The sequence below is a fragment of the Mesorhizobium sp. CNPSo 4670 genome, from assembly GCF_057784235.1.
Window position 1 is genome coordinate 111,354 of record NZ_JBWJFQ010000007.1, and the last position, 54,434, is coordinate 165,787.

Annotated in this window: 59 protein-coding genes (2 of these 59 cut by a window edge); 39 read left to right on the top strand and 20 right to left on the bottom strand. The window is 62.8% G+C overall.

Features of this window, described 5'->3' with window-relative positions; genetic code table 11:
* Positions 1 to 120, top strand: the 3' end of a protein-coding gene (locus tag AC0ZT5_RS14320) for a winged helix-turn-helix transcriptional regulator (protein WP_488496963.1). Its footprint begins 294 nt before the window's first position; only the last 120 of its 414 coding nucleotides appear in the window; its start codon lies beyond the left edge, outside the window; the stop codon is at positions 118 to 120.
* Between the two features lie 56 nt (positions 121 to 176).
* Here AC0ZT5_RS14320 and AC0ZT5_RS14325 read toward each other — a convergent pair whose 3' ends face one another.
* The gene (locus tag AC0ZT5_RS14325; protein ID WP_488496964.1) at positions 177 to 782 is read right to left on the bottom strand and encodes an NADPH-dependent FMN reductase; all 606 of its coding nucleotides are present in this window, start codon (positions 780 to 782) and stop codon (positions 177 to 179) included.
* Between the two features lie 89 nt (positions 783 to 871).
* On the opposite strand from AC0ZT5_RS14325, the gene AC0ZT5_RS14330 reads away from it, so the two are divergent.
* A complete protein-coding gene (locus AC0ZT5_RS14330; RefSeq protein ID WP_167392347.1) occupies positions 872 to 1,240 on the top strand; it encodes a winged helix-turn-helix transcriptional regulator in 369 nt (122 codons plus the stop codon).
* 253 nt (positions 1,241 to 1,493) lie between these two features.
* Here AC0ZT5_RS14330 and AC0ZT5_RS14335 read toward each other — a convergent pair whose 3' ends face one another.
* Both AC0ZT5_RS14335 and AC0ZT5_RS14340 read right to left on the bottom strand, forming a co-directional pair.
* Entirely contained in the window at positions 1,494 to 1,889 is a 396-nt protein-coding gene (locus tag AC0ZT5_RS14335; RefSeq protein WP_095090906.1) for an acyl-CoA thioesterase, read from the bottom strand.
* A gap of 91 nt (positions 1,890 to 1,980) precedes the next feature.
* A complete protein-coding gene (locus tag AC0ZT5_RS14340; protein ID WP_488496965.1) occupies positions 1,981 to 2,922 on the bottom strand; it encodes a phosphoribosylaminoimidazolesuccinocarboxamide synthase in 942 nt (313 codons plus the stop codon).
* A 202-nt stretch (positions 2,923 to 3,124) separates the two neighbouring features.
* Between AC0ZT5_RS14340 and AC0ZT5_RS14345 the strand changes: the two genes are divergently transcribed.
* Genes AC0ZT5_RS14345 through AC0ZT5_RS14355 form a run of 3 tightly spaced genes read left to right on the top strand, consistent with a single transcriptional unit; the run spans position 3,125 to position 6,863 of the window.
* A complete protein-coding gene (locus AC0ZT5_RS14345) occupies positions 3,125 to 4,741 on the top strand; it encodes a GMC family oxidoreductase (protein WP_488496966.1) in 1,617 nt (538 codons plus the stop codon).
* A complete protein-coding gene (locus AC0ZT5_RS14350) occupies positions 4,738 to 5,949 on the top strand; it encodes a mandelate racemase/muconate lactonizing enzyme family protein (RefSeq protein WP_488496967.1) in 1,212 nt (403 codons plus the stop codon). The genes AC0ZT5_RS14345 and AC0ZT5_RS14350 overlap by 4 nt, the downstream gene beginning before the upstream one ends.
* Entirely contained in the window at positions 5,946 to 6,863 is a 918-nt protein-coding gene (locus tag AC0ZT5_RS14355; RefSeq protein WP_488496968.1) for an NAD(P)-dependent oxidoreductase, read from the top strand. Before AC0ZT5_RS14350 ends, AC0ZT5_RS14355 begins: the two co-directional genes overlap by 4 nt.
* 80 nt (positions 6,864 to 6,943) lie before the next feature.
* On the opposite strand, the gene AC0ZT5_RS14360 is transcribed toward AC0ZT5_RS14355, so the two are convergent.
* Positions 6,944 to 7,882 carry a diacylglycerol/lipid kinase family protein gene (locus tag AC0ZT5_RS14360; protein ID WP_488496969.1) on the bottom strand — a complete coding sequence of 313 codons (939 nt, stop codon included), beginning with the start codon at positions 7,880 to 7,882 and terminating at the stop codon, positions 6,944 to 6,946.
* Between the two features lie 844 nt (positions 7,883 to 8,726).
* On the opposite strand from AC0ZT5_RS14360, the gene AC0ZT5_RS14365 reads away from it, so the two are divergent.
* The 4 genes from AC0ZT5_RS14365 (at position 8,727) to AC0ZT5_RS14380 (ending at position 12,000) form a co-directional block, all read left to right on the top strand.
* Positions 8,727 to 9,161 (top strand): DUF4383 domain-containing protein, encoded by a 435-nt coding sequence (locus AC0ZT5_RS14365; protein ID WP_095090901.1) that lies wholly within the window; start codon positions 8,727 to 8,729, stop codon positions 9,159 to 9,161.
* 7 nt (positions 9,162 to 9,168) lie between these two features.
* Complete coding sequence (locus AC0ZT5_RS14370) at positions 9,169 to 10,299, top strand: hypothetical protein (protein ID WP_488496970.1); 1,131 nt, start codon at positions 9,169 to 9,171, stop codon at positions 10,297 to 10,299.
* Between the two features lie 15 nt (positions 10,300 to 10,314).
* Positions 10,315 to 11,313, top strand: a complete 999-nt coding sequence (locus AC0ZT5_RS14375) for an alpha/beta fold hydrolase (protein ID WP_488496971.1) — start codon at positions 10,315 to 10,317, stop codon at positions 11,311 to 11,313.
* 165 nt (positions 11,314 to 11,478) lie between these two features.
* A complete protein-coding gene (locus AC0ZT5_RS14380; protein WP_488496972.1) occupies positions 11,479 to 12,000 on the top strand; it encodes a hypothetical protein in 522 nt (173 codons plus the stop codon).
* Positions 12,001 to 12,084: 84 nt separating this feature from the next.
* Here AC0ZT5_RS14380 and AC0ZT5_RS14385 read toward each other — a convergent pair whose 3' ends face one another.
* The 3 genes from AC0ZT5_RS14385 to AC0ZT5_RS14395 all read right to left on the bottom strand — a co-directional run bounded on the left by AC0ZT5_RS14385 (position 12,085) and on the right by AC0ZT5_RS14395 (position 14,850).
* On the bottom strand, positions 12,085 to 12,708 hold the full coding sequence (locus AC0ZT5_RS14385) for a hypothetical protein (RefSeq protein ID WP_488496973.1): 624 nt from the start codon (positions 12,706 to 12,708) through the stop codon (positions 12,085 to 12,087).
* Between the two features lie 117 nt (positions 12,709 to 12,825).
* Positions 12,826 to 14,448 carry an FAD-binding oxidoreductase gene (locus AC0ZT5_RS14390; protein ID WP_488496974.1) on the bottom strand — a complete coding sequence of 541 codons (1,623 nt, stop codon included), beginning with the start codon at positions 14,446 to 14,448 and terminating at the stop codon, positions 12,826 to 12,828.
* A 159-nt stretch (positions 14,449 to 14,607) separates the two neighbouring features.
* Positions 14,608 to 14,850, bottom strand: a complete 243-nt coding sequence (locus AC0ZT5_RS14395; protein ID WP_095090895.1) for a DUF1344 domain-containing protein — start codon at positions 14,848 to 14,850, stop codon at positions 14,608 to 14,610.
* Positions 14,851 to 15,367: 517 nt separating this feature from the next.
* On the opposite strand from AC0ZT5_RS14395, the gene AC0ZT5_RS14400 reads away from it, so the two are divergent.
* Positions 15,368 to 15,790: a YegJ family protein gene (locus AC0ZT5_RS14400; protein ID WP_488496975.1), complete on the top strand. Its 423-nt coding sequence runs from the start codon at positions 15,368 to 15,370 to the stop codon at positions 15,788 to 15,790.
* Positions 15,791 to 15,796: 6 nt separating this feature from the next.
* Here AC0ZT5_RS14400 and AC0ZT5_RS14405 read toward each other — a convergent pair whose 3' ends face one another.
* Positions 15,797 to 16,765, bottom strand: coding sequence for a hypothetical protein (locus AC0ZT5_RS14405; RefSeq protein ID WP_488496976.1), 969 nt, complete (start codon positions 16,763 to 16,765; stop codon positions 15,797 to 15,799).
* A gap of 65 nt (positions 16,766 to 16,830) precedes the next feature.
* Positions 16,831 to 17,889 carry a CapA family protein gene (locus tag AC0ZT5_RS14410; protein WP_488496977.1) on the bottom strand — a complete coding sequence of 353 codons (1,059 nt, stop codon included), beginning with the start codon at positions 17,887 to 17,889 and terminating at the stop codon, positions 16,831 to 16,833.
* Positions 17,890 to 18,053: 164 nt separating this feature from the next.
* Here AC0ZT5_RS14410 and AC0ZT5_RS14415 point away from each other — a divergent pair, with 164 nt between their 5' ends.
* Positions 18,054 to 19,310 carry a hypothetical protein gene (locus AC0ZT5_RS14415; protein WP_488496978.1) on the top strand — a complete coding sequence of 419 codons (1,257 nt, stop codon included), beginning with the start codon at positions 18,054 to 18,056 and terminating at the stop codon, positions 19,308 to 19,310.
* On the opposite strand, the gene AC0ZT5_RS14420 is transcribed toward AC0ZT5_RS14415, so the two are convergent.
* Genes AC0ZT5_RS14420 through AC0ZT5_RS14430 form a run of 3 tightly spaced genes read right to left on the bottom strand, consistent with a single transcriptional unit; the run spans position 19,307 to position 23,860 of the window.
* Positions 19,307 to 20,239: a hypothetical protein gene (locus AC0ZT5_RS14420; RefSeq protein ID WP_488496979.1), complete on the bottom strand. Its 933-nt coding sequence runs from the start codon at positions 20,237 to 20,239 to the stop codon at positions 19,307 to 19,309. The genes AC0ZT5_RS14415 and AC0ZT5_RS14420 overlap by 4 nt on opposite strands.
* Positions 20,239 to 22,941 (bottom strand): hypothetical protein, encoded by a 2,703-nt coding sequence (locus AC0ZT5_RS14425; RefSeq protein WP_488496980.1) that lies wholly within the window; start codon positions 22,939 to 22,941, stop codon positions 20,239 to 20,241. The genes AC0ZT5_RS14420 and AC0ZT5_RS14425 overlap by 1 nt, the downstream gene beginning before the upstream one ends.
* A gap of 49 nt (positions 22,942 to 22,990) precedes the next feature.
* Positions 22,991 to 23,860 carry a protein-L-isoaspartate O-methyltransferase family protein gene (locus AC0ZT5_RS14430; protein ID WP_095091705.1) on the bottom strand — a complete coding sequence of 290 codons (870 nt, stop codon included), beginning with the start codon at positions 23,858 to 23,860 and terminating at the stop codon, positions 22,991 to 22,993.
* A gap of 109 nt (positions 23,861 to 23,969) precedes the next feature.
* On the opposite strand from AC0ZT5_RS14430, the gene AC0ZT5_RS14435 reads away from it, so the two are divergent.
* From AC0ZT5_RS14435 to AC0ZT5_RS14480, 10 genes are all read left to right on the top strand, one after another.
* Positions 23,970 to 24,161 carry a hypothetical protein gene (locus AC0ZT5_RS14435; RefSeq protein WP_488496981.1) on the top strand — a complete coding sequence of 64 codons (192 nt, stop codon included), beginning with the start codon at positions 23,970 to 23,972 and terminating at the stop codon, positions 24,159 to 24,161.
* 214 nt (positions 24,162 to 24,375) lie between these two features.
* Positions 24,376 to 26,001 carry a DUF2778 domain-containing protein gene (locus tag AC0ZT5_RS14440; protein ID WP_488496982.1) on the top strand — a complete coding sequence of 542 codons (1,626 nt, stop codon included), beginning with the start codon at positions 24,376 to 24,378 and terminating at the stop codon, positions 25,999 to 26,001.
* Between the two features lie 128 nt (positions 26,002 to 26,129).
* On the top strand, positions 26,130 to 29,153 hold the full coding sequence (gene uvrB / locus AC0ZT5_RS14445; RefSeq protein ID WP_488496983.1) for an excinuclease ABC subunit UvrB: 3,024 nt from the start codon (positions 26,130 to 26,132) through the stop codon (positions 29,151 to 29,153).
* Between the two features lie 87 nt (positions 29,154 to 29,240).
* Positions 29,241 to 29,576 carry a hypothetical protein gene (locus AC0ZT5_RS14450; protein ID WP_488496984.1) on the top strand — a complete coding sequence of 112 codons (336 nt, stop codon included), beginning with the start codon at positions 29,241 to 29,243 and terminating at the stop codon, positions 29,574 to 29,576.
* 115 nt (positions 29,577 to 29,691) lie between these two features.
* Positions 29,692 to 30,597 carry a DMT family transporter gene (locus AC0ZT5_RS14455; protein WP_488496985.1) on the top strand — a complete coding sequence of 302 codons (906 nt, stop codon included), beginning with the start codon at positions 29,692 to 29,694 and terminating at the stop codon, positions 30,595 to 30,597.
* A 253-nt stretch (positions 30,598 to 30,850) separates the two neighbouring features.
* Complete coding sequence (locus tag AC0ZT5_RS14460) at positions 30,851 to 32,377, top strand: ABC-F family ATP-binding cassette domain-containing protein (RefSeq protein WP_488496986.1); 1,527 nt, start codon at positions 30,851 to 30,853, stop codon at positions 32,375 to 32,377.
* A gap of 134 nt (positions 32,378 to 32,511) precedes the next feature.
* On the top strand, positions 32,512 to 32,898 hold the full coding sequence (locus AC0ZT5_RS14465; RefSeq protein ID WP_477396167.1) for a nuclear transport factor 2 family protein: 387 nt from the start codon (positions 32,512 to 32,514) through the stop codon (positions 32,896 to 32,898).
* 93 nt (positions 32,899 to 32,991) lie between these two features.
* A complete protein-coding gene (locus tag AC0ZT5_RS14470) occupies positions 32,992 to 33,174 on the top strand; it encodes a hypothetical protein (protein ID WP_095091704.1) in 183 nt (60 codons plus the stop codon).
* 160 nt (positions 33,175 to 33,334) lie between these two features.
* Complete coding sequence (locus tag AC0ZT5_RS14475; RefSeq protein WP_457153410.1) at positions 33,335 to 33,757, top strand: VOC family protein; 423 nt, start codon at positions 33,335 to 33,337, stop codon at positions 33,755 to 33,757.
* A 106-nt stretch (positions 33,758 to 33,863) separates the two neighbouring features.
* Positions 33,864 to 34,217, top strand: coding sequence for a DUF1428 domain-containing protein (locus AC0ZT5_RS14480; RefSeq protein WP_488496987.1), 354 nt, complete (start codon positions 33,864 to 33,866; stop codon positions 34,215 to 34,217).
* A gap of 232 nt (positions 34,218 to 34,449) precedes the next feature.
* Here AC0ZT5_RS14480 and AC0ZT5_RS14485 read toward each other — a convergent pair whose 3' ends face one another.
* Positions 34,450 to 36,084: a tetratricopeptide repeat-containing sulfotransferase family protein gene (locus AC0ZT5_RS14485; RefSeq protein ID WP_488496988.1), complete on the bottom strand. Its 1,635-nt coding sequence runs from the start codon at positions 36,082 to 36,084 to the stop codon at positions 34,450 to 34,452.
* 783 nt (positions 36,085 to 36,867) lie between these two features.
* Here AC0ZT5_RS14485 and AC0ZT5_RS14490 point away from each other — a divergent pair.
* The 5 genes from AC0ZT5_RS14490 to AC0ZT5_RS14510 all read left to right on the top strand — a co-directional run bounded on the left by AC0ZT5_RS14490 (position 36,868) and on the right by AC0ZT5_RS14510 (position 38,279).
* The gene (locus AC0ZT5_RS14490) at positions 36,868 to 37,074 is read left to right on the top strand and encodes a cold-shock protein (RefSeq protein WP_023809797.1); all 207 of its coding nucleotides are present in this window, start codon (positions 36,868 to 36,870) and stop codon (positions 37,072 to 37,074) included.
* 148 nt (positions 37,075 to 37,222) lie between these two features.
* The gene (locus AC0ZT5_RS14495) at positions 37,223 to 37,492 is read left to right on the top strand and encodes a hypothetical protein (RefSeq protein WP_488496989.1); all 270 of its coding nucleotides are present in this window, start codon (positions 37,223 to 37,225) and stop codon (positions 37,490 to 37,492) included.
* On the top strand, positions 37,489 to 37,773 hold the full coding sequence (locus tag AC0ZT5_RS14500) for a hypothetical protein (protein WP_488496990.1): 285 nt from the start codon (positions 37,489 to 37,491) through the stop codon (positions 37,771 to 37,773). The genes AC0ZT5_RS14495 and AC0ZT5_RS14500 overlap by 4 nt, the downstream gene beginning before the upstream one ends.
* A gap of 44 nt (positions 37,774 to 37,817) precedes the next feature.
* Positions 37,818 to 37,955 (top strand): hypothetical protein, encoded by a 138-nt coding sequence (locus AC0ZT5_RS14505; protein WP_167365109.1) that lies wholly within the window; start codon positions 37,818 to 37,820, stop codon positions 37,953 to 37,955.
* Positions 37,956 to 38,054: 99 nt separating this feature from the next.
* Positions 38,055 to 38,279, top strand: coding sequence for a hypothetical protein (locus AC0ZT5_RS14510; protein ID WP_095091701.1), 225 nt, complete (start codon positions 38,055 to 38,057; stop codon positions 38,277 to 38,279).
* A gap of 58 nt (positions 38,280 to 38,337) precedes the next feature.
* Here AC0ZT5_RS14510 and AC0ZT5_RS14515 read toward each other — a convergent pair whose 3' ends face one another.
* Complete coding sequence (locus AC0ZT5_RS14515; RefSeq protein ID WP_488496991.1) at positions 38,338 to 38,745, bottom strand: Kazal-type serine protease inhibitor family protein; 408 nt, start codon at positions 38,743 to 38,745, stop codon at positions 38,338 to 38,340.
* Between the two features lie 508 nt (positions 38,746 to 39,253).
* Between AC0ZT5_RS14515 and AC0ZT5_RS14520 the strand changes: the two genes are divergently transcribed.
* The 3 genes from AC0ZT5_RS14520 to AC0ZT5_RS14530 all read left to right on the top strand — a co-directional run bounded on the left by AC0ZT5_RS14520 (position 39,254) and on the right by AC0ZT5_RS14530 (position 40,641).
* Complete coding sequence (locus tag AC0ZT5_RS14520) at positions 39,254 to 39,466, top strand: cold-shock protein (protein ID WP_006202520.1); 213 nt, start codon at positions 39,254 to 39,256, stop codon at positions 39,464 to 39,466.
* Between the two features lie 344 nt (positions 39,467 to 39,810).
* Positions 39,811 to 40,023 carry a cold-shock protein gene (locus AC0ZT5_RS14525; RefSeq protein WP_013530020.1) on the top strand — a complete coding sequence of 71 codons (213 nt, stop codon included), beginning with the start codon at positions 39,811 to 39,813 and terminating at the stop codon, positions 40,021 to 40,023.
* A gap of 189 nt (positions 40,024 to 40,212) precedes the next feature.
* Positions 40,213 to 40,641, top strand: a complete 429-nt coding sequence (locus tag AC0ZT5_RS14530) for a BA14K family protein (RefSeq protein ID WP_488496992.1) — start codon at positions 40,213 to 40,215, stop codon at positions 40,639 to 40,641.
* A gap of 172 nt (positions 40,642 to 40,813) precedes the next feature.
* Here AC0ZT5_RS14530 and AC0ZT5_RS14535 read toward each other — a convergent pair whose 3' ends face one another.
* From AC0ZT5_RS14535 to AC0ZT5_RS14545, 3 genes are all read right to left on the bottom strand, one after another.
* Positions 40,814 to 41,452: an MBL fold metallo-hydrolase gene (locus tag AC0ZT5_RS14535; protein ID WP_488496993.1), complete on the bottom strand. Its 639-nt coding sequence runs from the start codon at positions 41,450 to 41,452 to the stop codon at positions 40,814 to 40,816.
* Between the two features lie 219 nt (positions 41,453 to 41,671).
* Complete coding sequence (locus tag AC0ZT5_RS14540) at positions 41,672 to 41,989, bottom strand: hypothetical protein (protein WP_488496994.1); 318 nt, start codon at positions 41,987 to 41,989, stop codon at positions 41,672 to 41,674.
* 145 nt (positions 41,990 to 42,134) lie between these two features.
* On the bottom strand, positions 42,135 to 43,028 hold the full coding sequence (locus AC0ZT5_RS14545; RefSeq protein ID WP_095090875.1) for a branched-chain amino acid aminotransferase: 894 nt from the start codon (positions 43,026 to 43,028) through the stop codon (positions 42,135 to 42,137).
* Between the two features lie 248 nt (positions 43,029 to 43,276).
* Here AC0ZT5_RS14545 and AC0ZT5_RS14550 point away from each other — a divergent pair, with 248 nt between their 5' ends.
* The 4 genes from AC0ZT5_RS14550 to AC0ZT5_RS14565 all read left to right on the top strand — a co-directional run bounded on the left by AC0ZT5_RS14550 (position 43,277) and on the right by AC0ZT5_RS14565 (position 47,291).
* Positions 43,277 to 43,810, top strand: a complete 534-nt coding sequence (locus AC0ZT5_RS14550; protein WP_488496995.1) for a MarR family winged helix-turn-helix transcriptional regulator — start codon at positions 43,277 to 43,279, stop codon at positions 43,808 to 43,810.
* Positions 43,797 to 44,516 (top strand): response regulator, encoded by a 720-nt coding sequence (locus tag AC0ZT5_RS14555; protein WP_095090873.1) that lies wholly within the window; start codon positions 43,797 to 43,799, stop codon positions 44,514 to 44,516. Before AC0ZT5_RS14550 ends, AC0ZT5_RS14555 begins: the two co-directional genes overlap by 14 nt.
* Before the next feature lie 49 nt (positions 44,517 to 44,565).
* A complete protein-coding gene (locus AC0ZT5_RS14560; protein WP_488496996.1) occupies positions 44,566 to 45,981 on the top strand; it encodes an ATP-binding protein in 1,416 nt (471 codons plus the stop codon).
* A 287-nt stretch (positions 45,982 to 46,268) separates the two neighbouring features.
* Positions 46,269 to 47,291 (top strand): glycosyltransferase family 4 protein, encoded by a 1,023-nt coding sequence (locus AC0ZT5_RS14565; RefSeq protein WP_488496997.1) that lies wholly within the window; start codon positions 46,269 to 46,271, stop codon positions 47,289 to 47,291.
* Between the two features lie 158 nt (positions 47,292 to 47,449).
* On the opposite strand, the gene AC0ZT5_RS14570 is transcribed toward AC0ZT5_RS14565, so the two are convergent.
* The 3 genes from AC0ZT5_RS14570 to AC0ZT5_RS14580 form a co-directional block, all read right to left on the bottom strand.
* Complete coding sequence (locus AC0ZT5_RS14570) at positions 47,450 to 47,809, bottom strand: tRNA-binding protein (RefSeq protein ID WP_488496998.1); 360 nt, start codon at positions 47,807 to 47,809, stop codon at positions 47,450 to 47,452.
* Positions 47,810 to 47,958: 149 nt separating this feature from the next.
* Positions 47,959 to 48,459, bottom strand: coding sequence for a type III secretion system chaperone family protein (locus AC0ZT5_RS14575; RefSeq protein WP_006202532.1), 501 nt, complete (start codon positions 48,457 to 48,459; stop codon positions 47,959 to 47,961).
* 324 nt (positions 48,460 to 48,783) lie between these two features.
* Positions 48,784 to 49,086, bottom strand: coding sequence for an accessory factor UbiK family protein (locus AC0ZT5_RS14580; protein ID WP_184874869.1), 303 nt, complete (start codon positions 49,084 to 49,086; stop codon positions 48,784 to 48,786).
* A gap of 167 nt (positions 49,087 to 49,253) precedes the next feature.
* On the opposite strand from AC0ZT5_RS14580, the gene lgt reads away from it, so the two are divergent.
* From lgt to AC0ZT5_RS14610, 6 genes are all read left to right on the top strand, one after another.
* Positions 49,254 to 50,108: a prolipoprotein diacylglyceryl transferase gene (gene lgt / locus AC0ZT5_RS14585; RefSeq protein WP_488496999.1), complete on the top strand. Its 855-nt coding sequence runs from the start codon at positions 49,254 to 49,256 to the stop codon at positions 50,106 to 50,108.
* On the top strand, positions 50,105 to 51,193 hold the full coding sequence (locus AC0ZT5_RS14590) for a class I SAM-dependent methyltransferase (protein WP_488497000.1): 1,089 nt from the start codon (positions 50,105 to 50,107) through the stop codon (positions 51,191 to 51,193). The genes lgt and AC0ZT5_RS14590 overlap by 4 nt, the downstream gene beginning before the upstream one ends.
* A 132-nt stretch (positions 51,194 to 51,325) precedes the next feature.
* A complete protein-coding gene (pgeF, locus tag AC0ZT5_RS14595) occupies positions 51,326 to 52,120 on the top strand; it encodes a peptidoglycan editing factor PgeF (protein ID WP_488497001.1) in 795 nt (264 codons plus the stop codon).
* Entirely contained in the window at positions 52,120 to 53,271 is a 1,152-nt protein-coding gene (locus AC0ZT5_RS14600; RefSeq protein ID WP_488497002.1) for a M24 family metallopeptidase, read from the top strand. Before pgeF ends, AC0ZT5_RS14600 begins: the two co-directional genes overlap by 1 nt.
* A gap of 43 nt (positions 53,272 to 53,314) precedes the next feature.
* Entirely contained in the window at positions 53,315 to 53,938 is a 624-nt protein-coding gene (locus AC0ZT5_RS14605) for a hypothetical protein (RefSeq protein WP_488497003.1), read from the top strand.
* A gap of 155 nt (positions 53,939 to 54,093) precedes the next feature.
* On the top strand, positions 54,094 to 54,434 hold the start of the coding sequence (locus AC0ZT5_RS14610) for a ribose-phosphate pyrophosphokinase (RefSeq protein ID WP_019860650.1). The gene runs 595 nt beyond the window's last position; 341 of the gene's 936 nt are visible here — the first part of the coding sequence; it begins with the start codon at positions 54,094 to 54,096; the stop codon falls past the right edge of the window.

Sequence of the window (54,434 nt, forward strand, 5' to 3'; positions counted from 1 at the left end):
CTGCTGGCGCTCTGCCAATGGGGCCAGCACCACGCCGACGAGCTCAACGAAAAGGATCGCCTCGCCGATTGCATCATCCGCCCAAGGCCGGCGCGGGAGACGCACGCCTCCTACAATTGAAAAAGGGCGGCGCTAGCGCCGCCCCGGATCCTTGGGAGGACAATTCTAACCGGCGGTCAGGCCGCCTTGACTTCCTCGGCGACGGCGTCGGCCTGACGTGCTGCCTTCAGCACCTTGGCCCACCACGCGACGTCGTTGACCAGCGCCGTGGCGGCCTGGTTCAGGTGCTCGAGGTCTTCGAGCTTCTTCTCGCCCTGGCGGACGGCGAGGAAGTCGCCCCAGGCGATATGGACGGCCGACTTGACCGGCGCCATCTGCAATTCGACCGCATGAAGGCGCAACTGCTCGACGGCGCGGGAGCCGCCGACGCTGCCATAGCCGACGAAGCCGGCCGGCTTCTTGTTCCATTCGTTGGCAGCGTAGTCGATGGCGTTCTTCAGCACGGCCGTCGGACCATGATTGTATTCGGCGGCGGTGAAGATGAAGCCGTCGAATTCGGCGACCTTCTTCTGCCAGCGCTTCGCCACATCATTCTGCGACGGCGCCCAGGCGGAGGATGCGACCTCGTCGAAGAACGGCAGCGGGAAGTCGCGCAGGTCGACGATCTCGACGTCGATATCGGCATGCGATTTGGCGATCTTGGCGATCCACTGGGTTGGTACGTCGGCGAAGCGCGCGGCGCGCGTGGAGCCGACAATGATGGCGATCTTGGGTTTTGACATGGGGCTCTTCCTTGCAAGCAAAGTTGGTATCGTTTGGATACCGGCGCTATATGAGATACTGTCAACTCGCGGCGCAAGGAGGCACCTTTTTGTTACTGAGGAACCCGCTCAACACCGAAGATTGCCGCGCCGTTTCGGAAATCCTGCAGCGCGTCGGTGATAAATGGACCGTTCTGGTGGTCGGCAAGCTCGGCCAAGGACCGTTGCGATTCAATGAGTTACGCGCCGCTGTCGGCGGCATCTCGCAGAAGATGCTGACCACCACCTTGCGCGGATTGGAGCGTGACGGCTTCGTTACTCGCACCGTATTTCCGACCATACCGCCGCGCGTCGATTACGAGCTGACCGAACTCGGCCATGAATTGCTGATCCCGGTCAGCGCACTTGGCGAATGGGCGCGCGTCAACACCACGCGCGTGCGGGCAGCACGTGAAAAATTCGACGCGACACATGCCTGAAGCCATTGTATTAAAAAGGTTTTCGCCGATGGCTGCGCTAGCGACATTGCATTCCGCCGGCGGCTGTTGACCGGTTTCGGGTCTGGCTTTCAGACGAACGCCGTCAGCGGACAAGGGCAAACCCGCGGCGGTACCTGCCAGCGCGGCGTTCAGCAATCGTTGACTGATTGTCTTCGTTCATCAACAGACCGTGCGCGGCCCGTTTCGCGTCTGCCGCGAGTTCACCCGGCATGGCTGTGCGCCGAAGCCCCTATCAGGCTTCCGCCGGAACCGCCTTTGGCTTGCCCTCGCCATCCAGCGCCACCATGACGAAATCGGCATGGGTGACCTTCTCCATCAGGTCTGAGAGATAGCGCTGCGCCCAGGCTTCGACCTTGAGCGTCATCGAGGTGCGGCCGACACGCTCGACATGGGTGTAGATGCACAGCGTGTCGCCGATCTTCATCGGCTTGGCAAACGACATCTCCTTGACCGCCGCCGTCACCACGCGGCCCTTGGCGCGCTCGGCCGCACGGATGCCGCAGGCAAGGTCCATCTGCGCCATCACCCAGCCGCCGAAGATGTCACCGGCCGCGTTGGCATCCGAAGGCATGGCCAGCGTGCGCAGCGTCAGATCGCCGAGCGGCCGTCCTTCAGCGTAGTGCACCATGGGGGAAATCCTTCGAGGTCAATGCCCTCGATCCCGTACCGTTACGGCGCCGAGAGGTCAACGCGCCACCCACCGAAGTCTCGCTTGACCGCTAGAAGTAACGCTCGAGGTTCGAGCGAATGCGATCCAGGACGGTATGCCCAGAAAGGTCAGGAGAGAATTCTCTGCCCGTGATTGCCTCGTAAGCCTGCGCATAGACCCGCGATGCCTGCTCGACGATCTCGTCGGGTATGTCAGGTATCGGTTGGCTGTAAGGATCGCATCGCTCGGAGACCCAGGACCGGATGAAATCCTTGTCGAAGCTCTCCGGTCGACTGCCGCTGGCGAGGGCTTCCTCATAGCTCCCGGCGATCCAGTATCGGCTGCTGTCCGGCGTGTGGATTTCGTCGGCAAGGATTATGGTCCCGCCCTTGTCGGTCCCGAATTCGTATTTCGTATCGGCGAGAATAAGGCCGCGTTCGGCGGCGCGCTGTTGGCCGCGGGCGAATAGCTGCAAGGCATAGCCCGATACGGTATCCCACTGCGCTTGCGTGAGAAGGCCCTGCTCAAGGATCTCGGCCTTGGACAGCGGCTCGTCATGGCCACCGTGCAGGGCCTTGCTGGTCGGCGTGATGATCGGCTCTGCCAGTTTTTCATTGTCGCGCAGTCCGTCCGGCAGGGTCATTCCATACATGTCGCGATCACCGCGCCGGTACCTTGTCAGGATCGAGGTGCTGGTGGTTCCCGCCAGATAGCCACGCACGACGATTTCGACCGGCAGGATGTCCAGCCTTGTGCCGACGACGACGTTCGGGTCGGGATATTCGAGAACATGGTTCGGGCAGATATCGGCGGTTTCCTCGAACCAGTACCGCGCAGTCTGGGTGAGGATCTCCCCCTTGAACGGGATCGAGGTCAGGATGATGTCGAAGGCACTGAGACGGTCAGTGGCGATGATGATGCGCCTGCCGTCCGGCAGGTCGTAGTTTTCGCGGACCTTGCCGCTGTAGTGGCCCGGCAATTCGGGAATGAAAGCATCAGGCAAGGTGCGCATATGATTCCTGCCTTCCGCAGATTGGCTGATATCATCGCATAAGCTGTCGACCCCATGCATATCAAGCGTGATTGTCGGGATTCCCCGCAACTCGACCTGGCATCCCGGTCGCTTTTTTCACAACCGATGCCGGAAGGCGCGGCGACGCGGCGGACCCGCCGCGTCTAGGCTGTGGCCAGATTTCCGGAGCCGCCCACCAATCATGCAGACCTATGACTTCATCATCGTCGGCTCCGGCTCGGCCGGCTCGGTCCTGGCCGACAAACTGTCGGCCTCGGGGCGCTTTTCCGTGCTGGTGCTGGAAGCCGGCGGCACGGACCGCCGCTTCTACGTGCAGATGCCGCTCGGCTACGGCAAGACTTTCTTCGATCCGGCGGTGAACTGGAACTACAAGGCCGAGCCGGATCCAGGCCTCGCCGGCAATGCCGACCACTGGCCGCGCGGCAAGCTGCTTGGCGGCTCGAGCTCGATCAATGCCATGGTCTGGATCCGGGGCGCGCGCGAGGATTTCGATGCCTGGGCAGCCGCTGGCAACCCAGGCTGGGGCTATGACGATATCTTGCCGGCCTTCAAGGCGCTGGAGGACAATCAGGCCGGCGCCGACGCATGGCGCGGTGTCGGCGGCCCGCTGCATATCACCGACTGTTCGGACGCCGTCCACCCACTGACCAAGCGCTATCTCGCCGCCGGCCAGCAGGCCGGCCTGCCGCTCAACCCCGATTTCAACGGTGCTGCCCAGGAAGGCGTCGGCGTCTACCAGATCTCGACCAGGAACGGCCGCCGCATGTCGGCGGCGCGCGCCTTCTTGCGCCCGGCGATGAAGCGCGCCAACGTCCGCGTCGAGATGAACGCGCTGGCGACCCGGGTGCTGTTCGAAGGCAAGCGCGCCGTCGGCGTCGAATATCTGCAGAACGGCGAGACCAAGACAGCGCGTGCCGGGCGTGAGGTCATCCTGTCGGGCGGTTCGGTCAACTCGCCGCAATTGCTGCAGCTGTCCGGCGTCGGCCCCTCGGCGCTGCTCAAGGGGCTTGGCATCGCCGTCGTCCATGCCAACGGGAATGTCGGCGCGCATCTGCAGGACCATGTCGGCATCAACTACACCTTCAAGGGCAGGCTGCCGACGCTCAACCAGACGCTGCGTCCGTGGTGGGGCAAGCTCCTGGTCGGCATGCAATACATCCTGACGCGCTCCGGCCCGCTGTCGCTGTCGATGAACAATGCCGGAGGGTTCTTCCGCACCGACTCGGCGGCGACCCGCCCCAACATGCAGCTCTATTTCCAGGCCTTCTCGACCGTCATCCCGAAAAGCGGCGAGCGCCCCATCCTGACGCCCGACCCGTGGCCCGGCTTCTCCATCGGCCTGTCCAATTGCCGCCCGTCGAGCCGCGGCGAGATCATGATCCGTTCCAGCAATCCGCGCGACTATCCCCGGATTTCAGCCAATGCCTATTCGACCGAGGCCGACGTCGCCGAGATGCTCGACGCGGTGAAGTTCGTGCGCAAGATCGCCTCGATGCCGGCAATGGCCGAGATCATCAAGGAAGAGGTCCTGCCGGGCCCGTCGATCACATCCGACGCCGATCTGATCCAGGATTTCCGGAAGCGCTCGGGCACCGTCTATCATCCGGTGTCGACCTGCCGCATGGGCCCCGATCCCTCGCGCGCCGTCGTCGATCCGCGCCTCAAGGTGCACGGCATCGAGGGCTTGCGTGTCATCGACGCTTCGATATTTCCCGACAACATCACCGGCAACACCAACGCCGCCTCGATCATGACCGGTTGGAAGGGCGCCGAACTGGTTCTGGAGGACCAAAAATGAAAATCACCGACGTCAAGACCTGGGTTGTCGGCAACCCGCCGCCCGGCATCGGCGGCAAGTATTTCATCTTCGTCAAGCTAACCACCGATGGCGGTGTCGTCGGCTATGGCGAGGCCTACAACGCCACCTTCTCCGCCCATGTCACGGCGAAGATGGTCGAGGACATGGCCGAGCGCTATTTGATCGGCCGCGATCCGCACGACATCGAGAATTTCTTCCGCCGCGCCTATTCGTCAGGCTTCACCCAGCGCCCTGACGTGTCTGGCATGGGCTGCTTCTCGGCGCTGGAAATGGCCTGCTGGGACATCATCGGCAAGGAGGCCAACAAGCCGGTCTACAAATTGCTCGGCGGCCAGGTGCACGAGACGCTGCGCTCCTACACCTACCTCTACCCGCACACCGGCAGCGTCCACTCCGAGGATGCGCGCGGCAAGAACGTCTACAACGACCCCGATCTCGCCGCCGCCTGCGCGCTCGAATATGTCGAGCAGGGCTTCAATGCCGTCAAGCTCGATCCGGCCGGCCCCTACACCGCCTTCGATGGCCACCAGCCGCGCCTTGCTGACATCGATCTTTCCGCCCGCATGATCAAGGCGATCCGCGAGGCGGTCGGCACCCGCGCCGACATCCTGTTCGGCACCCACGGCCAGTTCACCGCCTCCGGCGCGCTGCGCATGGCCCGCGCCATCGAGCCCTATGATCCGCTATGGTTCGAGGAACCGGTGCCGCCCGACATGCCCGAAGTGATGGCGCAGGTGGCGCGAGGCACGTCGATCCCGATCGCCACCGGCGAGCGGCTGACGACCAAGTTCGAATTCGCCCGGGTCATCGAGAACCGAGCCGCGACCATCCTGCAGCCAGACCTCGGCCGCTCGGGCGGCATCCTCGAAACCAAGAAGATCGCCGCCATGGCCGAGGCCTACCATATCCAGGTCGCCCCGCACTGCTATTGCGGGCCGATCGTCGGCGCCGCCAACATCCAGCTGGCGGTGACGCTGCCCAACTTCCTCATCCTGGAATCGCTGAAGCAGTGGGACGGGTTCCACGCGACGCTGCTTACGAAGAAGATCGAGTGGCAGGACGGCAATGTCATCCCGTCGAAGGAGCCCGGCCTCGGCGTCGAGCTCAACGAAGCGGTCTGCGATGCGCATCCCTACACTGGCAAGGAACTGCATCTGCAGATGATGCAGACGCCGCTGATGCCGTGAGCGAAAGCTACGCCTTCATCGGCCTTGGCCATCTCGGCGGCAATCTTGCCGCCAGCCTGATCCGCAACGGCTTTGCGGTCACCGTCTTCGACCGCGACCCCATCGCCGTCGAGCGCCTCGTCGCGCTCGGCGCGGCCGCTGCCGACAGTACCGCCGAAGCCGCCGCTAAAGCCGGCAACGCCATCACGTGCCTGCCCTCGCCCAAAGTCAGCGAAGCGGTGCTAGCCGGTCTAGGCGGCTTGTTAGAGGGCCTGCCCGAAGGCGGCACCTGGATCGAGATGTCGACCAACGGCCGCGACGAGATCGTGCGTCTGGCTGCCCTCGCTTCGGCCAAGGGCATCGAAACGTTGGAATGCCCCGTCACCGGCGGCGTGCATCTGGCGGCTGTCGGAAAAGTTACCGCACTGGTCGGTGGCGATGCAGCACTTTATGCGCGCCATCGCCCAGCAATCGAAGCGATGTGCGCGAAGTCGTTCCTGATGGGTCCGGTCGGCTCGGCGGCGGTGATCAAGGTGATCACCAACATGCTCGCCTTCATCCATCTCGTCGCCGCCGGCGAGGCCTTGATGCTGGCCAAGCAAGGTGGGCTCGACCTCGCCCAATCCTACCACGCCATCGTTGCCTCCTCCGGCAACAGCTTTGTCCATGAGACCGAAAGCCAGCTCATTCTCAACGGCTCCTACGACATCGGCTTCACCATGGACCTAGCGCTGAAGGATCTCGGCTTCGCGCTGGCCATGGGCGAACAGTCTGGCGTGCCGCTCGAGCTGGCATCGCGCGTCAACGCGATTTTTGAGCAAGGCCGGGAAGCCTATGGCGGCGCCGCGTGGTCGACCCAGATCGTCAAATTGCTGGAAGATGCCGTTGGCACTGACCTGCGCGCTCCCGGTTTCCCGTCTAAGCTCGAAGTCTGATACCAGGCAAGAAATCAAGCGATTTCAGTTGGTTGTACCCACCTCCGGATTCACCTGAATCGATCTGTTAACGACTTGATTCAATATCTGAGCGTCAGCGCGCCGGGCAGGATCTCGAAGGTCGCCGGTATGCGTCCCGGCGACTCGCCATCTATGTCGACCAATGCGCCGTTTTTGTCGACATCGCCGAGCGGCTCGACCACCACTTTCCTGCCGCGCAGGATGGTGATCGCCGGATGGTTGCGGTGCCGACCGCCATAGAGCAGCCGGATGTCCCAGATCAACTTCAGCTTGCCGGCGGCGCGCAGGATCACGATGTCGAACTGCCCGTCGGCCAGTTCCGCATCCGGCGCGATCATCATCCCACCGCCGAAGAACTTGCCGTTGGCGACCGCCACCAGCGCCATGCGCGCCTCGACCGGCGTGCCGTCGTCGACGGTGATCCTGACATGCTGGAAGCGGTAGCGGATGAACTCGACCACGGTGCGCCACAGGAACAGCGACTTCGCCGACATCTTGCCCTTGCGCTTGTCGGCATTGACGGCGCGATCGGTGGCGCCCGACAGGCCTAGGCTGGCGATGTTGATGAAATGGCGGCTGGCCAGTGCCCCATGGTCGTCGATGTAGCAAATGCATCCGGCATCGACTTTCCGAGGCTTGGCCTCCGCGAGCCGCTTCACCACCGCATCCACCTCTTTCGGCAGGCCGAGCCCGCGCGCGAAATCGATGCCGGTCCCGCACGGCAAGAGGCCAAGCTCGGTTGTCCTGCGGCCTTCCTTGGACGCCTGCAGCAGCCCGTCGGCCACGTCGCTGGCAGTGCCGTCACCGCCGGCCGCGATCACCAGGTCGAAACCGTTTGCCGCGAGATCGAGCGCCAGCCTTTCGGCATCACCTTCGGCCTGCGTCTCACGCAGCTCGAATTCGCCGAAATGCCTTTTCAGCGACGCGGCGACCTCCGGCCAATGCCGTTTCAACCGGCCGCCACCGGCAATCGGATTGAGGACCACCCCGACTTTCAAGCACACCCTCCCGCAAGGACATCAAGGCGCCCGGCGCCTCGACTCCTTTGCCGGCATTGAAACCCGCGCCCGCCGACAGGGCAAGGGCGAATGTCCACCGCTGCCGCCCGTCACGGCGGACCGGAAAATCCGCTGTCCTTGATTGATCCCCGATAATCCCGCTATCCACAGGCCTGCCGCAGTGTCGCCGACCACTTACCCGGCGTACATTGAACCCATCTCAGGCGGCTACCGATCGCCCAGCCGAAAGGCGAAGTGAAAGGCGGATTTCCTGAGGCCCGTACGGCCCTGAGCGAGAGCAGGCTTGCCTGCTGGAGGGACGGATGCCGAGACCTACGGGGCCGCGGAAAGCGTGCCAACGCCGACGGCGGACCGATGCTGCCATGAAGGACGGCAAAAACCTTCGATGGTGCGCAGGGCAAAGCCCGCAAGGGCGGAGACCGGCGTGGTCCCGAACGGGCGCTGCTCTCGGGTGGCGGGCTGGCAGGACCGTCAAAATCAAGGCCGGCATGGCGCAACGACTTTACGGAAGTTGCTGCCGCGACCGTGTCCTGATCTGACAGGGAGGCGCTGGGAGAGATCCCGGCGCCGACTGTTGTTTTTGGCTATCCCCTACAATTTTTACGCTGTTTCCGGATATGACTGCAACCGGCGCTGAAATCAGCTAACGTTCGGCGTCGTCGGAGTCCGTTTGATAACGCGCTCTGCAGAGGCGTACGGCGTGGGTTTCGAGAACCGAAGCGCAGCGGACATATGGGTCCGTGAGCATCGGAAGTGCAGAAAACTGCGTCAGGCGTCCGGCAGAGTTAGCGTTAGCGAATGGCTCCCTGAAGGGGGATACTTCATGACGTTGATCCAGAAGCTTGCCGTTGCCTATGCGTTCCTGTTCTTCGGCGTCGTCGCCATCGGCTACATACCGGCGTTCAACGATGCCAACGGCAATCTGTTCGGCCTGTTCTCGCTGCAATGGTACGACGACCTGCTGCACGCCTTCTCCGGCGTCTGGGCGCTGGCCGCCGCCTTCATCTCACACCGCCAGGCGGTGTTCTATTTCAAGCTGTTCGGCTCGGTCTATCTGTTCGACGGCGTGCTTGGCCTGATCACCGGTTCGGGCTGCCTCGATGCCGGCATCTTCATCAACGGCTTCCGCTCCCTCAACGATATCGAATTCCCGGCCCGCTTCTTCGCCAACCTGCCGCACATCGTCATTGGCGGCTTCGCCGTCTATGTCGGCTTCTGGCTGTCGAAGCGCATACACGACCACTTCGCCACGGCCTGATCCGGCCATGTTCCTGTTTCGCTGGCTGAAGCGCATCATCAAGACGATCCTGTGGCTGATCGTCATCATCGTCCTGATCCCGATCGTCGGGCTGAGCTATGGCTTCCTGACGACGTCGTCACTCGACAAGGCGCCGCTGCCCGGCATTGCCGACGGCGCGCCGCCCAAGGCGCTGGCCGACAAGGTTCGCGCCGAAATCCCCGGCTATCAGCGGCCGGAGGAATCGACCTTCCTCACCTACCCGGAATGGGCGATCGTCTACGCCGCCCGCGAATATGCCGGCTTCGTTGACAAGAACCAGCCGAGCGGCTTTCCCTATTGGTCCTACGTCGGTCGCTTCTGGCAGGACTACGCCATGGTGATCCGCGCCAGCTCTGCCTACAATTTCAACTTCGCCAACCACCAGATGCTGGTCATCATCGGCACCAGCCACAGCATCGAACATATCCTGCAATGGGTCTATGAGAACACGGTCGGTCGCGTCACCGAGGCGACCGCCGGCAAGCGCACCGCCGCCGACATCTATCAGGCCAAGGTGGCTGCCGACTATGCCGCTTTCCTCCACCAGGTGCCTTGGTATCAATTTCCCTATAGCGAGAAGCGCGCCGGCCTGTTTGCCGTGCAGCCGGCGCCAGGCGACAGTTCCATCCGCACCAGCGAGCGCAAGCTTGCCTTCGGCCTTGCCGACACCATCAAGCAGGCCTACGCCGACCTGATCAAGCAGGCACTCGCAGCCACATCCCCACCAGCCTTCCTCGACATCCATGTCTGGGCCAAAGGGCCGGTCGGAGAAGCGACGCGCAACGAGCCCGATACCTTGCTGGAGCGCGACTACGGCGCCGACGGCGCTGTCTTCGTCACCAAGCGCTACCAGGTCTTTACCGAGATGATTCCGCGCCTGATCGACAAGGGCGTCTCCTTCGTCGAAATCGGCGGCAGTGACGAGATCATGGTCACCGTGCTTTCGACGGACTCCATCGCTGTGCCCGAAGGCATCCGCATCCTGTTCAGCTATCCGCTACCGGCTGACCCGTCGACGCGCCGCACAGGGCTGACCGTCGCCGTGCGCAAGCTGCATCTTGTGCTGCCGGCTCTGATCAAGTCAGGCGCCAGGCTTGAACATGTCTATGACTATTGAGACGATAGCCGGGCAATGCGCAGACTGATCCGCATCGTCGGCTGGCTTACGCTCACGCTGGTCGCGCTCATTGTGGTCGTGCTTGTCGGCTTTCGCGGCGCGGCGGCGCTGCGAGAGAACCTGTCACCCGAGGAGGCAGCTCCGAGGGGAGCGCTGTTTGCCACCGTCGATGGCCTGAAGATCCACTACCAGGTTTGGGGACCGCAGGACGGGCCGCCGCTGCTGCTGTTCCACGGCACGGCCTCCTGGGCCGAGACCTACCGCGATATCGCCGCGCCATTGGGAGAACAGGGCTTTCGCGTCATAGCGCCCGACATGCCTCCCTTTGGCTATTCGCAAAGACCGGCCGACCAGGACTATTCGCGCGCTGCCCACGCAAAACGCGTCCTCGGTTTCGCCGACGCGCTCGGCCTCCGCCATTTCAGCGTCGGCGTCCATTCCTATGGCGGCGGTGGCGTGATCGAAGCCGCCTTCGAGGCTCCGGATCGCATCGACGCTCTGATCCTGCTCGACGTCGCACTTGGCCTCGGCCGGACCGATGCGCCGACAATGCCATTTGCCGCTGTCCTGAACCTGCGATGGCCTCGCGAACTGCTCACTGCCTCGACCTTCACCAACCCGCTCATGGTCGGACCGGGTCTGCGCTCTTTCATTGAGAACGACGACGTGGTCACGGCTGAACGCATCGCGATCTACGCGCGGCCCCTCAATGTCGAAGGCACCACCGATGCGGTCGGCCATTGGCTGTTCAGCGGCCTGTTCAACGACGAACGAAAATCCCTTGCCGCCAACCCCGCGAACTATCGCACCTTCACGCCGCCCGTCCTCGTCATCTGGGGGCGAGACGATACGACCACGCCCCTGGCACAGGGTGAAGAGATTGCCGCGTTTTTTCCGCACGCCGAACTGGCGGTTCTCGATGGCGTCAACCACATCCCGCAGGTCGAACGCCCGCACGACGTGGTGCGGCTGATCGCGAATTTCCTCAAACGAATCTTGCCGGCCACTCGATAGATCGACGGTTCGGCGCTCCGCCACGCTCATTCCACAATCGCGGCCAAATCCCGCCTTGTTCGCGGGCGATGGATTGTTGCACGTCGTCCAAAAGCGGAAACCGGGTTTGGGACCGCGATATGCAACGAAATGGGCTGCCGGGGGGCATCTCGAAGGGACAAGACCGTGATCAAGACCGCCCTTGTCGCCATGACCATTGTCGGCTGCGACTGCGACGCCAAGCTTTGCGAGTATATTGGCGAGACGCCGGCCAAGTGGTCGACGATTGCCGAATGCGAAGCGGCGATGAAGAGCCAGATGCTGCACGAGCGCAATTTCAACTATCCGCTCATCTCCGGCATCTGCCGCGCCAAGGGTTCGTCGTCCTCCTCGCAACTGGCCGCGACCGCGTCGCGCCCGGAGCTGAAGCCCGCCAGCAGGGTCGTTGAAACCGAAAGCCCGCTGCCGCCGGAATTGAGCCGCCGACCGAGCGTCCCGGTCGGGTCGCCGACGACGGCCGTGGAAGCGGAGGCCGCCCGGCCCGTCGCCTATGAACAAGTGGTCGATGGCGGAACCGGCGTGCTCTATCGCACGAAGAACGGCTACGCCGTGGTCAAGACCGATCTTGGCCGCGCCGTGTCGGCGACCGCCGATGCGGCGAAGCGGTCGGCTAACTGGCTGGCCGGACTGGTACCGAAGGGCCTGTAGCGCAATTCGAGGGCAAGTGTGAAGCGGTCTTCCCGGGAAAGCGCGTAGCGCTTTCCATTAGGGAATTGCGTCGAAACAACGCCCTTACAGCTTGACCTTCAGGCTCTGCCAGAACTTGTCGATCAGCGGCTTTTCGGTGGCCGCATCCTCGCGGGCAACGCGGGTGATGAACAGCAGCCCCTGATCGGCGTGGCCGAAGCCGACGATCTCGAAATCGGCGGTGTCGGTGCGTGTCTTCACCTTGGCGAGAATGCCGGTCAGTTCCTTGCCGTCGGCGAGCTTGCGCGTCGTCGGCTCCTGCGTCAGCGTCGCACCGGCCTGCACCGATTCCTTGGTCATCTCCTGCAGCATCAACTGGTTGAGCGACACCGGATTCATCTCGCCGTATTCCTGCACGACGACGATCGTGCCCAGCGCCGACGCCATCAGATACTGCGTGATGTTCTCGCCGAGATCGGTTTTGGTCACCGAGATGTCGCTCGGATGGACGAAGGAGAAACTGCCACCGGAAAAGGTGGCGAAGTCGTTGCGCTCGAGCGTCACCTTGCTCTGTTTGCCGCCGGGCAGCGTCACATCTGTGCTTTCGCCGGGATCGATATCGACCGTCACGCCGTCGATCGTCAGCTTGAAAGCCTTGAGATCCTCGGCTTGGACCGGTCCAGCGCACAGCGCGATGAGGGTGAGTGCCGCCGCTGATACCATCCGCATTGGTTGTTCTCCTGACATTTGCATGTCGCCCAAAAGTGGCCCCGGTTTTGGGGCAACGACATGCAATCAACAAATGAGTAAAGCGCGTCGCCGGATTCCGTGTCGACGCGACGCGCTCTACACCATCCCGCTCAAGGCCTTGATGGCACGGTAGAAGGTCGAGGAAAACAGTTCCGTCGGGTCATATTGCCGCTTCTTCGCCAGGAAGGCCGGCAATTCTGGATAGGACGCCAGCAATTCCCTGGCCGTGTAGTGCAGCTGGTAGGGCAGGAAGAACCGACCGCCATGCTTGATCGTCACGTCGATCAGCGCCCGCGTCAGCGCCCGCATTTTCGCATTGCCGTCGGCATCGGTCGGCTGGTTGATGTAGAGCACCAGCGAATAGGCCGGCTCCGGCGCATAGGTCAGCGCGATATCCTCCTTGTGGACGATGCGCACCGAGGCATTGAGCACCGGCAGCTTCTGGTTGCGCAGGATTTCGCGCGCTTCGGCGATGAACTCGACATAGGCGGCGCGCGGAATAAAATATTCGTGCAGGATGTCGGTCTCATCCATCAGGTCGTTGAACAGATAGGGCACCGAATCATGCATCGGGTTGTTGCGGGTGACGAGACAGGCCTCGCCTTCGGCCATGGCTGAGGTGCGCGCCACCGTGCAGCTTTCGAATTTCGGTTCCAGTGTCTTTTCGGTGAACCACTTCAACTCCTGGAACAGGCTGCCCCATTTCGCCAGATTGATGAGCACCCGCTTCAGCCCCACCGAACCCGGCTCGCCGATCTCTGGCTGGTCGGCCGGCGGCTGGTCGGCCACCTTGTCATAGCGGTAGACGATCATGTCCTCGAGGAAATTGCCCGGCGCCGTCGACAAATGGCCATAGAACAGGCCGATCTCCTTGTTCGGTTCCAGCACGTCGGCGAAGAATTTCGGGAAATCGTCCGATTTGATGATCTCGCGCGAGGTGCGGTAGACCGTGTTGTCGACGATATCGAGCGTCGCCTCCAGCACCACGCCGAACAGGCCGTAGCCGCCGACGACGTGGCGGAACAGTTCGATGTTTTCGGTCGGCGAGCAGGTTGTCACCGAACCATCGGCCAGCATCACCCGCATTGAGCGGATCGAGCCGGCAACTGAACCTGCCTGATGGTCCATGCCATGCGCGTTGACCGACAGCGAGCCGCCGACCGAGAAGATGTCGGTCGACTGCATCGCCTTCACCGCGAAGCGCGGATGCAAAAGGTTCTGGATGTCATGCCAGCGCGCGCCCGGCTGCAGGGTCATGGTCTTCGCCGAGGCATCCACGGTGACCTTGTTGAACTTTCTGAGGTCGAGCACCAGCGCGTTGTCGTCGAAGGCGTGCCCACCCATTGAGTGGCGGATGGCCGCCAACGAGACTTTCAGCCCGTTGGCGCGCGCGAAGGCCAGCGCCTTGGCGATGTGGTCTTCCTCGCTGACCTCGACCACGCCATAGACCGGCGTCTTCGACAGGCCGCTGGCATCGTTGATGTCGCCGCCTTTTGCCGACCAGGGCAGCGAAGGATCGAAGGCCGGCGGGCTGGCAATCGGCTTCAGCGGCAGTGCGATGCCATCGACGTCGGCGATCCGTCCGGCGTTCTTCGGTCCCGAAGGCCCTCGCGCCAGCCGCGCCACCGTGGTGCCGCCCCACAGCACCGCGCCGCCGAAGACAGCCGCACCCAGCAGCAATCGCCGCGACAGGCGAAACCCTTGTTGTTCCTCGGCCATGGATATCCCCCCGTTGGCCAAGGGATAGCGCGGCGCTTTGGCAAAAACCATAGCAGTACATGGCGGAGCCGTGGCTTTGTTACGGCATCAAGAGTTGCGCTGCCCCTCATCCGCCTGCCCGGCGATGAGGGACAGCGCCCTACCCATCAGAGATTGGACTTACGAAGACTTCTTGATCGACGTCACCATGCCGGTCTTGTCATCGACCGTCACCGCCACCTTGGCGCCGACCTTCAGTTTGCCGACCGCCGCTTCCGGCGACAGCTGGTAGATCTTGCCGTCGTCGAGAGTGATCGACTTGGTCGTCGGATCGACCGACTGGATGGTGCCCTGAACGGTCGCGGCATAGGCCGTGCCGAGGAAGGCGAGCAGGGCGGCGGTGGTTGCGAGGGTCTTCTTCATCGGTAAGCACTCCGTGCTGTTTCGGTTTTCCGGGCTGCCGTCTTAAGCAACGACAGCACCGAACGGCCTGAAACTGAAACGGAAAGCTCCTCCTCCGCAAATCACGTTGGGTGAATTTTCGCAAACAATATCATAGGCTTAATTCCGACACATTGCCTGCCGTCGATGCAGCTTCTGGCCGCTTAGTCTCCCCCCGACAAGTGCACTTCTTTCCACGAAAAGAGTCACTTGGCTGATTGTGGCGGGAAGCTTTCGATCACCACGCTGCAGCCGCAATCCACCTCGGGCGGCATCACGAAACAGACTGCTGACCGGTCATCGGTACAAATTTTGTTTCAAGGATCAGTTCAAACCGCCTCCTAAAGCGGATGAAACTCGCGCTCCGGTTGCAATCCGGGAATGGATGCAGGATGGTGTCGACCGTCGCGATGAAGGGGGCCTTCCATGAAGCTTGCAGTCCGGACCATGATATCCCTGATGCTGGCGTTTGCTCCGGGATTGGGCCGGCGCACAAGGCATGGATCCGGACGACGACAAGACGGTTATCTTTACTCCCGGCGATCCCGAAATGGCGGCAGCGACTGCGAAGGCACTCGCCAGCCTGGATGAATTCCTGGCTTTGTCCGAGGCTCCTCCCTCCGGCACGGATCGGTTCAAATTGAAGGTCAAGGTGCGGGACGGGAATGTCACCGAACACTTCTGGGTCATACCGTTCCGCCGCACCGAGACCGGTTTTGTCGGCATATTGGCGAACCAGCCCGAAGAGGTGCAGAGCGTCGTCCTCGGCCAGAACATAGAATTCACCAGGGACGATATTTCCGACTGGGGATACAAGCGCGGCGGGCGCCAGGTCGGTAGCTTCACTGTCTGTGTGATGTTCAAGAAAATGTCGAAAGAAGAAGCGGATTACATGCGCGACAAGTACGGCTTCGACTGCTGACAGCGATCAGCCGATCTCGTCCTTCGCGCCGATCTTGCGCACTAGTGCTGCCGTCGCCAGCATGGCGCCCATGTCCGCGATCATCGGCGCGACATGCCTGGTGTAGTCGAGCGGCACCGAGATAGCCGGCAGCTCGAAGAAATTCTTCGTCTGCGGCAGCAGCAGGAAACCGTCGCTGCCGTTGAGCGCGACGCGGGCCGGATCGTCTGGCCAGGTTTCGCCCAGCCATTTCAGCGCCTGCGCCAGCCGGCCGGTCACCAACGGCCGTGCAGCCTCGATGTTGTCGGTGCGGAATTCATAGGCGGCATCGAGTTCGGGCACACCGGACGACAAGTCCTGCATCTTGCTGGCGAACATGCCCCGGAAGAAGCCGACGACCGCATTGGTCCGACGCGTCGCCACCAATACCCCCGGGAACGGCTCGATCGCTTCGAAAGCGACGATGACACCCTTGAAGACTGTCGATGAATCCTTGCCCGACCCTACTCGCAGTTCTGCTTCGTAAAGCTCGAACGGAAACTCTTCGTAGCGGCCCGAAACGACATCGTCGAACGACTGCTTGTTGAAGGCGCCGACCGCCTCGCGTGGCAGCCGGTCGAAAGAGTTCGGCCTCCCTCCATGCTGGTAACTCATATCCGCAATGGAGCCGAAGATGATTGGCAGCAGCGTCTCGCGGAACGATTGCTGCAGCCGCGTCTCCGGTTTCATGGCCTGGAAGTAGAGTACGCTCGAAGCCACCAAGCCGATGCCATAGAGAAACACATGTGGTGTCGAGAACCATTGCTCGTTGGGGTCGGCGACCTTGTTGAACAACCAGGCGACCAGCGCCACGAACACCAGCACAACGCCGACGAACAGCGGCACCCGCCATCGCACCTGCCGGACCGCCGAAGCCCTCGCCGCCTCATAGGTCTCGATGTCTTTCCGGATGCCGGCCGTGACCGCCTCGCTCGGCATGAAATCCGCTGTTTCCATCGCCACCCCCGCAAGCCTGCCTCTGCCGGCGCATGATAGTCGGTTTTGCGGGTGCCGCCAGACGGTTAAGCGGTGACACCTTCTTCGCCTGGGGGAGAAGGGAAAATCGCCCGCAGCCGACCCTCCACCTTGCCGCGCACTCGCCCCTTCAACCCTTCCACCGGCAGCAGCCGCTCATGATCACCGGCGCGCAGCCGCACAAGGGGATGCAGATGGTAAGACGCAACAGTGCCGCGCGTGCCGGCATCGGTACTGACATCGACGATGAATATTCCTCCAATCCGCCCCGGCCATGGCTGGCGGGCAAGGGCCGTGCCGAGGAAATCGCCGAGCCCATAGGCGACGATCGTCTGGTCGATCCGGTCCACCGGTTGTACGACATGGGCGTGATGGCCGGCGATCAGCCCGACGCCCTGCCCGGCCAGCCGCCTGGCCAGCGCCTGCGTCTCGGCGCGCGGAAAATGCCGGAACTCCCAGTCCCAGTGCGGCACCGCGCAGAGAAGATCGACGGCATCGCGCGGCCAGTGCGCTGGATCGCTTTCCAACGACACGCGGCCGGCGAACAGGTTTTCATCGGCGTTGCGCCACAGCGTGAAGGCCGCGAAGCCGAAATTCAGCGGCCCGACCGCGAAGCGCTGGACGGGACCGCCGGCAGCCAGGCCGATGCTGCGGATACCGAGCCGCTCCAGCGCCGCCACCGTCGCGTCGAAACCGGCGACGCCCTGGTCGAGCACATGATTGTTGGCCAGCGACAGCACGAGCCTTTCGTGTGCGATGCCAACGGCCGCCAGCGCTTCGACCAGAAAGCGCTCGCTCATCGCATGGTGCGTGCCGAGTTTTGTCCCCAGCACCGCACTTGGTCCGTGAACGATTGGGCTTTCGCAATTGCCGATCACCAGGTTGGCAGAGCCGAGCAACGCCTTGATCGCCGGATCGCACTCCGGCGCGCCGCGGTTGGCCACCGCCGAGATGTCGCCGATGAAGGCGAGCCGCACTGACCGCTTCGGCGGCGGTGTCATCGTCGTCCCTGCCATCGGCGCGAAACCATTGGCATCACCGCCGAGCGAAGGCTTCAGAAAGCGCGGCAGCCACGACAGTTTGTAGGAAAGCGGATAGTTCGACACGCCCAAGCCCAATCGTTTGCCCTGTGTAGACCGTCGGGCTCGAGGGTTGAAGCGCATCCGTCGACAATCGTGCAACGATGGCGGCTGGCCGCCTCGGCGCTGACAGGCGCGGCGCCGCAAATATGTGTATGGTCGCGGGCGCGACCAACGGATGGGAGGAAAAGATGACACGAATGGCAAGCCTGCTGGCATCCGCTTTCATTCTGCTTGTGCCTTTGTCTTCCGCGCGCGCGGCCATGCCCGAAGCGGCAACCGCTTTATTCGAGGCCAAGACCGTGGCCGCGCGCGACACCGCCCTGGCAACGCTTGAGGCCGCCGCGCCTAAAGATCCGGCGTCAGCCTACGCTGCGGGCGCCGGCGAGTTCTTCACCGCGCTGGAACTGCTGGCCAGTGGCCTGCACCGCCATGGTTTCGAAAGCCCGCAATCCTTCATGCTGCCATTGATGCGGCTGCCGGTGCCGGACAATCCCAACCCAGAGCCGCTGACCTATGAGCAGTTCCGCGCCATTCTGGTCGGCTTCCGCGACCGGCTGGAGAAATCCGCCGCCACGCTGGGCTCGGTCCCGGCCGATGCCGATATCGGCATGGTGCTCGATCTCACCCATGTCGGCATCGACCTCAACGAGGACGGCGCGATCACGCCGGATGAGAGCATGGCCGCCATCATGGCCTCGCTGTCGCGCGGCGGCAGCGCGTCGGACGGAGCAGCACCCGTTCTCACCTTCCGCTTCGACCGCGCCGACGGCTATTGGCTGCAGGGCTACGCCGAATTCCTGATGGCGCAGGCCGATTTCTGGCTGGCGCATGATTTCAGGAGCACCTTCGACGGCTCATTCCATATGCTGTTCCCGCGCGCCAAACTGCCGTTGCAGGACATTCTCGTGCCGCCGAGCAGCGACATGGGCAGCAGCATCTTCTCGTCGGAATGGCGCATCGCCGATTTCATTTCGCTGGTGCATCTGGTCAATTGGCCGGTGGTCGAACCCGAGCGCCGGCAGGCGGCGCGTCGCCACCTGCTCGAAATGATCCGGCTGTCGCGCGAGGACTGGAAGGCGATCCGCGCCGAGACCGACAATGACCGCGAATGGCTGCCCGGGCCGCAGCAGAAGGGCGAGAACCATCTCACCGGCCTCGAAGTCGGCGAGGAGCAGGTCCAGGCCTGGCTCGCCACCTTGACCATGGCCGAGGATCTCCTGGAAGGCCGCTTGCTGCTGCCGCATTTCCGTATCACCGGCAAGGGCATCAACATGAAGCGCTTCTTCGACGAGCCAAAACCCTTCGACCTGGTGCTGTCGATCACCGGCCCGGCCATCGCGCCCTATCTCGAAAGCGGCAAGATCCTGACCAGCGAGGAATTCGACCAGATCCAGCGCCAGTTCGGCGGCGCAGGGTTCCTGACCTTTGCCTTGTGGTTCAACTAACGCGCAAATCCGTGCAGCCGGCCGAGCAACCATTGCAATGGATTGGCGACGAAAGCACGCGTAACGAAACTGTCGTGGGCGGCGTCCGAGGCAAGCAAGGCGACGGTCCCGGCTTCGAGCCGGCGCGGCGGATCCGAACTGGCCTCGATGCCCTGGCTTGCCAGCAACTGTCTGATCTCGGCATTGCCGGGGGCGGAGGATTGGCCATAGGCGCTGACGAAGAAGCTCTTCCTGTGGCGCGCGGCCCAGTTGGCGAAAATGTCGGCCTCGTCGAACACGGCGTCGAGCAGGATGACGCCGAGCAGGCGATCGCCGATGTCGCCATTCCCCAATACGAAGGCTGCAGGATTGTAGCCGCCGCTATAGGCGACGAGCACCACAGGCATGGCATCGAATTTTGCCGCCTTGGCGCCGGTCAACTTGCCCAAGCCTTCCGCTGCCTCGGCCATAAATCTCTCAAAATGACCGGGCGTCCAGAAATTGCCGGCGCTCGAATCCTGCGCGTTGCTGGCGAACTGCGGCGCCACCAGCACGGCGTTGAGGCCGGAGGCCTCGACCTGCGCGATAACCCTCTGGCGGCCGACGACATCGCGCTGCAAGGTCGCGCCATTGCCGTGGAAGAACACCACGATGACTGCCGGCCTGGTCGGATCGAACCCTCGTGGCGCCGCCAGCAGCGTGCTGCGGTCGGAATAGGTCTCGTCTTCCCAATAGACGCCGCCACGCGGCGAGGTGTGCCCGCGCCGGCCGTTTGATGTCACGTCGAGAAAAGGCCCGGATCCATCGGGCAGCTTTCCCCGGTAGGGAAAGGGCGATGTCTTGAACGGCACGATGGCCGATATGGCCTTGCGCAAGCGCGCGCCCTCGCCCGCGGCCGGGAACGCCGCCGCGGCCAGCAGTCCGGCGACGATGGCGCGCCGGTCGGGCATCAGGCCGCCACCAGCCGGATGGCTGGCGCCTTCGACGGCAACAGCACGGCAAAGAAGGCCGGGATGGCGACGAGATAGGCGATCGCCGCCCATTGCAGCACCGCGCTGAGGCCGAAGCTTGTGGCGACGATCGGCACGGCGGCCGAGCCAATCACCGAAAAGCAGCCGTTGATGCCCCAGGCCCAGACGAACAGATGCTCCTTGCCGAGCCGCGCCAGCCAGGTCATGGCGGTTGCCATCGGCATGCCCATCAGGAAGGCCGGTGGCGATACCAGGAGGAAGCAGAGCAGTAGCCGGACGGCATAGGGATAGGCACCAATCCAGTCGAGCACCGGCGACAGATAGAAGCCGTACGCCAGCAGCAGCACGCAGATCGCCAGCAGCACGACAGGCAACAGCGTCCGGGCGCGGTTGAAGATGCGCTCGGCAAACAGGCTGCCGAGACCGGAAAACACCAGCATCGACGAGATCAGCACCGAGGCCGACACGGTCGGATTGGCGAGCGCCACGGTGAAGCGGCTGATCAGCCCGACCTCGACCATGATGTAGCCGAGGCCCAGGCAAGCGAAATAAAGGATGGTGCCGAGCTTGCCACGCGAGCGCGAGAACACGATGCGCCAGCCGAAGATGACCGGCAACACCACCAGTGACGCGGCCGTGATGCAGGCGATGCCGAGCGTCGCCCAGATCAGCAGATAGCCCCAGTCGTCCTGGAACAGGTCGAGCCGGTCCAGCGTCAGCGGCAGGTCTGCGACCTTCACGTAAGCGGCGAAGTAGGGTTGGTCGTTGCTCAGCGGACGCACGTCGAAGACATAATCGCTGGCAAGCTTCGTCCAGCCGCCGGTCAAAAGCGCGTGCCAGGTCATGCGCTGCAGGGCGGTGGCCGGCAGCACGTCGGGGCCGGCATCGCCGCCAGTATCGGCGCAGGCATCGAGGGTCGGATCGGCCGGCGCTGTCGGGTCGCAGGCTGCGTTGGGAGCGGTCGGGTCGGCCGGCGCCGTCGCATTGGCGGCGGGTTGGGTCAGCGTCGCATCCTGTCCGCTGCCAAAGATCGAGGCGCGATAGTCGTCGAGGATCTTCTGCGCCGTCGAGCCGTCGTAAGGCATGCCGGGGTAGTAGACCTCTTCCCACGACATCGACTTGGTGTAGTCGCGCAGCGTCTTGATTTCCGCCGCGCTGAAGCCGCCGCGCTTGAACAGCACCGTGGTTGTCGAGAGATAGCTCGACACGGCGAAGATATCGTTGGCCGCACCTTGCGGATCGAACATCCGGGCCGCCTCGGCGATGGTGGAATAGAGCTTCAGCACCGATTTCGGCGGCTCTTCCTTGTTCCACAGGGTCACCGACAGCACGCCGCCATCGGCCAACGCATGCATGTAGCTCAGCATTGCCTCGTGCGTGTAGGCGTATTTCTCCGAGATGGCGAAGCCGCCCGGATTGGACAGGCCGACACTGTCGGCGAGGCTGAGGTCAATGACGTCGTAGCGCTCGCCGGTGTTGGCGAGGAACAGACGCCCGTCATAGTCGATCACCTTGAGGCGCGGCTCGGCCAGGATGTCGCCGGTCACATCCTTCAGCACTGGGTCGCGGAACGCCCACAATGTCATCGGATTGCCCTCGGCGACGGTCACCGAGGTCGACCCGGCGTTGAGCGCGGCTTGGGTGGAGATGCCGCCACCGAACTGCACGACGAAGGTTTTCGGCTTGTTCTTGATGACATAGGGATAGTGCATCGGCAGATAGCGGAAATAGACCTGCTCGGCCGGCGCCAGATTGCGCATGATGCCTTCTGGCCCATCGCCGTCGCGATACATGCCGACATAGGTGTTGGCCGGAACTTCGGGCATGCCGAAGGCAGCATTGTCGCTCAGGCCCGGCGCGAAATGCATGTAGGAGCTGGCATAGACCTGCAGGTCGCCAAACGGCGAGACGCTGCGGTAGATGCGCCTGCCGTCCGGGAAGTTGCGGGCATAGGCGACGCCCTTGTACTGCGACACCGCAATGTCGGGTATGCCGAGCAGGCCGGGCAGCATCAGGTACCCGGCGATTGACAGCGCCGCGACAACCGCGCCGGCGACAACACGCTTCCAGGCGCCGAAGGCGAAGAACCACAGCAGCGAACCGGCGGCCCACAACAGCAGTGGCACGATGATGATGGTTTCCGGCGAGAATAGATACATCGACACCAGCACGACGAGGCCGGCAAGCCCGGAGCCGGTGAGGTCGGCGAAATAGACCCGACTGAAGGCGGTGCGGCTTTTCAGGAAGACGATGCCGAGGAAGAACGCGCCGGCCAGGAACGGCAGGAGATAAAGCAGAAAATTGGCCAGCAGCCGCCATTTCTGCTCGGGATCGGAGACCAGGAAGATGGCGTTGAACGGCACCGTCTGGGCAGCAATGTTGGAGGCGACGGCGAGTGGGCCGACCAGCAGCAGTGCGGCTGTGGCGGCCCCTTGCCAGTGCCGGTCGAACCAGTCCTTGCCGGCGAAGATGACGACGCTGGACAGCGAGAAGCCAAGCATGGCGAGGCTGACCACGAGAGAACCGAAATGCGACCAGCTGCCGACGGCGAACACCCGCATGACCGATATCTGCAGCGCGATGATGGCGCCGGCAATCAGCCCGATTGCGAGGTAATGCGCGAGACCAGGCGCCTCCAGCGAGGCGATGCTTGGTCGGGAGATCGGTGCGACGGCTGCCATGCGGGCCTTTTTATCTGGCGATTCAGCAAGGCCTTACCAAGCGGCCAGCTCAGCTGTTGTGCGTGCCGACGATCTGGTCGCCTTCCATCTTGGTGAAGGGCACGAAAGGCACCACCTTGCCATTATAGATGTCCGAGCGGACGATGTTGAACGTGCCGTCGGCGAGCTGCTCTTTGATCACCTTGAGCACATGCTGGGCGCCTGGCGGACCGACCGGGATGACCATGACGCCATTCGGTTTGAGCTGCTGCAACAGCGATGGCGGAATGTGGTCGATGCCGCAGGTGACGATGATCTTGTCGAACGCCCCAACGCTTTCCCAGCCGTAATAGCCATCGGCGTTGCGGCTGGTGACCGAGCCGAACTCGCTGTAGCCGCGCTCGATCAGCGCGTCATAGGTGCGGCGGGTGCGCTGCGCCAATGGATTGATGATCTCGATCGTGTGCACCTTGTCGGTCAGGTTGGCCAGATAGGCCGACTGGTAGCCGGAGCCGGTGCCGATCTCGAGCACGGATTCGCCGAGCTTGACATCGATGGCCGTCGTCATGCGTCCAACCAGATGCGGGCCGGAAATGGTCACGCCATAGCCGATGTCGAGGAAGGCGTGATCATAGGCGCGCGCCAGATTCTGCGGCAGGACGAACTCCTCGCGCGGCGTCAACAGGAAGGCGCGCTTATTGCGGTCGTCCAGAACGTCCTTGTTGTAGACCATGATCTGGAAGCGATCGAAGCGCTCGGCCAGCAACTTCGGGTCCTCGCCTCGATTGGCCACCATCCACTCGATGAACGCCTTCTTGTCATTCACCGGCACTTCGGCGTTGCGATCATACGGCACCGGCACGCCAGCCCTTGCGGCGCCCGGAAGAATGGAAAATGCCGCCGCCCCCGCCGACAGCGTCAAGAAGTCCCGACGCTTCATTAAAAAGCCTCCAAAAGTGGCCTTTGCCACCTCAAACCCAAGCATTTCAATCCGATTGCACTGCCTCCCAAAACGAGTCAATGGCCGTCGAGGGGCGACCGTCCGGGCGATGATTTTGTGGCAGGCGGGCAACAGTTTTGCCGGTGCCTACGGCCTGTTCAGCAGCACTCAATGGCGCGCGACATTGTCGCATGACTCGCTGAACGGCCTTTTTGGTAAATTAGCAAAGGCTGTTTTGCTTGACTTGGGCGGCAAAAACAGGCAGCAAAACAGGATTGGAGGGGCTCCAATGCCGCGTTGATGGTGGTGGACAAGCCTTTTTGAGGCAAAAAGTCCACGTCGCTCGTTTGGTTTTGAGAGGGATTGATTAACCAACTTTGTCCATATTTTGAAGCAATCGGCAACTAACGACAGGCGCGGCAAACGCGTCGGGGACCACCTGGGATCACTCACAGAATGGTCGTCGCGGCTATCACAGCCGCGGACGTGGGAGCCGATTGGAGCAAGATTGGTGCATGGCGTTCTTGAGTAAAAAAATTGGCGGGGACGAGCGTTGGGACGGCGAGACCGCCTGCGACGCGCCACGGTCCTCTTCCTTCAACCCTGAACGGATCGTCCGCTGGGTCGCGGTGCCCGGTGTCGGCGCGGCCATTTGCCTGTGGCTGGTCGGTACCATGGCTGGCCTGAGTTCCGTCGGCGCCTCGCTGTCGGCGACATCAGGCGGCCTGCCGCAGACGCTTTCGATGCCGGGGGCGCTTGCCCTTGCCGATCCGCTGAAGCAGCGTTTCCTGACATCTTCGGCGCCGTTCGTGCTGGCTAATGCCAATGGCGGCGCGCAGGCGCTGCATGACCATGCCGTGCAATGCGGCGCGGGTTGCTTCAAGCTGGCTGCGTTAAACCCGCAGGCTGAGAAATCCGCTCGCCTCGTGGCGCAGGCAAAGCCAGCCCCGATGGTTGTAAAGTCGAAATCGCAAGAGCGTTTCGAGCGCATGGAGGCGTCGCTGTCGCCGGCCAAGCTCGCTGCTGCCTTTGCCGGCGCCGGAAAACCTGTCGTCGCGGCCGAGGCATCCGCGCGCCCGGTCATTTCCACCGTTGCGCCGCAAATTGCTGAAGCGTCCCTGGTCCCGTCCGTCAAGGTCATGGCCAGCCTGTCGGATGACATGCCGGCTCCAGCGGCCGAACGCTTCGCCCGGATGGATACCGGCTCCGTCGTCGTGCAGACGGCGCCGCAGCCGATGGGCTTTGCCCAGTCGGACGCACAGACGCCAGACAACGCACAGCTGGCGCTTGCCCTCGTCCAGTCGCTGCCGGTCGACGACGAGGCGTTCGCCTCGCCGCTGCCTATGACCGAGTCCTCGGCCGATGTCGCGGTTTCGCCTGTCGAAACCCAGCAGGCACAGCCCGGCGATGCAGCTTCCCTGCCGGATGCGCTGACCGACGACGTGCCGTTGCCGACCCGGCGCCCGCAATTCGACGCGCCGCAGCAGCCCAAGGTCGTACAGCAGTCGACAAAGCCCATCCAGCAACAGTCGAAGCCCGTCCAGCAGCAGAAGCCCGCCCGTGAGATGGTTCAACAGGCCCAGCCCTCCAGGCCGGCGCGGCAAGGCAGGCCCGGCGAGGGCGACGTGCTGGCCTATGCCAAGCCCGACACACCTTCCGGCGGCCTTGGCCAGGCATTCAAGAACCTGTTCAACTCGCCGGGCTCCAGGAGCGGAGCCAGCAATGGCGTCGCCGTCTACGACATCAGCGCCGGGACCGTCTACATGCCTGACGGCTCGAGGCTCGAGGCGCATTCGGGCGTTGGCGCCATGGCGGACCAGCCGCGCTATGCCGATCAGAAGAACCGCGGACCGACACCGCCCAACACCTACAATCTGTCGCTGCGCGAGTCGCGCTTTCATGGTGTGGAGGCTTTGCGCCTGACACCGGTCGATGGCCGCAACAAATACAATCGCGACGGCCTGCTGGCCCATACCTACCTGCTTCGGGGCCGCTACGCCCAGTCGAGCGGTTGCGTTGCCTTCAAGGACTATGCGCGCTTCCTCGCCGCCTTCAAGAAGGGCAAAATCAAGCGCCTCGTTGTGGTGCCGCGCCTGTCGTCTTCGCCGACGCGGGTCGCATCCGCCGCCAGGGGCGCGTAATACCAAGAAGCATTCGGCCGCACTTTCTGCCCTGCTCCTGACAGCCTACTGTCAGGAGCCGCGTTGTCCGATACGCCTCTCCCCACCGCGCTCTTTCCATTTTGGCCAGGAAATCCCATATTCGGGACATGGCCAAATCCCCCGACAAAAAAACGCCGCCGACGGCGAGTGACGACCGCGCCGCCCCGAAGCGGCGCAGCCCGCTGACCGATTTCCTCGACGCCTCAGAGCCGCTGCACAAGGGCGGCTTTGCCGAGATGCCGCAGGCCGAACTGTCGGGCACGCAGCTGACTGGTTCGATCGCTGATTGGGCCGAGCAGATCGAGCAGGAAGCCGAAAAAGAAGGGCGCCTCACCAGCAGGAGCGACGGCGGCAAATCGCCGAAGCCGTCGAAAAAGATCCCCGAGCGGTCGTCTTCGCCCGGGCGCACCGCGCGCGGCACTTCGATGGGCGGTGCAGCGACAGCCAGGGAGCGCACGGCCGCCGGCCTCAACCCGGTCGCCGGCCTCGACATTTCGCTGGAAGAAGCCGAGACGATGACCTCGAGCGGCGTCACCGCCACGGTGGCCGCGCTGTCAGCACTGATCGAATCCGGCAATCCCCTGCACAAGGATGGCGTGTTGTGGACGCCGCACCGCCCTGCCCGTCCGGAAAAATCCGAAGGCGGCATCGCGATCAAGATGGTGTCGGATTTCGAACCGGCTGGCGACCAGCCGACGGCAATCAAGGACCTGGTCGAAGGCGTCGACAACAGCGATCGCACCCAGGTGCTGCTCGGCGTCACCGGCTCCGGAAAAACCTTCACCATGGCCAAGGTGATCGAGGAGACGCAGCGCCCTGCCCTGATCCTGGCGCCGAACAAGACACTGGCCGCACAGCTCTATTCCGAGTTCAAAAAATTCTTCCCCGAAAACGCCGTCGAGTATTTCGTCTCCTACTACGACTATTACCAGCCGGAGGCCTACGTTCCGCGCACCGACACCTTCATCGAGAAGGAGTCCTCGATCAACGAGCAGATCGACCGCATGCGCCATTCGGCAACCCGCTCGCTGCTCGAGCGCGACGACGTCATCATCGTCGCCTCGGTGTCCTGCATCTACGGTATCGGCTCGGTCGAGACCTACACGGCGATGACCTTCCAGATGCAGATCGGCGACCGGCTCGACCAGCGCGCTCTGCTCGCCGACCTCGTCGCCCAGCAGTATAAGCGCCAGGACGTCAACTTCGTGCGTGGCTCGTTCCGCGTGCGCGGCGACACGATCGAGATCTTCCCGGCCCACCTTGAGGATCGCGCCTGGCGCATTTCGATGTTCGGCGACGAGATCGAGGCGATCACCGAGTTCGACCCGTTGACCGGGCAGAAGACCGGTGAGTTGAAGAGCGTCAAGATCTACGCCAACTCGCACTATGTGACGCCGCGCCCGACCCTCAACCAAGCGATCAAGTCGATCAAGGAAGAGCTCAAGCACCGGCTGGTGGAACTTGAGCGCGCCGGCCGGCTGCTCGAAGCACAACGGTTGGAGCAGCGCACCCGTTTCGATCTGGAAATGCTCGAGGCTACCGGCTCCTGCGCCGGCATCGAAAACTATTCGCGCTATCTCACCGGCCGCCAGCCGGGCGATCCGCCGCCAACATTGTTTGAGTACATTCCCGACAATGCGCTGGTCTTCATCGATGAAAGCCACGTCACCGTGCCGCAGATCGGTGGCATGTATCGCGGCGACTTCAGGCGCAAGGCGACGCTGGCGGAGTATGGCTTCCGCTTGCCGTCCTGCATGGACAACCGGCCGCTGCGCTTCGAGGAATGGGATGCCATGCGCCCGCTCTCCGTCGCCGTGTCGGCAACGCCGGGCGGCTGGGAGATGGAACAGGCCGGCGGCGTCTTCGCCGAGCAGGTCATCCGCCCGACCGGGCTGATCGATCCGCCGGTCGAAGTGCGCCCGGCCAAGACCCAGGTCGACGATGTCGTCGGCGAGATCCGCGACACCACCAAGGCCGGCTACCGCACGCTGGTGACCGTGCTGACCAAGCGCATGGCCGAGGACCTCACCGAATATCTGCACGAGCAAGGCATCCGCGTGCGCTACATGCATTCCGACATCGACACGCTGGAGCGCATCGAGATCCTGCGCGACCTGCGCCTCGGCGCTTTCGACGTGCTGGTCGGCATCAACCTGTTGCGTGAGGGTCTCGACATTCCCGAATGCGGCTTCGTCGCCATTCTCGATGCCGACAAGGAAGGTTTCCTGCGTTCGGAAACCTCGCTGATCCAGACCATCGGCCGCGCCGCCAGAAACGTCGACGGCAAGGTCATCCTCTATGCCGACCAGGTCACCGGCTCGATGGAACGGGCGATGGCAGAGACCGGCCGCCGCCGCGAAAAGCAGATGGAGTGGAACGCGGCCAACGGCATCACGCCGGAATCGGTCAAGTCGCGTATCTCGGACATCCTGGACTCGGTCTACGAGAAGGACCATGTCCGCGCCGACATCTCGCAGTTCACCGACAGCGCCGGCGCCATGATGGGCAACAATCTCAAGGCCCATCTCGACGCCATGGACAAGCAGATGCGCGACGCCGCCGCCAATCTCGACTTCGAGAAGGCGGCCCGCATCCGTGACGAGATCAAGCGGCTGCGCGAGATGGAACTGTCGATCTCCGAAGACCCGCTGGCCAAATATGCCGACATGGAAAGCCCGGTTTCGGGCCGCGAAAAGGGCAAGCACAACAAGGGCCGCGCCATCCACAGGACGGTCGACGACAAGGGAAACATCCCTGTTCTGGCAGTCAGCAAACCGGAGGGGACCGCAAACGATCGCGTCAAATCCGCCCTGTTCCGCAAGCCGTCGCTCGACGCCATGGGTCCAGGCACCGACATGCCGACGCCTGCCGGCGCCGTGTCGCGCTCGCTGTTCAAGAAACAGTCGGCCGAGGAAGCGCATGGCTCCGACTTCGGCATTCCCGGTGAGCCGACCAAGCCGCTGTTCAAGAAGAACTCGCTTGATGAGATGACGGTGCGGCGGACCGAGACACCGATCGAGGGCGACAAACCAGTCAAGCGCGAGCGGGCCGGCATCGGTTCCTACGAGGATCAGGGCGACGCCCGCCGCGAGAAGCGCCGGCCAGGCAAGACGGGCAGGCCGGGGAAGTAGGATACTGCAGCCGGGGACTTGCAAGCCGGTTTGAGCTTAAGGTTTCAATCGGTTGCGGACTTCGAATGCCGTCGCGTAGAGTAGTTGATGGTCGTCATTCGCAGACTCGATGAAGAAGAGTTCAAGGCCTGCTTCGTTTCGCCAATGACCGAAGTCACCAACGCCGCAACCGCGGCTGTCGACATATGGCCCTATGTCGAAGCATTAGATCTTGATGAGATCGGCGTGCCTTATCTGAATGACGTTCGACATGTCTACCGAGACGCTCGAAACCGATTTGATCAGGTCTTGATCGGGACCGGCAGATTCAACGCCATTCTCGTGGTCGTTGTCGACCTGAGTACAAGCACGGTTTTCGGACATTTCTTGCTCGACCTCGACAAGGAATATGGATTAGGCGGTGGTCATTTGAGACCTGTCTGATCCGGGTGTTGCACCTGCTGGACCATGCGCCTGCCCTTGTCAGTTGCCGGTCGAAACGATACGGGCCGAGGTAGCTTCTCCGATTCCACCTGCAAGCCCCGCGGCGCCCCACACAATGAAGTCCAAAGACATCGTTGCCTACGTCTTCCTGGCCGTCACCTGGGGGCTGTCGTTCCTGGTGCTGCTCAAGGTGGTGCATGCCTTCGGCTGGATCGGTGCGGTCACCTTGCGTTCGCTGATCGCCGGCATCACGCTTCTGCTGCTGGCGGTGGCAACGAGGCGCCGGCTCGACTTCATCGCCGGCTGGTCGCACTTCGCCGTGGTCGGCGCGACGACGGTCGCTGCCCAGTTGATCGGCCTGTCCTATGCCACCCCCCGCATTGGCACGGCGATGGCGGCCATCCTCGTTGCCGCCATCCCGCTATTCTCGATGATCATCGGCCAGTTGTGGGGGCTCGAGCGCATCACCGTTCGCGGACTGGCCGGGCTGCTGCTCGGCGCCGCCGGTATCATCATTCTAGTCGGCTTTCCGGCATTGCCCGTCACCGCATCCTTCGCGATCGGCTGTGCCGCATCGCTGTTCAGTTCCTTCTCGGCAGCCTTCGGCAGCAACTATGCCAACCGCCATCTGCGCTCGGCCGGCTCGCTCGAACTCACCAGCGCCGCCTTCCTCTTCGGCGGACTGATGACGCTGCCGCTGCTGCTGGCCGTGCCGGTGCCGGCGATGCCGCGCGCCATCGACTTCCTCTATCTCGCCATCCTTGCCTGCGTCATGAGCGCGATGACCTATGTCGTCTATTTCCGCCTGGTCGCCAGCATCGGCGCCACCAGGACGATCAGTGTCGAGTTCGCCGTGACCGTGATCGCCGTGCTGGTCGGCACGGTCATGCTCGGCGAGTCGCTGACCATCATCCAGGCCTTCGGCGCGGTGGCGATCATCGGCGGCTGCGTGCTGGTGCTCGATCCGTTCCCGCGCCGGGTGAAAGCGGCAGCCTTGCCATCGGCCTCGCCCTTGGTGTAGTCATCTCCCGCACTCAAACGTCTTGAAAGGGGGGCTCACGTGTTTGCGTTTTTTCGTCACCATCGTCAGCGTGGCCCGATTTCTGCCCTGCGAGCTAGCTTGCAGGGCTGACCAGGGACGGTCCGGGTTTTTCCCGCTTCGATTTTTTGGTCTGCCCTTCGTGGTGTTGCAACGCCGAGCCTGATGGCCAGCACGCGCACCGTCAAAGTGCATTGAACCGGAGTTTTCCTCCGGCAAGACCAGAGAAATCAAAATGGCCCTGATCAGCCTCAAATCCCTCGGCGTCACCATGAGTGTGCCGCTCTTTGCCAATCTCGACCTCACCATCGGCTCCGGCGATCGGCTCGGCATCGTTGCCGCCAATGGCCGCGGCAAGTCGACCTTGCTGAAATGCCTGACCGGCGAGATGGAGCCGACCTTTGGCGACATCACCCGCACGCGCGGCCTGCGCGTCGGCCATGTCGAACAGTCCGTTGCATCAGCCCTTCTCGACCGGACGTTCCACCAGGTGGTGGCCGACGCCTTGCCGCCCGAACAGGCCGAAAGCGAGATGTGGCGCGTCGATGTTGTTCTCGATTCGCTCGACGTGCCCGAGCCTATGCGCGAACGGCAAATGCAGGCGCTGAGCGGCGGCTGGCAGCGGCTTGCGCTGATCGCCCGCGTCTGGGTCACCGATCCGGATGTACTGCTGCTCGACGAGCCGACCAACCATCTCGATCTGGCAAGGATCAGCCAGCTTGAAAGCTGGCTGAACACGCTGCCGCGCGAGGTGCCCGTCATCATCGCCAGCCATGACCGCGCCTTCCTCGACGCCACCACCAACCGGACGCTGTTCCTGCGCCCGGAACAATCGCCGGTGTTTGCCCTGCCCTACTCGCGCGCCAGGCAGGCGCTCGACGACGTCGACGCCTCGACGGAGCGCAAGTTCCAGCGCGACATGAAGGTGGCGCAGCAATTGCGCCGGCAGGCCGCCAAGCTCAACAACATCGGCATCAATTCGGGCAGTGACTTGCTGACGGTCAAGACCAAGCAGCTCAATCAGCGCGCCGAGCGCCTGGAAGAGGCGGCTGCCCCGGCGCATCGCGAGAAATCGGCCGGCGCGATCAAGCTCGCCAATCGCGGCACCCACGCCAAGGTGTTGATCACGCTCGACGATGCGGCTGTCGAAACACCGGACGGCACGTTGCTGTTCAGGACCGGCAAGCGCCATATCTGCCAGGGCGATCGCATTGTCCTGCTCGGCCGCAACGGCGTCGGCAAGTCGCGCTTCGTCACCCTGATCCGCAACGCCATCCTAGAGCCAGAGACGGTGCACAACGTGAAGGTGACGCCGTCGACCGTGCTTGGCTACAGTGACCAGTCGCTGTCGGGCATCGGCGGCGACGACACGCCGCTGGCGATGGTCTCGCGCCGTTACGATGTCGGCGAACAGCGCGTCCGCTCGCTGCTCGCCGGCGCCGGCGTCGGCATCGATATGCAGGAGCGCCGGATTGGCGTGCTGTCCGGCGGTCAGAAGGCGCGGCTGATGATGCTGGCGCTCAGGCTCGCCAACCCCAATTTCTACTTGCTCGACGAGCCGACCAACCATCTCGACATAGACGGCCAGGAAGCGCTGGAAGCGGAGCTGCTGGCGCATCAGGCAAGCTGCGTGCTCGCTTCGCATGACCGCTCCTTCATCCGCGCCATCGGCAACCGCTTCTGGCTGTTCGAGAAACGGCGGCTGACCGAAGTCGAGGACCCGGAAGAGTTCTTCAGTACCGTAGCGGAGGGATCGAATTGACGACAATACAGACACGCGGGCCGACACTGCCAATAGTGCTGGCCCACAAGGAAATATTAGCCCGCAATAATACTTTTCCATCGCCTGAAAAAGGCGCATCCTGACACCTCGCGAACCGAGGGAGGAAAACGGTCATGCGCGGGATGGACGTCGTCAAGAACCTTTATGATGCTTATGCAAAACGCGACATCGTGGGCGCGCTGGGCCACTGTTCCGACGATGTCGTCTTCCGCTGGGTCGCAGAACCGCATGCACCTTTCATCGCGGCAGGCAACGGCAAACAGCAATTCCTTGACCGCCTCATGTCGCTGGACAAGGATTTCGAATACCGGAGCTTCGTCCCGATGGACTACATCGACGGTGGCGACAAGGTTGCGGCGCAGGTCGAAATCCATCTGACGCGCAGAACCACCGGCCAGGAGCTTGTCATGCATACCGCTGACTTCTGGACGATACGCGACGGCAAGATCATCGCGATGGTGGAGTATTACGACACCGCGCTGGCCGCCTCGGTCCTCTGAAATAATTTCGGCGCTCTGTCGGATCGTCTGAACCTGCCGCGTCCTTGGGATGCCGACACGATGATGCCGGCGCCAACCCAGGGAGAGCATATCATGTCGGTCCTTTCATCCATCGGTCGTATCGCAACCCAATATGCGGCGGCACGTGCCCGCCATCGCAGCGAACGCATCCTGCTCTCGCTGCCCGCCGAATTGCGCAAGGACATCGGCTTTCCGGAACTCTTCGACGCGCAGAACAGCCGCCGCGCAGCCACCTTCTCGGCCAAGGTCATATGACCGCGACCAGCCTGCCTCTGCCACTGTCGCTCAACTCCGCCGATTGCCCGGTTTGTCCGGGCCCGGCCTTCGAGAAAAATTTCACGGCCCTGTAGGATTGCCGTCAGCTCATGCGTCCTATGGCTCGCAAGGCCAAGCCAAACGCAAAGAGGAGCAAGACATGACTGACCAGACCCCCGTTCAGCCCGCGCCGAAGGTGCTCGGCGGATTGACCCCCTATCTGCAGGTGGACGGAGCCTTCAAGGCGGCTGAATTCTACAAGAAGGCCTTCGGCGCCGAGCAGGTGTTTGCCTATCCGCCGGACGAAAAAGGCCGCACCATGCACATCCATCTCTACATCAATGGCTCGACGCTTATGCTGGGCGACGCCTACCCCGAGCACGGCCACCCGCATCAGAACCCGCAGGGCTACACCATGCAGCTGCATCTCCAGGACGACACCATCGAAAGCTGGTGGCAGCGCGCCATCGACGCCGGCTGCGAAGAAGTGGTGCCGCTGCAGGTGATGTTCTGGGGCGACCGTTGGGGCCAGCTGCGTGACCCCTTTGGTGTTGCCTGGGCGATGAACGCCCCGGTGAAGTAAATCTTCGAGCGGCAACGCCTTGCCGCTGGCAAGAGATGATGCGCTCACCTGCGCCGGGTCGCATCCCTGCCGGCCCGGCGCCCGATTTCAGCAAGAGGAATATGCCATGTCCTATGTCGATGGTTTCTTGCTTGCCGTGCCAAAGGCCAAACTCGACGACTACAAGAGGCTGGCCAACCTCGCAGGCCCCATATGGATGGAACACGGTGCGCTCGCCTATGTCGAGTGTATCGGCGACGACGTGCCCTATGGCGAGGTCACCTCGTTTCCGCGTGCCGTTCAGGCAACTGACGACGAGATCGTCGTCTTCGCCTGGGCAGCCTATGAATCCAGGCAAAGCCGAGACGCGGTGATGGCCAAGGTGATGGCCGACCCGCGTTTGACACCCGATTGGGGGCCCATGCCGTTCGATATGAAGCGCATGATCTTCGGCGGCTTCCGGCCCTTCATCGAGCTTTGAGCAACTGAGCCCCCATCACTTCGTCATCCTATGGCGGAGCAAGGAGCGAAGCGACGCGGCGCAGACCATAGGATCCATGCCGTTACGTTAAAGCATTGAAAACGATGAAGAATTCCGCTCCGCTGCATCCTCGATCGAGGTCCCGGAATGGATCCTCGGGTGTTCGCGACGCTGCTTCGCGGCTGCTCCGCCCGTGGATGACGAAGCTGGGGGTTAATCTGCCACCCGCGCGCTAATCCAATCTATCCAGCAGCGGCTTGAGCCGATCGCCATAACGCTTCCACAGATCGACCGAGCCCTGATACATCGGCTGGCGCACCTGCGCGGCGGACGCCGTGCGCACCGGCCGGTCGGTCTCGTGGAACGACAGCACCGCATCGTTCCACGGCAGGCCGAGATGGGCGATCAGCGCCCGTGTCTGCCCTTCCTGGTCGGCGACGAAATCCTCGTAGCGCACATCATGCACCACCCCAGGCAACACGGCATGCCAGTGCGCCATGATGTCGGTGTAGAGGTTGTGGAAATCGGCAAGTTCGCCGAGGTCGTAGCCGTAGCGATGGCTGTCGCCGCGGAAATGCACCTTGTAGATCGAAAGGCATGTCGCCGCCGCGTCGCGGGCGCAATGGACGATCTTGGCTTTCGGCAACATCATATGGAGGAAGCCGATGAGCAGGAAATTGCCCGGCATCTTGTCTGTGACATGCTTGAAGCCGGGATAGCGGGCGTGCAGCATGTCGAGATAGGCTTCGCCGGCCTCGGCGAAAGCCTTGTCGGGCATATCGGCGATGCCGGCCGGAAAGCCGCCCTTCATGGTCAGAGGAAATTGCTTGCCTACCGCCGTCTTCAGGATACCGAGCTCGCCGGCGCCATAGACCTGGGGATGGCTGGCAATGATCTGCTCGATCAGCGTCGTGCCGGAGCGCGGCATGCCGACGACGAAGATCGGCGTGTCGTCGACAATCGAGCTGGGCCTGTGTTTCTCGAAGAAGCCGGCATCGAAGGTTGCCTTCATGGCCTCGAATTCGGCGCGCGTCCTGGCCGCATCGTAGTTGATGCCCTTGCGGCGGATCGCATTGCCTTCGGCGAAATAGTCGAAGGCCCTGCCATAATCCTTCAGATCGTCATTGGCCTTGCCGAGGCCGAAAGACAGCTGCATGCGCGCCAGGCTATCCTGCGGCGCCTTGTTATGCTGAGCCTCCATGCTGGTCAGTTCGCTGTCACGCTCCTTCTGGCGCTTGACCTGCGTCAGCATCAGCCAGGCCCTGGCCATGCCGGGGTCGACCGCCAGCGCCTGCCGAAACAGGTCGGCGGCTTCATCGAGCTTGCCCTTTTCCATCAGCCCGACGCCCAGCCCGTGCAGCAGGTCTGCGTCCTTCGGCCGGATGGTCAGCGCCTCGCGGAAGACGGCAAGCGCCTCGTCCAGACGTCCGGCTTCCTGCAGCGTTTCGGCAAGTCCGATGCGGGCGCGGACATGGAAGGGATTGCGAGCGACCGTGCCGCGATAGATCTCTTCGGCCTCCTCGAACTGGCCGAGCTGCTTCAGCGACGAGCCAAGATTGTCGCGCGCCGCGAGCTGGTCCGGCCGGATATCCACCGCACCGCGAAAGAAATCGATGGCGGCTGCGATGCGGCCGAGATCGCGCATCACCGTACCGAAATTGTTGAGGAAATCAGGATTTGTGGGCTGCAGGCTCACCGACTGTTCGATGAGATCGAGCCCCTCTTCGCTGCGCCCGGTCTGGTGAAGCAGCAGGCCAAGGAAATGCGCCGCGGCAGCGTGATTGGGCTTGCGCGCCAGTACTTGACGGTAAAGCGCCTCGGCTTCCTGCCGTCGCCCGGCCTGGTGCAGCTGCAGGGCCTGCTGCACATACTGGTCCAGCCCCAGCGGTGGCTGTCCTCCAGCGCCAGATCTGGCTCCCGCGCCCGCCGCTCTTCTCTGATCTCTGTTAATGGGAAACCTGCCGTGTTTTTCCGCCGGCCGCGATCTAAAGCAATTCCAGGAAAGGTATGAAACGGTCTTCCGTCCGGAATTGCGCCAAACAAGGAGATAGAGCGGTTCGGCGTTTCAGTGAAACGATGAACCGATCTAGGCCATCAGCGCTTCAGGTTCAAGGCTCGCTTGGTGTCCGTCAGCGTAGAAGCGATCAAATCAGCCGGTTGGTCTCCGCGACCTGCCTGGCACGCCGGAGCGTTCCATCGGTATCGGCTACCCTTCGCCTTGCCGCTTCGTCACTTCTGACGGTCAGCCGCGGCGACAGGATGGGCCTTGCCATCGCTGGTTTGACCAATGGCCCGATCGGAACTGTGGCTCCTGCCGATGTTGTTTCGGAGATCATGAGGTCTCGTCCTTCCATACATAAATAAACTGAAAATACCGGGAGAAATGTTCCCGCCTCTCTTCAAACAATTTTTGAAATCGCCGGGTTTGTATCATCATTTTTCTGAAAGTTACAGCGAGCAATTTTTTGAACGAAATCCGATTTTATTTTAAATCGCCTTGATTAAATTGCGGCAAAGGCCTATGTGTACAGGATCGCTTTGGGTAGAATTGGCACCTCGCGCGTCAGAGCTTCACGACCCGCCAATCTCATTCCAAATCACCGATACTGGCCGCGTTTCGCGACCGCTTCTCACCCCTCGAAAGACCGACATGAACACCGGAACCGTAAAGTTCTACAATGGCCAGAAGGGCTTCGGCTTCATTCAGCCGACCGATGGCGGCAAGGACGTTTTCGTCCATGTCAGCGCGCTGGAGCGCGCCGGCTTTCCTGGCCTCGCCGAAGGCCAGAAGCTGCAGTTCGAGTTGGAGCGTGACACCAAGGGCCGCGAATCGGCCGCCAATTTGCAATTGATCTGATCCGGCCGAATTCGATGAACGCTGACCACGGATGTACTGGCAGCTCTCGAAAGCGGCTTATTTCCAGCGATTGCCGGAAATAGGAAAGCGGGGCTCGTCCCCGCTTTTTTGCTTTTCAGGGCCGTTGCGGAAGCATCAAGGCACGACAATGACCGATCGCACCACCCACTCCATCGCCCATTTCGCGGCACCCTTCGTGCTCGGCGGACTGGAAGGACAACTGCCGGCCGGCGACTACGATATCGATCACGACGAACAGGTGATCGAGGGCATGTCGCGGCTTGCCTGGCGCCGCGTCGCCACCTTCATCCATCTGCCGGCAAGGGCAGTGAAAAATCCGACCACCAGCCAGCTTGTCGCCATCGATTACCTCGAACTCGAAACAGCGCTGAAGCGCGACAGGGAGAATGCAGCATGATCCGTTTCCAGCAGAATGCGCGCCCGCGCACCGACACGCCCTCGCACCAGTTTGCGATCGGTCAGACTGTCCGCATGAAGAGCCGCACCGGCCTCGTCCAGAAAACCGCGGAACTGTTCCAGATCAAGAGCAGGCTGCCGGTCAAGGACGGCTCGCCGCAATACCGCATCCGCAGCGAACAGGAGACCCATGAGCGGGTCACCACGGAAGACAATCTCGAACCGGCCGACAACCCGGTTGTTATTGACAACCCGGTTGTTGCTGACCATCCGGTCGTCTGAGCGCCGCCCAGCAAAGCCACGCCAACACGCAACAGGAGCACGACATGTCCAAGGGTCAACAGCGAAGCAATCGCGAGGCGCGCAAGCCGAAGAAGGACAAGGTCGTGGCCAAGCCAGCCTCCCCGTTCGGCTCGTCGGTCAAGCAGGCCGAGAGTAGCCTGAAGCCGAAGTCGAAGGGCTGACAGCCCAGGGGCGCCTCGTGCGTCGCTCGTCGCCCACTTTGTGAGGTGACGGACTGACACGACACGCTTGCGCAACACACCCCGCATACGGAGGCGTGCTTGAACTTCGTCATCGAGTTCTACCGGTCGCGCGACGCCGACGAAGCGACGCTCGACAAGGTATCGCTGGAAGCGCCGAACCTGCGCGCCGCCCTCCAGGGCGCCACCGCGCTGTTCCACACGCTGGCCATGCCGCAAATCCCCGATCGCCTGCGCATTTCCGACGAAGACGGCAGCGAGCTTTACGCTGGCCCGGCCGACGGAGCGTATCCAGCGGAGGTGTGAGCGAACGCCTCGGTTTTCCCTTCCCTTTGTGGGAAAAAGCTAAACACGCCCAGATCCCTCAGCACGGCCCGCCGTCAATAACGCGATAGTCCGCGGCGCGGGCTTCGCAGGCATTGGGGAAGGTGCGCAGCTCGCCATGGCGGCGCGCGCACACGGGAGCATATTCGCGGGTGCAGAACGTCTGCTCTTCGCCACCGCCACCGCCGCCGTCGCGGCACGGACCGTCGCGCACGATGCGGTAGCCGGCCCGGTCGGCAAGGCAGGCATTGGCAAAGGTCTGCCGGTCGCCGCCGCGCCGGGCGCAGACCGGCTCGTACTGCCTGCTGCAATACTGCGGTTCGGGCCGTGGCGGACGCGGACGCGGCCCTGGTCCCTCATCGACGACGACAGTGCAGGCGGCAAGAATTGCCGACAGGAACAGGATGGCAAAACCTTGCCGCGAAAAGACTGTCGCCAGAAACTTCATGTTGATCTCTCCCTCGATCCCGTCCCAGGAAGACGATCCTTGCCATTCCATTGCCAAATGCAACCCCCGTTTGCAGCCTCCCGCCGGAGACGATGCGCGGAGCCATGGCACCCATCAGCCCATCCCGCTGGCGGCCACGGCATCTGGCCCATTCGTGGCCGCGCTCTGGGCCGATGACCCGGCAGGCAACCAAGCCTATGTCGAGCCGCATCGATGCTCAGGTCGGTCGATCCATGCGTCGGGATGCGCCCATTGTGGCGGCCCGCGGCGCTATCTTGCAACCTTCACGTTTCCGTGCGATAAATTCCGTGTTCGGGCATTTGCGACCCGGAGAGCGGAACGTTTTGGACGACCTTTCCCCGATACTGTGAATCTCTGACGGCCCCGTTTTCGGCGGGGGGTTTGACCATGCGCCAATGCATGACTGCCGAAGCAACCACCGGGACTTGCCCATTGCGCCAGGCGGCGGGCAGGACCACCAGACTGAACGGGTGAAGGAGTTTCCCCAATGGCCCAGACCGGCACCGTTAAATTCTTCAACGCGACCAAAGGCTTCGGTTTTATCACGCCCGATGGCGGCGCCAAGGATGTATTCGTCCATATTTCCGCGATCGAGGCCTCCGGCCTGCGCACGCTCGTCGACGGCCAGAAGGTCACCTTCGACGTCGAGCCGGATCGCATGGGCAAGGGCCCCAAGGCCGTCAACCTCCGCGCTGCCTGAGCCATCGGCGCGCCGTGCGTCTCTGACGCATCACGGAGGCTCCAATGCCTGAACCTGGCTTGGAGAGGGATTTGAATTTGAAAGGCGCGGCGGTTTTCGTCGCGCCTTTTTCGTGCCGCGAGTTCTGCCCAATGCCTGTCGCTCAAGAGTGCGCACTGGTTTCGAAGCAACGACGTTCATAAAAACAAAGACTTAAAAGTGCGTCGTCTGAGCCCCTTCAAACGCGACGCGCTTTAGGGGCCCCAAAAACTTTCTCTTGCCGATGGCGCTAAAATAAAGGACAAATTTCCATTCGGGCATTTGCCGGCCCGAGACTGGACTTTATGGGACCAAAGGAGCTTCCCATGCCGCAGACCGGCACCGTCAAATTCTTCAACCATGCCAAGGGCTTCGGCTTCATCACGCCCGATGATGGCGCGAAGGATGTTTTCGTGCATATTTCAGCCGTGCAGGCGTCGGGCCTTCCTGGTCTTGAGGATGGCCAGAAAGTGTCCTTCGATACGGAACCGGACAAGCGTGGCAAGGGCCCAAAGGCCGTCAACCTATCGGTTGGCTGAACCGGCTCCAGACCGGCGACGGCTCCGGCTGAATAGCCCCCGTTCCCTGCAGGGGTCTTTGACGCCTGTTTTGGATATTGTGCGTCGAAATCCGTTCAGCCCCCGTTCAGCCATGGTCGTATATTAGTCTTTGGTAAAGCCGGACCGCATCCCCCGAAACTTGCGTGGGCCGGCACGAAGGAGACCGACATGAATCGAATTATCAAGACCGCTGTCCTGTCCGCTGCCGTGGTCGCAACCACGCTCGCGACCTTGCCCGCTGCCTACGCGGATGAGTGGCGCCATCACGGCCATCACGGCAACGGCGATGCAATCGCCGCCGGCGTCCTCGGACTCGCGGCCGGCGCGCTGATCGGTGGTGCGTTGGCCAATGACGGACCCCCGCCCTATGCTGACCGCTACTACGATGACGGTTACTACGAGCGTGACGTCGTGGTCCGCCCGGCACCAGTGCGCCGCTACTATGCAGAACCGAGGGTCGTCTACAATGAAGGCTACGCTCAGCCTTGGACGCGTGACTGGTACGACTATTGCTCGGACCGCTACCGTACCTTCAATGCCCGCACCGGCACGTTCACCGGCAATGACGGCGAACAGCATTTCTGCACGGCGAACTAAGACCAAGGGCTTCCCTGCCCCAAACAAAAGCGCTGACCGCGAGGCCAGCGCTTTTTGTTGTTGGGCTTGACCATCCCGGATTTCTCTTGAGATCGGCGCCGCCCCTTATCAGCCTGCCGGCACCTTTCCAGCGAAGTACGGGGAGAAGGCATTGGCTGCAACACAGGCGCTCTTAAGTCAGAAAAGGGTTGGTCCGCCGCTCCTCGCCGAAGCGTCCGCCGGGACCATGGCCGCAGATGAAGCCGATGTCGTCGCCGAGCGGCAGGAGCTTGTCCTTGATCGAGGCGATCAGCGCCGCGTGGTCGCCACCCGGCAGGTCGGTGCGGCCGACCGAGCCCCGAAACAGCACATCGCCGACATGGGCGAACTTGGCCACGCGGTTGTAGTAGACGACATGGCCAGGCGCATGGCCGGGGCAATGCAACACCTCGAACACATGCGAGCCGAATGACACGGTCTCGCCTTCGGTCAGGAACCGGTCGGGCACGCAGTTGCGCGCGCCGGCGATACCGTACCGCCTGCCCTGGTTTTCCAGATTGTCGAGCAATGACTTGTCGGCCTCATGCGGGCCGATGATCTCGACGCCGAGCGCCTCCTTCAACTCCATGGCGCCGCCGGCATGGTCGATATGGCCATGCGTTATCCAGATCGCCCCGGCTGATATCGCGTTGTCCTTCAGCACCGCCAGCACCTTGTCGATGTCGCCGCCCGGATCGACGACGACACCCTGCTTGTCGTCCATGTCGAACAGGATAGTGCAATTCTGCTGGAACGGTGTGACCGGCACGATGCCGGCAGTGAGCTGACCCATGATCGTCCTTTCGCTATTCCAGCGTGATGTAGAGCAATTCCAGGAAAAGTGTGAAGCGGATTTCCGTCCGGAATTGCGTCAACCAAGAGACAGAGCGATGAAACGTTCTGCAGCTGCGGGCCAAGGGCGTCCACCCCTCGACAGACGAACAGTCAGTCGCTCCGAAAAACGAAAATGGGCGGCCGAAGCCGCCCACTTAAAACGCTTAGACCGAATAGCTTACTTCTTCATGGCACCCATGACTGCGCCGAGAATGCCGGTCAGGATCGCGCCGCCGCCGGCACCGCCGACGATGTTGTTGAGGTTCAGCGCGCTGCCCAGACCGCTCGTTGCTGCTGCCGCGGCCGCCGGATCGACCGCGCCGCCACCAAGCACGATGCCGAGGATCGCCGCACCGCCGACGCCGCCAATGGCTCCGCCCAGGATTTTGGGAAGCTGACCCAACGCCGCCGTCTTGAGCGCCGCACCGACCGCCTGACCACCGATGATACCCGTAATCACCTGTACAATGATCGGAAGAAGCGTGTTCATGTCCATAAGATTAGTCCCTCCATAGCTGCCAGCCTTCCGGGCCGACAGCATCATGAGACGCCGAATTGGACGAAAGTCAAATGCAGAAACGCTTAAATAAAAGGGGCGGCCTCAAAACCGCCCCTGCTTGCTCGAAAAGCTGTGACTTTCGTTATTCTGCCGCGATCGCGTGCTTGGGCTGAACCGCTGCAGAATAGTCATTCATAAGGTTCTTGGCGATTTCACCGACCTCGAATCGGTAAGGTCCGATCTCCGAAACCGGCGTTACTTCGGCTGCCGTCCCGGTCAGGAAGCACTGCTCGAAGCCCTCGAGTTCTTCCGGCATGATGGCGCGTTCGATCACTTCCAGACCGCGATCCTTGGCCAGGCCGATGACCGTGCGGCGGGTGATGCCGTCGAGGAAGCAGTCGGGCTTGGGCGTGTGGATCTTGCCGTCCTTGACGAAGAAGATGTTGGCGCCGGTCGCTTCCGCGACCTGGCCACGCCAGTCGAGCATCATGGCATCGGCATAGCCCTTGGCCTCGGCGGCGTGCTTGGACATGGTGCAGATCATGTAGAGGCCGGCGGCCTTCGACTTGGACGGCGCCGTGCGCGGGTCGGGCCGGCGCCATTCCGCCACGTCAAGACGGATGCCTTTCAGCTTCTGCGCCGGATCGAAATAGCTCGGCCACTGCCAGATGGCGATGGCGCAGTTGATGCGGTTGTTCTGCGCTGAAACGCCCATCTGTTCACTGCCGCGCCAGGCGATCGGCCGGACATAGGCGTCCTGGAAACCTTGCTTCTTCAAAAGCGTGGTGGAAGCGTCGTTGAGCTCGGCCACCGAATAGGGAATCTTGAAGCCGAGCAAGCGCGCCGATTCATGCAGGCGCTCGGTGTGTTCGTTGAGCTTGAAGATCTCACCGCCATAGGCGCGCTCGCCCTCGAAGACGGCGCTGGCGTAGTGCAGCCCATGGGTCAGGACGTGGATCTTGGCGTCACCCCATTGGACGAACGCGCCGTTCATCCAGATGAAGCCGTCCAGTTGATCGAAGGGAACGGATGCCATGGTAACCTCCCGCGGGCGGCAGCCCGCATAGTGTTGTATCGTTGTGTGTTTCGTGTCGGCCGCGCAAAGCGGCCTTTATGCTGGAGCGTAGGCGGATAATTGCGCTCTGGCAAACTCAGGAAGTTCCGGAAAAACCGGCCTCTCTTGCCTTTTCGTTCGCAATCCGCCCAAAAGCTTGTCAAAAATTACCATTGCAGGGAAATTACGTCAATAGTACTGACATAATCTCTCTTTCAAGCGGAGAAATGATGACGGATAGAAGCCACGCAGCCGGGAAACCGATCAGGACGGCGATCACCGACGAGGACGGCATCGACTTCGCCATCATCGAACTGCTTTTCTTCGCCTATCGGGACTTCACCTCCGATCCGGATCAGATCCTGGCCGATTATGGCTTCGGCCGAGCCCACCACCGGGTGCTGCATTTCGTCAACCGCAGGCCGGGCCTGACGGTTGCCGAACTGCTCGACGTGCTGAAGATCACCAAGCAGAGCCTGGCGCGGGTGCTCAAGCAATTGATCGACACCGACCATGTCGTGCAGTTGCAAGGCCCTCGTGACCGCCGCCAGCGCGAACTCTATCCGACAGCCAAGGGCCGCGCGCTGGCGCTGGCGCTGGCGCGGCCACAGTCGCGCCGCATCCTTGCTGCATTGGGAGATTCCGGGATAACCGAACGGACCCTGGTTGAACGGTTCCTCGAAGCGATGGTCAATCCGGAACTGAGAGCGCAGATCGACGTTGGGTCCGCAAAAATGTCAGGGAAAAGCCATGGAGAGCACTGAAAGGGTCGATCATGCGGCCGCACCGGACGACGACGCGCCGCATTTGCTCGTCGTCGACGACGACACCCGCATCCGCAATCTTCTCAAGCAGTATCTGACCGAAAACGGCTTTCGCGTCACCGTCGCCGGCAATGCCGGCGAAGCCCGGCGCAAGCTTGCCGGCCTCGACTTCGATCTTCTGATCCTCGACGTGATGATGCCCGGTGAAACGGGCGTCGACCTGACCAAGTCGCTGCGCGCCGAAAAGAACGTGCCGATCCTGATGCTGACGGCGCTGTCGGAAACCGATAGCCGCATCACCGGCCTCGAAGCCGGCGCCGACGACTATCTGCCGAAACCTTTCGATCCGCGCGAGCTGATCCTGCGCATCAACAACATCCTGCGCCGCGGCGGTCCGGCGACAACGCCGAAGGTCGAGCAACTGGTCTTCGGCCCTTACACGTTCCAGATAGCCAGGCGCGAATTGAAGCGCGGCGGCGAGGCGCTGAAGCTGACCGACCGCGAGCAGGAGATCCTGGCGATCTTCGCCGCGCGAGCAGGTGAGACGATCCCCCGCCACGAGCTTGTCGGCGACGATTCGGAAGTCGGCGAGCGCACCATCGACGTCCAGATCAACCGGCTGCGCCGCAAGATCGAGCGCGATCCGTCCAATCCGGTGTGGCTGCAGACCGTGCGCGGTATTGGGTATCGGCTCAGCGTGGAATAGAATGCCGCCTGCGGCCGGTCGAACGGTTGCGGGCAAACGAAAAGAGCGAATGGCAACCACGGAACTGCAACAGCCGGGCAATAACGGCTTGAGCGCACGCGCCGCGCGCACGCTCAAGGCGGTGCCGCGTGCCTGGAACCGGTTCTGGCGCCTCGTTTCGCTGTATATGCCGAAGCGGCTCTATGCCCGCTCGCTGATCATCGTCATCGCGCCGATGATCCTGCTGCAATCGGTCGTCGCCTTCGTCTTCATGGAACGCCATTGGGCAACCGTGACGCAGCGTCTGTCGCAGGCCACCGTACGCGACATCGCCGCCATCATCGACATGATCGAAACCTACCCGCACGACGCCGACTACGCCAACATCATCCGGATCGCCCAGGACCGCATGCAGTTGAAGGTCGACCTCTTGCCGCCCGACCCGCTGCCCGCACCCGGGCCCAAGCCCTTCTTCTCGATCCTCGATGATGTTCTTTCGGCCGAAATCACCCGCCAGATCAACCGCCCGTTCTGGATCGACACGGTCGGCAATTCCAACATCGTCGAGGTGCGCGTCCAGCTTGAGGGCAAGGTGCTGCGCGTCTTCGTGCGCCGCAGCCAGGCCTATGCCTCGAACACCCACATCTTCCTGATCTGGATGGTCGGCACCTCGCTGGTGCTGTTGATGATCGCCATCCCCTTCCTGCGCAACCAGATCCGGCCGATCCTGACGCTCGCCGAGGCGGCCGAAAGCTTCGGCAAGGGCCGGCCGATGCCGCGCGATTTCCGGCCGCGCGGCGCCGAGGAGGTTCGCCGCGCCGGCTTTGCCTTCATCCAGATGCGCGAGCGCATCGAACGCCAGATCGAGCAACGCACCGCCATGCTGACCGGCGTCAGCCATGACCTGCGAACCATTCTCACCCGCTTCAAGCTGCAGCTGGCGCTGGCCGGCGGCAAGGCCGAGACCAAGGCGGCGCTCGACCAGGACATCGACGATATGCAGTCGATGCTCGAAGGCTACCTGGCCTTTGCCCGCGGCGAGGCTTCCGAGGATGCCGGGCGGTTTGATCTTGAGGCCTATTTCCAGAAGCTCGACGAGGAAGCCGGACTCCGCAAGCGCAAGCTGTCGACGACGCTTGTTGGCGACCGTGATGTGCATGTGCGGCCGAATGCCTTTGCCCGGCTGCTGTCCAACGTCATCGGCAATGCCTTCCGCTATGCCAGGACGATTGAAGTCAACGCCAACCATGGCCGCGGCTCGCTGCTGGTCACCATCGACGACGATGGCCCCGGTATCCCGCTCGACAGGCGCGAAGACGTCTTCAAGCCCTTCGTGCGGCTCGACGAAGCTCGCAACCTCGATGCCAGCGGCACGGGGCTCGGCCTGTCGATTGCCCGCGATATCGCCCGCAGCCATGGCGGCGACATCACCCTCGATGACAGCCCGCTCGGCGGCCTGCGCGCCGTCATCAAGGTTCCGGCCTGATCGGGGCATGATCCCGAAACGTGGAAACCGGTTTTCTCGGACAAATGGAAACCGTTTGTCCGAGATCATGCTTGATCGTGCTTAGCTGAACGGCTGCTTCATCCGCCCGTCATGAAACCATGGTGAAGAGCGCGCATGAAGCGCGCGACCTCCATTGATTCGGCCTTGCCGCCTCACTTCGATACCGTGCCCGCCCGGGTGCGCTGGAGCGAAGCGAGAGCCGCAGGCTGGTCGCCGTTCCGGCATCGTCTCAAGGCAACCGTCGACCTTTCGAGCAAAGGGCCGCCATGCGCATATTGATGGTCACCGACGCCTGGCGCCCACAGGTCAATGGCGTCGTCCACACGCTGGAACGGCTGACCGAAACGCTAAAATCCTTCGATGTCGCGGTGGATTTCCTGACGCCCAACATCTTTCGCACGCTGCCCTTGCCGACCTACCCCGACATCCGGCTGGCGCTGACCACGCCCGGCCATGTTGCGCGCCTGATCGAAGCCGGCAAGGCGGACCACATCCACATCGTCACCGAGGGACCGCTGGGCATCATGGCGCGGCGCTATTGCCGCAATGCCGGCCGGCCGTTCACCACCAGCTATCACACCCGCTTTCCCGAATATCTCAGCGCGCGCCTGCCGGTGCCGGAAAGCTGGGCCTATCGCTGGCTGCGCGATTTCCACAATTCCGGCCAGGGCACGCTGGTCGCCACGCAGTCGCTCGCCGACGATCTTGCCTCGCGTGGCTTCAACAAGCTGCGCCCCTGGACACGTGGCGTCGACACCGACCATTTCCGGCCGGACAAGAAGAAGGATCTCGGCTTTCCCGGCCCGATCTTCCTTTGCGTCGGCCGCGTCGCCATCGAAAAGAACCTCTCGGCCTTTCTCGACCTCGATCTGCCCGGCAGCAAGGTGATCGTCGGCGAGGGTCCGGAACTTGCCAAGCTGAAGGCGAAATACCCGCAAGCGCATTTCCTCGGCCATCGTCCCAATGACGAACTGGCCGAGATCTACGCCTCGGCCGACGTCTTCGTCTTTCCCAGCCGCACCGACACGTTCGGCAATGTCATCATCGAGGCGCTGGCCAGCGGCACGCCGGTCGCCGCCTATCCGGTGACCGGTCCGATCGACATCGTCGGCGACGGTTTTGGCGGCGCGGTGTCGACCGATCTGCGCGAGGCGGCGCTCGCCGCCCTCAACGTCGACCGCGCCGAGGCGCGCGAACGCGCCATGCGCTACAGCTGGAAAGCCTGCGCCGAACTGTTTCTAGACACGGTCGAGGAAGCGCTGGGCATGCCGCGGAAACTGGCTGCCTGAGAAGTATCGTGGCATCAGGATGTGTCGAGATTCAGATCAGGCCAAGCTGAGAATGGCGGGCTCCGAGACCCGGAGCAGAGCGTACTTGGGGTACGTGAGCACCTGAAGCGCAGGAGACCGCTGTTCGCAAGCCGGCCTCACCTGATTATCAACACGTCCTAAAAAAGCCGCCCGCCGTCCGGCACCCTGCGCTCAATGGCCCCGAGCACCACGGCGCCCTCCTCGTCGGGAAAGCCGAGCGTCAGCACTTCCGACATGAACGGGCCGATCTGGCGCGGCGGGAAATTGACCACCGCGAACACCTGCCGGCCGATCAGCGTCTCGGGCGCATAGTATTTGGTGATCTGCGCCGACGATTTCTTGATGCCGATGTCGGCGCCAAAATCGATCTTAAGCTTGAATGCCGGCTTGCGCGCTTCGGGAAACGGCTCGGCCTCGACGATCGTGCCGGCGCGGATGTCGACACGATCGAAGTCGGCAAAACTGATCTCGGGCTTGCGCTCGCTGCTCGAACTCATCTCTGTCTTGTCTGCCTTGCCGTCGCTCTAGAGCATGATCCCGAAAAGTGGACTCCAGTTTTCTCGGACAAACGGAAACCGATTGTCCAGAGATCATGCTCAAACAATGAGATAGAGCCCCATCCCGATTCTATCGGGATGAACGGGCTCTAGGCGTTACCGTAGGTCTCGAACAGCACGCCGGCTAGCGCGTCCTTGGCCGAGGTTCCCGACCAGACGACGAACTGGAACGCCTGGAAATAGCATTCGCAGGCTTCCAGCGCCGACGACAGCAGCACTTCGACCTGCTGGCTCGACGGCTCGACACCGCCGGCCAGGAGCAGCGACTGGCGGAACATGATCGCGCCTTCCTGCTCCCAGAGGTCGAAATGGCCGAACAGCATCTGTTCGTTGATGAGCGACAGCAGCCGCATCACTTCCAGTGCACGGGCCTCCGGCACCTTGATGTCGAAGGCGCAGGCCAGGTGCAGCGCCTCGAAATCCTCCATCCACGAGAAGGAGACGTGATAGTCGGTCCAGCTGCCGGCAACCGAGATCGAAATCTCGTCATCGCCGGCCCGCTCAAAGGACCAGTCGTTGTTGTGGGCCACCTGCTCGATAACATCCACCGGATGGATTTCGCGGGAGAATTCGAGTTCGAGAAGTTCCATGGAATGCTTCCTGTCGTTCTGAGGAGCGCCGCCACACGCTCCGCGGGAGGGCACACACAACGAACAATCTTGTCTAGAACTCGGACGGCCAGGACTTCTCGACGCAAAGACCCCCAGACCGGACCCCACCGCCCGGCCACATGACCCTGCTCCGAATCATGCAACAAATTCAGTCTATTGATCGGGAGTCGCGTGAACAGCCCAATTTTTCGCACTGCGTCATTCGCATGTGGAAAGCCGCTGTCACAAAGATTCATGCAACGCCGTTAAGCGATTCACGGCAAAGCGCTTTTCAGGATCGGGCTATGTGGAAAAGTTTAATGATTATTTTTTTGCGCGGGGCTTTGCCGCCGCCGCTGGTGCGGCCTGTCCGGACAATTCGGCAAGCTTCGCCTCGAGCGCCTCGATACGCTCGGCAAGGCGGGTGTTTTCTTCCCGCGCCTTGGCCGCCATCTCGCGCGCCGCTTCGAACTCTTCGCGCTGCACCACGTCCATGGTGTTGAGGATGCGCTCGGCCTGGCCCTTGAAGGCGGTCTCGACCTCACGGCGCACGCCTTGGGCGGCCCCAGCGGCATCGGTCATCAGCTTGGCGAATTCATCGAGAATGCGGTTCGGTCCGGTCGACATGGCAAATCCTCGCTTACCGTTATTTGAGTTAGTAGCGCTGCACTTGGAATGCAAGCATGTTGCGCCCTGATGCGGCATCAAGTCGGACACGACCGCCTTGCCTTGACCCTGCCAAAACCCTGCCGCATGGTCCGCGCCCAAACGCGATCGCAACCGAGAGTTCCCCGTTGAACGATTATTTCCTGCTGCCGCTGGCCTCCCTGCCCTTCCCCAACATCAACCCGATCCTCATCCAGATCGGGCCGCTGGCGGTGCATTGGTACGGCGTCGGCTACATCGTCGGCATCCTGTTCGCCTGGTGGTACGCCAAGCGCCTCGCCGCCAACGCGACGCTGTGGCCGAACGGCGTCCTGCCGATGAAACCGGAGGATCTCGACGACTTCATTGTCTGGGCGGCCATCGGTGTCGTGCTGGGCGGCCGCACCGGCTACGTGCTGTTCTACGACCTGCCGCGCTACATCGCCCATCCGCTCGACATCTTCGCGGTCTGGCAGGGCGGCATGTCGTTCCATGGCGGCCTGCTCGGCGTCATCCTCGCCATGACGCTGTTTTCCATCAAGCGCGGCATCCGCACATGGTCGCTGTTCGACGTGGTGGCGGCCGGCGTGCCGGTTGGCCTTGGCCTGGTGCGCGTCGCCAATTTCATCAATTCCGAGCTATGGGGTCGCCCCACCGACGTGCCCTGGGCGATCGAGTTCCCCAATGGCGGGCCGTTTGCCCGCCATCCGAGCCAGCTCTATGAGGCACTGCTGGAGGGCGTGGTGCTGTTCCTCGTGCTGCGCATCCTTACCCATTCGCGTCTCAAGCTGAAGACGCCGCGCTTCGTCGGCGGCGCCTTCATCTGCGGCTACGGCCTGTCGCGCATCTTCGTCGAGTTCTTCCGCGAGCCCGACCAGCAGCTCGGCTATCTCCTCGGCACCAACTGGCTGACCATGGGCATGATCCTGTCGTCGCCGATGGTGCTGGTCGGAATCTGGGCGATGGTGACCGCCAAGCCGGTGCCACAACCGCAGCCGGCATGACACGGCTGAAGACCCGCATCGTCGGCCTGATCGAGGCGTTGGGGCCGCTTCCCGTCAACGAATATATGGCGCTGTGTCTGTTCGACCCCGTGGACGGCTACTACACGACGCGTGAACCCTTTGGCGCGGCCGGCGACTTCATCACCGCGCCCGAGATCAGCCAGATGTTCGGCGAGCTCGTCGCCATCTGGCTCTACCAGGCCTGGCTGGCCAGCGGCCGGCCGCTGCCGGTCACCATCGCCGAGATCGGTCCTGGCCGCGGCACGCTGATGAAGGACATGCTGCGCACGCTGTCGCGGCTTGATCCTGATCTGGCCAAAGGCGCTGGCTTCGCCATGATCGAGACCAGCCCGCGCCTGACCGAAGTCCAGAAACAGACGCTCGGCACCAAGCCCTTCGCGATCGATTGGCACGAAACCATCGACACGCTGCCACAAGATCCGCTGTTCATCGTCGGCAACGAATTGTTCGACGCCGTGCCCGTCCGCCAGTTCGTCCGCGCCGACGCCGGCTGGCGCGAGCGTATGGTCGGCCTCGACGAGTCCAGTGAGCTGCGCTTCTTCGCCGGCGCCGGCTCGGTCGACCCGACGCTGCTGCCTGACGACGCCGCCGACGCGCCGCAAGGCGCGATCGTCGAGGTCGCGCCGGCACGGGCGGCCCTGATGGCGGCCATTGCCGAACGCATATCCAGGCATGGTGGCGCCGGCCTGTTCATCGACTATGGCCACCTCAGGCCAGGTGTCGGCGATACCCTGCAGGCTCTGCGCAGGCACGATCACGAAGATGTGCTGGCCAATCCCGGCGAGGCTGACCTGACGACCCATGTCGACTTCGCCGCCCTTGCCGCAACCGTACGCGCGCATGGGCTCGACGCCCATCTGTCGACGCAGGGCGGCTTCCTGCTCGGCATGGGCCTTCTCGAGCGTGCCGGCCGGCTCGGCGCCGATGCCGACCAGACGGCGCGCGACAAGATCGCCGACGACGTCGAACGCCTCGCCGGCGCGCAAGCCATGGGCGAGCTGTTCAAGGTGCTTGCCGTGCTGCCGCGCGACATGGCCGTCCGGCCGTTTGCCACGGCGGATTGACTTTTCACTGCTGCCTCTCCCAATCTCCCGTCCGGCAAGCTGCGTTCGGACCGCCAGCCGAACTCTGCCCCGCCTTCTTGTCGAAAAGCACTTCTTCTTGACGAAACCGCCCACACGGACAACAACGCCCGCATGCTGAATCAGACCAAACCGGATCCCGTTCGGTCGGCCCTGCTGGACGAGGCGCAGGCGCAAGGCATCCGCCACGGCTATTTCACCCGCGTCGGCGGTGTTTCCAGCGGCATCTACCAGGGCCTCAACATCGGCACTGGATCGAATGACGACCAGGCGCTGGTCGCCGAGAACCGCAGCCGTGTCGCCGCCTGGATGGGCGTGCCGGCGAGCCATCTGCTGACCGCCTGGCAGGTGCATTCGCCCGATGTCATCATCGTGCGCGAGCCCTTTGCCGGCGAGCGGCCCAAGGCCGACGCGATCGTCACCGACCGGCCGGGCATCGCCATCGGTGCCTCGACCGCCGATTGCGGCCCAGTGCTGTTCGCCGATGCGCAGGCGCGCATAATTGGCGCCGCGCATGCCGGCTGGAAAGGCGCCTTCACCGGCGTGCTCGAAAACACCATCCTTGCCATGGAAAACCTCGGCGCCAGCCGCGAAAACATCGTCGCCGTGCTTGGCCCTTCGATCGGCCCCGAAAACTATGAGGTCGGGCCGGAATTCGTCGCCCGTTTCGTAGAGGCCGACGCTGAAAACATCCGCTATTTCGCGCCCTCCGCCAACGCCGGCCATGCGATGTTCGACCTCAATCGCTATACAGTCGACCGGCTGGCGAAGGCCGGCGTGACGGCCGAGGGCCTCGGCCGCTGCACTTATGCCGAGGAAGATCTTTTTTACTCCTACCGGCGCACCACGCACCGCAAGGAGCCCGATTACGGCCGGCAGGTTTCGGCAATCGTTTTGGAGAAGCAATAATGGCGCTGCATTTTGAACGTTCGGAATTTGACGCGCGGCGCGATCGGCTGATGATCGAGTTGGCCGAGAAGAAGCTCGACGCCATCCTGCTGTTCGCCCAGGAAAGCATGTACTGGCTGACCGGCTACGACACGTTTGGCTTCTGCTTCTTCCAGTGCCTGGTGGTGAAGGCCGACGGTTCGATGGTGCTGTTGACCCGCTCGGCCGACCTGCGCCAGGCGCGCCAGACCTCGATCATCGACAACATCGTCCTGTGGACCGATCGCAATGGGGCCAATCCGGCGGTCGACCTGCGCAATCTGCTCAACGAACTCGACCTGCTCGGCGCCCGCATCGGCGTCGAATACGACACCCACGGGCTGACCGCCTACAATGGCCGGCGGCTGGACGAACAGCTGCAGACCTTTGGCCAGATCGCCGACGCGTCCGGCATCGTCGGGCGGCTGCGCCTGTTCAAGAGCCCGGCCGAAATCGCCAAGGCCGAGAAGGCCGCCAACCTTTCCGACGACGCGCTCGACGCGGCCTTGCCGCTGATCAAGCAGGGCGGCGACGAAGCACTGATCCTGGCGGCCATGCAGGGCGCGATCTTTGCCGGTGGCGGCGACTATCCGGCCAACGAATTCATCATCGGCTCCGGCGTCGATGCGCTGCTGTGCCGCTACAAGTCCGGCCGCCGCAAGCTCACCAAGAACGACCAGCTGACGCTCGAATGGGCTGGCGTCTTCAATCACTACCATGCGCCGATGATGCGCACGGTGCTCACCGGCAAGGTCTCGAAGCGCCATCAGGAACTGTTCGACGCCGCCCGCGCGGCACTTCTGGCCGTCGAGAAGGCGATGGCGCCGGGCAACAGCTTCGGCGACGTCTTCGACGCCCACGCCCGCACCATGGAGACGCACGGCCTGACCAAGCACCGGCTCAACGCCTGCGGCTATTCGGTTGGCGCCCGGTTCACGCCGTCCTGGATGGACATGCCGATGTTCTACCAGGGCAACCCCGAGCCGATCGCGCCGAACATGACGCTGTTCGCCCACATGATCATCATGGATTCCGACACCGAGACGGCGATGACGCTTGGCCGCACCTACCTGACAACCGAATCCCAGCCGAAGCCGCTGTCCCGCCATGATCTCGACTTGATCGTACAGTGAATCCACAATGGGAGGCGTTCTTCGCCAAGGAGTTAGAAGGCAAATGAGACGATCGCATGTGACGACCGTGTCATTGCTTGTGGCATTGACTCTTGCCGCCTGCACCAACGCAAAGGACGTTCTCGAACCCTCCGCCATCACCCCGCCGGGGACCTCGACGCCGTCGACGCCAAGCACCCAGGGCGGCGCCGTCCCCGCCCCGTCGCCCGCCGACCCCGCCATTGCGGGCAATCCCGCAACCACCGCGCCGATCTCGCCAGCCCAAAGCGCTGCCATCCTGTCGAAGACCCGCCTGCAGATCGCGCCGATCGTCGGTGCTTCAGTGGAGGCCGCCACGCCGCTGACCGCGGAATTGCAGACACGCGCCAGGCAACGTGGCATCACGCTTGCCGGCAGCACCGACCAGACCGCGACCCATGTGCTCAAGGGTTATTTCTCGGCGATATCGGAAGGCAAGGACACCACCGTCATCTATGTCTGGGACGTCTACGACCCAGCCGGCAACCGGCTGCACCGCATAAACGGCCAGCAGAAGTCGGCTTCGGTCAATTCCGGCAACAGCGGGGGCGGCGACAGCTGGAAAGGGGTCTCACCGGCGACAATGCAGGCAATCGCCGACCAGACCATCGACCAGTTCGCGGCCTGGCTTGTCGGCAAGGCGGGCTGAGGTGTTGCCCGCTGGCGATGGCGCGAGGCTTTCTTGAGATTAGCCGGCGGATTCCCGATCTCGGCGCTTGCAATACCGGCGCGGGCCGCTAAAAGCCCGGTTAAAAGGTGCAGGAGAGTCTGTCTGATCTCTCCATCCTCCACCAGGAACGGTGCATGAAACTCTTCGCGGGCAATTCCAACAGGGTGCTGGCCGAAGCGGTCGCCCGCTATCTCAACATCCCGCTGGGCAAGGCCAGTGTCAGGCGCTTCGCCGACCAGGAAATCTTCGTCGAAATCCAGGAAAATGTGCGCGGCGAGGATGTCTTCATCCTGCAGTCGACCTCATTCCCGACCAACGATCACCTGATGGAACTGCTCATCATGATCGATGCCTTCATGCGCTCGTCGGCCAAGCGCATCACGGCGGTGATTCCCTATTTCGGCTACGCCAGGCAGGACCGCCGCGCCTCCGGCCGCACGCCGATCTCGGCCAAGCTGGTCGCCAACATGATCAC

Coding starts and splice junctions, on each gene's coding strand:
- AC0ZT5_RS14490 (WP_023809797.1), top strand. CDS start 36,868: ATGAACACCGGAACCGTAAAGTTCTACAATGGCCAGAAGGGCTTCGGC.
- AC0ZT5_RS14350 (WP_488496967.1), top strand. CDS start 4,738: ATGAAAATCACCGACGTCAAGACCTGGGTTGTCGGCAACCCGCCGCCC.
- AC0ZT5_RS14525 (WP_013530020.1), top strand. CDS start 39,811: ATGCCGCAGACCGGCACCGTCAAATTCTTCAACCATGCCAAGGGCTTC.
- AC0ZT5_RS14550 (WP_488496995.1), top strand. CDS start 43,277: ATGACGGATAGAAGCCACGCAGCCGGGAAACCGATCAGGACGGCGATC.
- AC0ZT5_RS14545 (WP_095090875.1), bottom strand. CDS start 43,028: ATGGCATCCGTTCCCTTCGATCAACTGGACGGCTTCATCTGGATGAAC.
- AC0ZT5_RS14495 (WP_488496989.1), top strand. CDS start 37,223: ATGACCGATCGCACCACCCACTCCATCGCCCATTTCGCGGCACCCTTC.
- uvrB (WP_488496983.1), top strand. CDS start 26,130: ATGGCCAAATCCCCCGACAAAAAAACGCCGCCGACGGCGAGTGACGAC.
- AC0ZT5_RS14600 (WP_488497002.1), top strand. CDS start 52,120: ATGGCGCTGCATTTTGAACGTTCGGAATTTGACGCGCGGCGCGATCGG.
- AC0ZT5_RS14535 (WP_488496993.1), bottom strand. CDS start 41,452: ATGGGTCAGCTCACTGCCGGCATCGTGCCGGTCACACCGTTCCAGCAG.
- AC0ZT5_RS14365 (WP_095090901.1), top strand. CDS start 8,727: ATGACGTTGATCCAGAAGCTTGCCGTTGCCTATGCGTTCCTGTTCTTC.
- AC0ZT5_RS14420 (WP_488496979.1), bottom strand. CDS start 20,239: ATGCCCGACCGGCGCGCCATCGTCGCCGGACTGCTGGCCGCGGCGGCG.
- AC0ZT5_RS14540 (WP_488496994.1), bottom strand. CDS start 41,989: ATGGACATGAACACGCTTCTTCCGATCATTGTACAGGTGATTACGGGT.
- AC0ZT5_RS14390 (WP_488496974.1), bottom strand. CDS start 14,448: ATGGCCGAGGAACAACAAGGGTTTCGCCTGTCGCGGCGATTGCTGCTG.
- AC0ZT5_RS14460 (WP_488496986.1), top strand. CDS start 30,851: ATGGCCCTGATCAGCCTCAAATCCCTCGGCGTCACCATGAGTGTGCCG.
- AC0ZT5_RS14590 (WP_488497000.1), top strand. CDS start 50,105: ATGACACGGCTGAAGACCCGCATCGTCGGCCTGATCGAGGCGTTGGGG.
- AC0ZT5_RS14345 (WP_488496966.1), top strand. CDS start 3,125: ATGCAGACCTATGACTTCATCATCGTCGGCTCCGGCTCGGCCGGCTCG.
- AC0ZT5_RS14325 (WP_488496964.1), bottom strand. CDS start 782: ATGTCAAAACCCAAGATCGCCATCATTGTCGGCTCCACGCGCGCCGCG.
- AC0ZT5_RS14435 (WP_488496981.1), top strand. CDS start 23,970: ATGATTTTGTGGCAGGCGGGCAACAGTTTTGCCGGTGCCTACGGCCTG.
- pgeF (WP_488497001.1), top strand. CDS start 51,326: ATGCTGAATCAGACCAAACCGGATCCCGTTCGGTCGGCCCTGCTGGAC.
- AC0ZT5_RS14465 (WP_477396167.1), top strand. CDS start 32,512: ATGCGCGGGATGGACGTCGTCAAGAACCTTTATGATGCTTATGCAAAA.
- AC0ZT5_RS14505 (WP_167365109.1), top strand. CDS start 37,818: ATGTCCAAGGGTCAACAGCGAAGCAATCGCGAGGCGCGCAAGCCGAAG.
- AC0ZT5_RS14405 (WP_488496976.1), bottom strand. CDS start 16,765: ATGGAAACAGCGGATTTCATGCCGAGCGAGGCGGTCACGGCCGGCATC.
- AC0ZT5_RS14520 (WP_006202520.1), top strand. CDS start 39,254: ATGGCCCAGACCGGCACCGTTAAATTCTTCAACGCGACCAAAGGCTTC.
- AC0ZT5_RS14570 (WP_488496998.1), bottom strand. CDS start 47,809: ATGAGTTCGAGCAGCGAGCGCAAGCCCGAGATCAGTTTTGCCGACTTC.
- AC0ZT5_RS14400 (WP_488496975.1), top strand. CDS start 15,368: ATGGATCCGGACGACGACAAGACGGTTATCTTTACTCCCGGCGATCCC.
- AC0ZT5_RS14475 (WP_457153410.1), top strand. CDS start 33,335: ATGACTGACCAGACCCCCGTTCAGCCCGCGCCGAAGGTGCTCGGCGGA.
- AC0ZT5_RS14455 (WP_488496985.1), top strand. CDS start 29,692: ATGAAGTCCAAAGACATCGTTGCCTACGTCTTCCTGGCCGTCACCTGG.
- AC0ZT5_RS14555 (WP_095090873.1), top strand. CDS start 43,797: ATGGAGAGCACTGAAAGGGTCGATCATGCGGCCGCACCGGACGACGAC.
- AC0ZT5_RS14580 (WP_184874869.1), bottom strand. CDS start 49,086: ATGTCGACCGGACCGAACCGCATTCTCGATGAATTCGCCAAGCTGATG.
- AC0ZT5_RS14440 (WP_488496982.1), top strand. CDS start 24,376: ATGGCGTTCTTGAGTAAAAAAATTGGCGGGGACGAGCGTTGGGACGGC.
- AC0ZT5_RS14375 (WP_488496971.1), top strand. CDS start 10,315: ATGCGCAGACTGATCCGCATCGTCGGCTGGCTTACGCTCACGCTGGTC.
- AC0ZT5_RS14605 (WP_488497003.1), top strand. CDS start 53,315: ATGAGACGATCGCATGTGACGACCGTGTCATTGCTTGTGGCATTGACT.
- AC0ZT5_RS14450 (WP_488496984.1), top strand. CDS start 29,241: ATGGTCGTCATTCGCAGACTCGATGAAGAAGAGTTCAAGGCCTGCTTC.
- AC0ZT5_RS14470 (WP_095091704.1), top strand. CDS start 32,992: ATGTCGGTCCTTTCATCCATCGGTCGTATCGCAACCCAATATGCGGCG.
- AC0ZT5_RS14480 (WP_488496987.1), top strand. CDS start 33,864: ATGTCCTATGTCGATGGTTTCTTGCTTGCCGTGCCAAAGGCCAAACTC.
- AC0ZT5_RS14560 (WP_488496996.1), top strand. CDS start 44,566: ATGGCAACCACGGAACTGCAACAGCCGGGCAATAACGGCTTGAGCGCA.
- AC0ZT5_RS14530 (WP_488496992.1), top strand. CDS start 40,213: ATGAATCGAATTATCAAGACCGCTGTCCTGTCCGCTGCCGTGGTCGCA.
- AC0ZT5_RS14575 (WP_006202532.1), bottom strand. CDS start 48,459: ATGGAACTTCTCGAACTCGAATTCTCCCGCGAAATCCATCCGGTGGAT.
- AC0ZT5_RS14395 (WP_095090895.1), bottom strand. CDS start 14,850: ATGAAGAAGACCCTCGCAACCACCGCCGCCCTGCTCGCCTTCCTCGGC.
- AC0ZT5_RS14515 (WP_488496991.1), bottom strand. CDS start 38,745: ATGAAGTTTCTGGCGACAGTCTTTTCGCGGCAAGGTTTTGCCATCCTG.
- AC0ZT5_RS14425 (WP_488496980.1), bottom strand. CDS start 22,941: ATGGCAGCCGTCGCACCGATCTCCCGACCAAGCATCGCCTCGCTGGAG.
- AC0ZT5_RS14565 (WP_488496997.1), top strand. CDS start 46,269: ATGCGCATATTGATGGTCACCGACGCCTGGCGCCCACAGGTCAATGGC.
- AC0ZT5_RS14340 (WP_488496965.1), bottom strand. CDS start 2,922: ATGCGCACCTTGCCTGATGCTTTCATTCCCGAATTGCCGGGCCACTAC.
- AC0ZT5_RS14370 (WP_488496970.1), top strand. CDS start 9,169: ATGTTCCTGTTTCGCTGGCTGAAGCGCATCATCAAGACGATCCTGTGG.
- AC0ZT5_RS14415 (WP_488496978.1), top strand. CDS start 18,054: ATGACACGAATGGCAAGCCTGCTGGCATCCGCTTTCATTCTGCTTGTG.
- AC0ZT5_RS14430 (WP_095091705.1), bottom strand. CDS start 23,860: ATGAAGCGTCGGGACTTCTTGACGCTGTCGGCGGGGGCGGCGGCATTT.
- AC0ZT5_RS14335 (WP_095090906.1), bottom strand. CDS start 1,889: ATGGTGCACTACGCTGAAGGACGGCCGCTCGGCGATCTGACGCTGCGC.
- AC0ZT5_RS14500 (WP_488496990.1), top strand. CDS start 37,489: ATGATCCGTTTCCAGCAGAATGCGCGCCCGCGCACCGACACGCCCTCG.
- AC0ZT5_RS14385 (WP_488496973.1), bottom strand. CDS start 12,708: ATGCGGATGGTATCAGCGGCGGCACTCACCCTCATCGCGCTGTGCGCT.